We start from the raw sequence: 56,460 nt of genomic DNA, 5'->3' as shown, positions 1-56,460 counted from the left end.
CCGCGCAGTACGTTGTCGAGCATCAGCTCGCCCCAGTCGCCGCGGACCTTGGCATTGCCCTTCAGCGCATTCGTCAGCGCCGATGCCTGCGCCGCCATGTCCTGGTTGAGCGTCTTCAGTTCGCCCACCGCACCCAGCAGGCTGGCGCGTTGCCGCGCTTCCTCGCCATACAGCGTATCGACGCGGGTGCGGAAATCGCCCAGCTTGTCGGCGAACGGCTTGAGCAGCCCCTCGATGTCCGCGCGTGACTGCACTGTCGCCTGCCGCACGTTCTTCTCGAACTGCTGTCCGCGTTCGTCGAACACCTTGCCCGCCAGTTCGGCGAAGGCGCCCGACAGCTTTTCCTTGGCGGTATCAAGATAGCTGCGCAGTTCGGCACTGGCCCGTTCGGAGTGCTGCAGATTGGCCACCGCGCGGGCATGTTCACCGTGCAACTGCTGGTAGCGCTGCTGCGCCTGCTGCAACTCGCTGCTGGTCTCCGCAACGGCAGCGCGCGCCTGCGCCAGGGCCGCTTCACGTTCGGCCAGCTGTGCTTCGCGACTGGCCGACAGCGCTGCTTCGCGCTCCACCCGGGCGGTCAGCGTAGTGACGGCCTGTGCGTGCTGCTGGCTGCGGCTCCGTTCGTTCTCCAGTTCAGCGCTCAGCGCATCGAGGCGGCCGCGCAGCTGGCCGGCATCGACCAGGGCGAGGCGATGCTGTTCGCGTTCGCTGTCCAGCAGCCGCTGCAGTTCGTCGGAGGGTGCACCGCCAGCACTGCGACGCCACAGCAGCACCAGCGCGACCAGGGTCGCCAGCAGCAGGACCACTGCCAGGATCATGAGGACTTCGATATTCATGCGATCAGTTTAGCCCCGCTGCGCTAGGCTGGGTCGGTCTGCCCCGGAAGCCCCCATGCTCGCTCTGTACGGAAAACCCACCTCCATCAACGTGCGCAAGGTGCTCTGGCTGTGCGCCGGCCTCGACCTGCCACTTCACCACGAGCCAGCGCCGCCGGCGGACCTGCTGGCCACACTGAACCCGAACCGGCAGGTGCCGGTGCTGCGCGATGGCGGCTTCGTGCTGTGGGAATCCAACAGCATCTGCCGCTACCTGGCCGTACGCGCTGGCCGTGATGACCTGCTGCCCCGCGCGGCACAGGATCGTGCGCGGGTCGAACAATGGATGGACTGGCAGGCCAGCGACCTCAACAGTGCCTGGCGGCACGTGTTCATGGCGCGCGTGCGCCAGCACCCGGACTACCCGGACGATGCCCGCGCCGAGGCCAGCCTGGCCCAGTGGAACGGCTTGATGGGCGTGCTTGATGCCCAGTTGGCCGCTGGCGGCTACGCCGCTGGCAACACCTTCACCCTCGCCGACATCGTGCTCGGGCTGTCGACCCAGCGCTGGCGCAGCACACCGGGCCACAAGCCGGCGCTGGCACACGTGGGCGCCTGGTTCGAGCGCCTGCGCCAGCAGCCCGGTTTCGCCGAACACGTCGACAACGGCGTGGCCTGAGGCAGGGGTCAGATCCTTTCCCGGGAAAGATATCTGACCCCAAGGGCGCGGGAACGATCCGGCGTTACCAGCCTTCCAGCACGATCTTGCCCTTGGCGCGGTGGCTCTCCAGCAGCGCGTGGGCGCGCCGCAGGTTGGCCGCGTCGATGCGCCCGAAGTGCTCGCCCAGCGTGGTCTGCAGCACGCCCGTGTCGATCAGCTCGGCCACACGGTTCAGCAGGTCGTGCTGGCGCTGCATGTCGGCGGTGCGGTACAGCGGCCGGGTGAACATCGACTCCCAGTGCAGTGACAACGCCTTGCGCTTGAGCGCCATCACGTCCACCTGGCCAGGATCATCGATCAGCCCCAGCTGGCCCTGCGGCGCCAGCAGTTCCACGATCTGCGCGTAGTACTGGTCGGAGTGGGTCAGGCTGGCCACATGCTGCACTTCGCTGATGCCGAGCCGCGCCAGTCCCTCGGCCAGCGGCAGGCGGTGGTCGATCACGTGGTGCGCGCCCATTGCGTATGCCCAGTCCTGGGTATCCGGACGCGAGGCGGTGCCGATCACGGTCAGCCTGGTCAGCTTCCGCGCCAGCTGCACCAGGATCGAACCGACACCACCGGCAGCACCGATCACCAGCAGGGTCTGGCCCTCGCCACCACCCTCGGGGATGCGCAGGCGGTCGAACAGCAGCTCCCAGGCGGTGATTGCAGTCAATGGCAGCGCCGCGGCGGCGGCATCATCGAGGCTGGCCGGCTTGCGCCCGACGCTGCGCTCGTCCACCAGCTGGTACTCGGCATTGCTGCCCGGGCGGTCGATGACGCCGGCGTAGTAGACCGCGTCGCCGGGCTGGAACAGGGTCACCTCGCTGCCCACCGCGTCGACGATGCCGACCGCATCCCAGCCCAGTACGCGCGGGCCATCGGTGGCCACGCCGCGGCGGACCTTGGTGTCGACCGGGTTCACCGCCACCGCGCGTACCGCCACGCGCAGGTCGCGGGGGCCGGGCTGCGGCAGCTCCAGTTCGATGTCGATCAGGGCCCGGGCATCATCGATCGGCAGGCCGGCGTGGGTATAGGCAATGGCGCGCATGGCAGCGGTCCAGTGGGGAAGGAGGCGACAGGTTGCGCCGCGCGCGCTCCCTCGGAAAGGCGCAGAATCGGGCAGCACTTTCACTCTGACGATGAAGATGATCCGCTTCGACGATCTGCAGCTGTTCGTCCGCACTGCCGCGCTGGGCAGCTTCTCGCAGGCCGCCCGCGAGGCCGACCTGCTGCCCGGGCAGGTCGCTGCGGCGGTGGCACGGCTGGAGCGCGAGCTGGACCTGCGCCTGTTCGTGCGCACGACCCGCAGCCTGCGCCTGACCGGCGAGGGCGCGCTCTACCTGCCGTATGCGCAGGAGGTGCTGGCCACCCTGCGCGAAGGCCAGGCCCGCGTGCAGGGCGAGGACACCGAGCTGCACGGCATCCTGCAGCTGTCGGCGCCGTCGGACTTCGGCCGCAACCTGCTGTTGCCCTGGCTGAGCGCGTTCCGCGCCGCGCACCCGCGGCTGCGCCTGCACCTGCGCCTGTCCGACGAGGTCGCCGACGTGTTCCGCGAACCGGTCGACGTGGCCATCCGCATCGGCCACTTCGATGACGCCAACTACGTAGCCCTGCCCCTGCTGGAAGGCAACCGGCGCGTGCTGGCCGCCTCGCCCGGCTACCTGCAGCGGCGTGGCCCGCCCACGCGCCTGGAGGATCTGCGCGAGCACGACTGCCTGGTCTATCAACTCAATGGCCGCGCCTACGATCGCTGGTCGTTCGAGGTGGACGGGCGCCGCAGCGTGGTTCCGGTACGCGGCCCGCTGGTCTGCGACGACGCCGACGTGGTGCGGCGCTGGGCCGTGGCCGGCGAAGGCATCACCTACAAGTCCTGGCTGGACCTGCGCGAGGATGTGCTGGCCGGGCGCCTGCAGGTGCTGCTGGACGGCGTTGGCAGCAGCATCCCGCTGCAGCTGGTGTGCCCGCATCGCAAGCAGTTCTCACCCGCCGTGCGGCAGCTGCACGCGCAGCTGCGCCAGCACCTGCAACCGCTGCTGTCCGGGATGCCGGTTGGCCCCACCGGCCCCCTGTCGCCCGCCGCAGCGCTGGCCGACAATGGCGGCCCCCCGTAACAGAAGAGCACCGCCATGCCGTGGATGGGCATCCAGGACCTGTGGACGTTTCTGGTCGCCGTGCTGGTGTTTCTCGCCCTGCCCGGTCCCGGTACCTTCACGCTGCTGACTGCCACCGGCCGTGGCGGCGTGCGCGGCGGCTACACCGCACTGGCCGGCCTGCTGGTCGGCGACCAGATCCTGATGTGGCTGGCGCTGGCCGGCGTGGCCGCACTGCTGAAGGCCAATCCTCTGGTATTCCACGCCGTGCAGTACCTCGGCGCGGCCTACCTGGTGTGGGTCGGCATCAGCCTGCTGCGCACGCCCAAGCACGAGGGCGGCGACGCCGGCCCGATCCGCATGCAACCCGGCCGCTACTTCCAGCAGGCGATCCTGGTCAGCCTGCTCAACCCGAAGGCGATCCTGTTCTACATGGCCTTCCTGCCGTTGTTCATCGATCCGAAGGCGCACCAGGGCATCGCCACCTTCGCCGCGCTGGCCGGCATCATCCTGGTGGTCAGTATCGCCTACTGCTCGATGCTGATCGGCGTGGGCAACCTGGCCCGCCGCCGGTTGATCCAGCACCCGCGGATCAGCGATGCGCTGCGTCGCGTGGCCGGCCTGTTCCTGGTGGGGTTCGGCATCCGCCTGGGGCTGAACGGATGAACGGGCGGCTGCCACTGCTCGGCATGACCCTGCTGCTGGCCGGTGCCGCCTCTGCCGGCACCGTGCAGGACCATCGCTGCCTGACGGGCGGTCGCAACGACAACATCCACCTGGAATGGCGCTGGCTGGAAGACGGCCGGGCCGACGTGCGTTACGCCGGCCAGCGCGAGCGCCTGCCCCTGCACCGGATCTCGATGGAGACCACGGTGCTGGCCGAAGATCGCCCGTACCAGTTCGACAGCGTGTGGGAAGAGCGCATCGACGGGCGCCTCAACGGCCGCTACCTGCTGAGCACGCAGGGCGCGCTGGTACTGGATCTGAGCTACGAACGCGCCCGTGATGGCCGTCGCACCACCTTCCACGATGACAGCCAGGCGTGGCAGGAGGATGGCTGCCACTGGCCGGGAGGCGTAGCGGCGCGCGTGGTCGATTGAAGCATGCCAACCAAGGTTGGCATCTACCGGTCGTGCATCTCCGCGCGCAGGTGGTCGATGAACACCCGCAGCTTGGGCGCCATCTGCTCACGCGCGGGGTAGTACAGGTGGAAGCCGGGGAATGGCGGTTGCCAGTCCTGCAGCACGCTCTGCAGTCGCCCGGCGGCGATGTCGTCGGCCATCAGCGAGGCGAAGCCCTGGGCCATGCCCAGCCCCGCCAGCACGGCGCGATGGGCGACGCCGGCATCGTTGAACACCAGCCGTCCGCTTACTTCCACGTCCAGGTCGTGGCCTTCGCGGCTGAATTCCCAGGGCATCAGCCGGCCGTTGGCCAGCCGGTGCACGATGCAGGCGTGGCCCTGCAGGTCATGCGGGGTCTGCGGCACGCCATGGCGTTCGAAATAGGCCGGCGTGGCTACCACCACCTGCCGCTCGGGTGGCCCGACCGGCACCGCGATCATGCCCTGTGCGAGTGATTCGCCCAGGCGGATGCCGGCGTCGAAGCCCTCGGCCACCAGATCGGTCAGCGCGGGGTCGACGCACAGTTCCACCTGCACCTGCGGGTAACGCGAAAGGAAGTCGGGCAGCCGCGGCAGCACCATGCGATCGGCGACGATGCGCGGCAGGGTCACGCGCAGCCGCCCGGCAGGCACCGAGCGCGCGCTGTCCAGTTCGGCAAATGCCTGGTCGATCTGGTCCAGGCCGCCGCGCACGCGCTGCAGGAAACGCGCGCCGTGCTCGGTCAGGTTGACCCGCCGCGTGGTCCGCTGCAGCAGCCGCACGCCCATCCGCGCTTCCAGCGCGCGCACGCTCTGCGACAGCGCCGAGGTCGACACACCCAGGGCATCGGCGGCGCGGGTAAAGCTGGCGTGCTCGGCCACGTGGACGAAAGCGACCACAGCAGTAAGCGGGACGGAGGCATCCATTGTGAAGGCAGCCTTCAAGGTAAGTCCGGTGACACGCAGTTTATCCACATGATGGCGTGGAGGATGCTGTGCCCCTCGCCACTGCCCATCCAGACGTGGCGCCTTCCCCAAGGAGATCCACATGAAGACCCGTACTCTCGGCCCCGCCGGCCCCACCGTGTCCGCCCTCGGCCTGGGGTGCATGGGCATGAGCGCGTATTACGGCGGCCGCGGCAGTGACGATGACGGCATTGCCGTCATCCGGCACGCGCTGGACCGTGGCGTGACCCTGCTCGACACCGCCGATGTGTATGGCCCGCACACCAACGAGGTGCTGGTCGGTCGCGCGATTGCCGGCCGCCGCAACCAGGTGTTCCTGGCCAGCAAGTTCGGCATCGGCCTGGACCCGGCTGACCCGAAGGCGCGGCAGATCAACGGCCACCCGGACTATGTGCAGGCCGCCTGCGAGGCCAGCCTGCGTCGCCTGGGCGTGGACCACATCGACCTGTACTACCAGCACCGCGTCGACCCGACCGTGCCGATCGAGGACACCGTGGGTGCCATGGCACGCCTGGTGGAACAGGGCAAGGTGCGCTGGCTGGGCCTGTCCGAGGCCTCGGCGGCCACGCTCCGCCGCGCCCATGCGGTGCACCCGATCACGGCGGTGCAGAGCGAGTACTCGCTGTGGTCGCGCGAGCCGGAGCAGAACGGAGTGCTGGCCACCACGGCGGAGCTGGGCATCGGCTTCGTGCCGTATTCGCCGCTGGGTCGTGGCTTCCTGACCGGCGCCATCCGCAGCCCGGACGACTTCGACGCCGACGATTACCGGCGCACCTCGCCCCGCTTCGAAGGCGAAAACTTCCAGCGCAACCTGGCATTGGTGGACACCGTGCAGGCGCTGGCCGCCGAGCGCGGCATCGCTGCCTCGCAGCTGGCGCTGGCCTGGGTGCTGTCGCGCGGCGGGCATATCGTGCCGATCCCGGGCACGACGCGGCGGGCACGGCTGGACGAGAACCTCGCTGCACTGCAGGTGGAACTGGATGCGGCCACGCTGGACGCATTGGATGCGGCCTTCCCGCTGCATGCCGCGGCCGGCGAACGCTATTCGGTCAGCGGCATGGCCAACATCGAGTCCTAGCGGGGGCCGGGACGAACGTACACCGGTGGCTGCCGCCGGATTATGCCGATTCCGGCAGCCTGGCCGGGGCGCAGCGCGTGCCCCGCCATGCATGACCCCCGTCAGTGGTAATGCTGCGCTGCGTTCGGTCACACTCGGGAACTTGTCGTTCTTAGTCACCCCTTCCGAGGCCTGCATGTCCCTGTTCCGGCGCAAGTCCCTAGATTCCGTCACCGTCCACGAAGCCGGCAGGCGCCTGATCCCGACGCTCAGCTGGCCGCACCTGATCGCACTGGGCATCGGTGCCATCGTCGGCACCGGCATCTACACGCTGATCGGCGTCGGTGCCAACCTGGCCGGCCCGGCCGTGCTGATCTCCTTCGCCATCGCCGGTGCGGTCTGCGCCTGTGCGGCGCTGTCCTACGCCGAGCTGTCGACGATGATGCCGGCCGCCGGCAGTGCCTACACCTACAGCTACAGTGCGCTGGGCGAGGTGTTCGCCTGGGTGGTGGGCTGGAGCCTGATCCTGGAGTACTCGCTGGTGGTGAGTACGGTGGCGGTGGGCTGGTCCGGCTACTTCGTCGGCTTCCTCGAATGGGTGCACACCCAGTTCGGCTGGAACGTGCACCTGCCAGCCTGGCTCGCCGCCGGCCCGCACGTGGAAGGCGGCATGATCAACCTGCCGGCGATCATCATCACCTGGCTGGTGGCCGGCATGCTGATGGCCGGGACCAAGGAAAGCGCCACGCTCAATGCCATCCTGGTGGTGTTCAAGCTGATCGCGCTGGCGATCTTCGTGGCCGTGGCCCTGCCTGCGTTCGACAGCGCCAACCTGCAGCCGTTCATGCCGTATGGCTTTGCCAAGTCGATGGGCCCCGATGGCGTCGAGCACGGCGTGATGGCGGCAGCGGCGATCATCTTCTTCGCCTTCTACGGCTTCGATGCGATCTCCACTGCTGCGGAGGAGACCAAGAACCCGGGCCGTGACCTGTCGATCGGCATCATCGGTTCGATGATCGGCTGCACCATTGTCTACGTGCTGGTGGCGCTGGCCGCAGTGGGTGCGATGAGCTACGCCGTGTTCGGGCACAGCGCCGAGCCGCTGGCGCTGATCATGCGCCAGCTGGGCCATCCGACAGCGGCGATGGTGATCGGCGTGATTGCGATCATCGCGCTGCCGACCGTGCTGCTGGCCTTCCTGTACGGCCAGAGCCGCATCTTCTTCGTGATGAGCCGCGACGGCCTGCTGCCGCGTGGCCTGTCCAAGGTCAACGCGCGTACCGGCACGCCGGTGGCGACCACGCTGTTCACTGCGGTGGTGGTGTCGGCGCTGGCCGGCGTGGCCCGCCTGGACGAGATCGCCGCGCTGGCCAATGCCGGTACCCTGGCCGCGTTCACTGCAGTGGGCGTCTGCCTGGTGGTGCTGCGCCTGCGCGAGCCGGACCGCGCGCGCACGTTCCGCACGCCGCTGGCCTTCGTGGTTGGCCCGCTGGCCGCGCTGGGTTGCATCTACCTGTTCATCAGCCTGCCGCACACCACCCAGCTGTACTTCCTGTTGTGGAACGTGGCCGGCCTGGTGCTGTACTTCCTGTACAGCCGCCGCCACGCACTGATCGCGAAATAGACCGATCACCGGTCGTGGCGGCCGCTGGCCGGCAACCCGAATCCTGTTGATAGGGGCAATGCCGGCCGGCGGCCGGCACCACCGCAGGGCGGTCAACCGCCCTGCTTTGCGGCGTAATCCTGCGCCTGGCGCATCACCCGCAGCAGGTTGCCGCCCCAGATGTCGGCAATCTGCTGCTCGGTATAGCCCTTGCGCAGCAGCCAGGCGGTGATCTTCGGCAGCTGGCTGACATCGGGCAGGTCACTCAGGCCGCCGCCGCCATCCCAGTCCAGGCCGATACCCACGTGCTCGGGGCCGACCACCTTGAGGATGTGCTCGAAGTGGGCGAAGAAATCATCCAGGCTGGCGTGGCGCACCGGGTGCTCGTGGTCCAGTGCCTGCTCGGCCTTCAGCAGGGCAACACCCTGCTCGATGCCCATGCCTTCCCAGCCGCCCAGCTGCCTGCTCAGCGCTACTTCGGCCTGCGTGCGCTCGGGCGTCTTCGCCGTGTCGATCAGGTAGCCGCCATAGGCGTTCACCTGGATCACGCCGCCGGCCTTGGCCAGACTGCGCAGCCGCACGTCATCAAGATTGCGCGGGTGGTCGTACACCGCCTTGGCCGAGCTGTGCGACAGCACGAAGGGCACCGGCATCATCGCCAGCAGGTCGTCGAACACCGCGTCCGAGGCATGCGACTGGTCGATCACGATGCCCAGCTTCACTGCCTGCCGCACCAGCTCCTTGCCGGCCGGGCTCAGGCCCTTCCACTCCGCGCCCTTGGGATCGGTGGCCGAATCGGCGAACTCGTTGTTGGCGAAGTGCACGGTGCTGAGCAGCCGCAGGCCGGCGCGGTGGTAGAACGAGAGCAGGCTCGGGTCTTCCACCAGCGGGCTGGCATTTTCCATGCTGATGTAGACCACGCGCTTGCCGGCGCCCTTGATCCGCGCCGCATCATCGGCGGTCAGTGCCAGCGCGAAGCGCGCGGGATTGGCCGCCAGCATCTCGCGGATTTCCAGCAGTCGCTGCAAGCCGTGGTCACGCTCGGCCAGGTGGGCCGCTGCGCTGCGATCGCCCTGGTCGGTGTAGATCGCCCAGAAACCGCCATCGAGCGCACCTTCGACCATGCGCGGGTAGTCCACCTGCGAAAGCGCGTTGCGGTCGTGGCGCTGCTCGATGTCGAAGCCGGTCCGGCCGAAATTTGCCGGCGTATCCAGATGGCTGTCGAGCGTGACCAGGCGCTGCTGCAGCGCCTTGGCACGGGCCAGTTCCTCGGCGCTGAACTCGATGGCGTGAGCCGACAGCGGCGCGCACAGCGCCACGGCGAGCACGACGGACAGGTGGCGCAACGATGGCATGGGCTCTCACCGGCATTGGGAAGAGCCCGACCATAGCGCCGCACCCGGCCTTTTTGTAGAGCCGAGCCCATGCTCGGCTGCCAGACAGATCAGCCGAGCGTGGGCTCGGCTCTACAGAGATCGGCAGTGACGCGGTCAGTCCACCACGCGGCAGAACACGGCCTTCAGGTAACGCGATTCCTGCACGTGGGCCATGAACGGGTGGTCCGGACCGGCGCCGGCCACCTTCAGGATCTGGATCGTGCGGCCGGAGAAATACGCCGCGCGGCGCAGCATGTCGAGGAACTGGTCCTCGGCCACCAGGCCGGTGCAGGAGAACGTGGCGAACAGGCCGCCCGGCTTGACCACGCCCAGCGCCAGCTTGTTCATGTCCAGGTACTTCTTCAGCGCAGTGATGACCTGGTCGCGGTCGCGGGTCATCTTCGCCGGGTCCAGGATCACCACGTCGTACTGCTCGCCACGATTGGCCGCATCACGCAGCCACGGGAAGATGTCGGACTGGACGAACTTCGGGCGCACGTTGTTCAGGCGCGAATTGCCCTTGGCGATCTGGATGACGTCTTCATCGATGTCGATGCCGACCACTTCCGAGGCGCCTCGCGCCGCCGCGTACACCGCAAAACCGCCGGTGTTGCAGCACAGGTCCAGCACGCGCTTGCCTTCCACCTGCTGGCTCAGCCACTCGCGGTTCTCGCGCTGGTCGGCGAAGAAGCCGGTCTTGTGCGCACCGGCCGGGTCGGCGCGGAACTTGATGCCGTACTCGGTGATCACCGACGCTTCGGTGGTGGTATTGCCGTGGAAATCGAAGCTTTCCTGTTTCTGCACGTGCTCATCGGCGAAGCTGTGGAAGCGGCAACCCGGGAACTGCTCGCGCAGGGCGTCGTAGATCCACTCGCGGTGGCGGAACATGCCGGCGGCGAAGAATTCGACCACCACCAGGTCGCCGTAGCGATCCACCACCAGGCCGGACAGGCCGTCGCCTTCGCTGTGCACCACGCGCCAGGCGTCGGAGACCGCGTCGAGCTTGAGCACCTCACGGCGCAGCGACACCGCCTGGGCGATCTTGCGCGAGAACCAGCCGGCATCCACCGGCACGTTCTGGTCGGTCTCAAGGATGCGCACGGCAATGCGCGAATGCCCGTTGTAGAACCCGCGGCCAACGAACTCGCCATCAATGCCGACCACGTCGACGATGGAACCGGGCTTGGGCCGGACGGTCGGCTTCTCGACCAGTTTCTGGAAGATCCACGGGTGGCTGGAGCGCCACGCATTCTTGAGGCGGACAATCGGAAGGGGGGTATTCATCCACCCATTGTAAACCGGGCGCCGGGGTCAGATCCCCGAAGGGGCTCTGACCCCGGCCGGCGTGCCAACCAAGGTTGGCACCCACCAGGCCGGAACGGGCTCGGGAATGGGGTCAGAGCCCCTACGGGGATCCGACCCCTCGTCCCCCATTTGACGGCGGCCCAGCCAGACGGCAGAATCGGCGCCAGAAGGGGAGTAGCTCCCAGACGTTGTCGCCGTCATTTCGAGCCCGCAGGCTCCGGTGCAACGGCAGTTCCAGCCGACTGGAACTGCGAGCGAGACCTTCGCCGTACCGGCGAAGCTCTGTCCCTGGATCCCCCTCCCGATCCTCCGTTGCAGATCCTCGCCGTCCGGCCTGGCATTCATCTTTCCAACGGACATTCCCAATGCAGACGATCGGTAACGTGTGGTTGTGGGGCGGCTTCGCAGCGGTGGTGGTCATCGCCCTGCTGGTCGACCTCGTGTTGATGCGCCATGGTGGACCGCACAAGGTCACCTTCAAGGAAGCCCTGTGGTGGTCGATCGGCTGGGTCGCGCTGGCCCTGCTGTTCAACGCCGGCCTCTGGTACTACCTGAATGAGACCGCCGGCCAGGTGGTGGCCAACAAGGTCGGCCTCGAATTCCTGACCGGCTACCTGGTCGAGAAGGCGCTGGCGGTCGACAATATCTTTGTGTTCCTGATGATCATGAGCTACTTCGCAGTACCGGAGGAGCAGCGCCAGAAGGTGCTGATCATCGGCATCCTGGGTGCGATCGTGCTGCGTACGATCATGATCTTCGCCGGCAGCGTGCTGATCAGCCAGTTCCATTGGCTGCTCTACGTGTTCGGCGCCTTCCTGCTGTTCACCGGCTGGAAGATGTGGTTCGCCGCCGGCCAGGAACCGGATCTGGAAACCAACCCCGCCCTGCGCTGGATGCGCAAGCACCTGCGCCTGCTGCCGGACTACGCCGGCAATGCGCTGAGCGTGAAGCGCGATGGCGTGCGCTGGTTCACCCCGCTGTTCGCGGTGCTGATCCTGATCGCGGTCACCGACGTGATCTTCGCCGTGGACAGCATCCCGGCGATCTTCGCGATCACCACCGACCCGTTCATCGTGCTCACCTCCAACGTGTTCGCGGTGCTGGGCCTGCGTGCGATGTTCTTCCTGCTGGCCGGCATGGCCGACCGCTTCCACCTGCTGCCGTACGGCCTGGCGCTGGTGTTGGCCTTCATCGGCATCAAGATGATGATCATCGACCTGTTCAAGATCCCGACCCCGGTGTCGCTGGGCGTGGTCGCGGTGATCATCGCCGCCACCGTGGTGCTGAGCCTGAAGTACCCGCCGAAGGAAGGCTCGGGCCACGCCTGAGCCTGAGCGGTGGGAAGACGCGGCCGGCGGGATTGTCCCGCCGGCCGCACCCACTCTCCCGCAACAGTGGCCTTGGTTTCGCGCCAGCCACCGCCATTGCTGAGGTATGGACAACAACACGCCCCTGCCCGCCGGCGACGTGCCGCCCCCCCGCAATGACCGCTCGCGCATCCTGCGGGCGTTCAATGTCAGCCTGGCGGCCGTGCTGGTGCTGGTGGCCGTGTTCGCCCTGCAGGGCACGTTCGACTGGCGACCGTGGGCGGTTGCGCCGCTGGAAGCCAAGGGCCTGCTCGGCCTGATCGGCGGCCCGATGCTGCATGCCTCGGTCGAGCACATCGCCGCCAACAGCATCGCCATCCTGATCCTCGGCACCCTGGCCGGCAGTGTGTATCCCAAAGCCACCGTGCGCGCCCTGCCCCTGCTGTGGCTGGGTTCGGGCCTCGGCGCGTGGATGCTGGGCAATCCGGGCAGCGTGCACCTGGGTGCCAGTGGCGTGACCCATGGCCTGATGTTCCTGCTGGCCAGCCTGGGCCTGCTGCGCCGTGATCGTGCAGCGATCGCCACCGGCCTGATCGGCATGCTGTTCTACGGCGGCATGCTGATGACCGTATTGCCGCACGCCGATGGCGTGTCCTGGCAGTCGCACATGGGCGGCGCCTTCGCCGGCATCATCGCCGCGCTGCTGTTCCGCAACGCCGACCCCCTGCCGCCGCGCCAGCGCTACAGCTGGGAAGACGAAGAAGACGAGGCCGAGCCGCTGGCCGACGACGAGCTGGAGCCACCGTCACCGCAGCGCGTGCCGGTGCTGTGGCAGCCGCGCGAGGGCCAGGACTACGTGGTGATCCCGTTCCGCCGGCCGGACGAGCCGCGCAGTTGAGGGGACGGTCGTGCCGGCCGCTGGCCGGCAACCTCATGAACCGGTAGTGGCCGACCTTGGTCGGCGCGGTTGTTGCGTGCCAACCAAGGTTGGCACCTACCAGAGCACACCGGCCCCCGGGTAGCGCCGGGCCATGCCCGGCGCGTTGATCGCTCAGTTCCCCGCTGCGCCCATGCCATCCACCGCCTGCCGGCCCAGCGCCGGATCATCGGTGAAGAAGGCATCGATGCCGGTCGCCAGGTAGGCGCGCATCTCGGCGATCGAGCCTTCGACGTTGCGCGCGTTGTCGGCGCCCTTGCGCAGGTTGCTGGGCTGGAAATGGTTCTCCGGGCGGAAGGTGTACGGAATCACCATCAGGCCGGCCGCATGCGCATCACGTACCAGCGCGGTCGGCGTGCCCAGCGCGCCCTTGGCATCCAGCGGAATGATCGAGCGCAGCTCGGGGCCGATGCCATCGGCGTAGGCGGCGATGTCCTTCAGCCCGGCCGGGGTCATCATCTGTGCGTAGGTCAGCGTGCCGCCGGCCTTGGCGATGTCGGCCGGCTGGGTATCGCCCTTCCACAGCAGCTGCAGCAGGCGGATGTTGCTGCCCCGGCCGATCTTGCCATGCAGGTAGCGCAGGTTGGCGGTCTCGAACGACTGGATCGTGACCGGGCCGACATTGGTGTACGCGTTGCCACGCAGCGCGGCCAGCAGTTTGTCTTCCATCGGCAGGCCGATGGACTGGAAATAGGTCGGGTGCTTGATCTCCGGCACGAGGCCGATGCCACGGTTGGCGCGCCCGGCCTGCTGCACCAGGAAGGCCAGGATCTCGTCCAGGCTGGCGATGCGGAACTGGCCGTCGTAGGCGGTGCTGCGCAGTTCCGGCAGGCGCTCACGGGCGTACAGGGTCTTCAGCTCGGCCAGGGTGAAGTCCTCGGTGAACCAGCCCTCGACCTGCTGCCCATCGATCACCTTGCGGGTGCGGCGGCTGGCGAACTCCGGATGCGAGGCGACGTCGGTGGTGCCGCCGATCTCGTTCTCGTGGCGGGCCACCATCACCCCGTCCCTGGTCATCACCAGGTCCGGTTCGATGTAGTCGGCGCCATCGGCGATGGCCTGCGCATACGAGGCCAGGGTGTGCTCGGGCAGCAGGGCGCTTGCCCCGCGATGGCCGTAGACCGACACCTTGGGCACGGCCGGGGTGGAGGATTCAGCACTCATGGCCACCGATGGTGCCACGGCCAGCGACAACAGCAACGCACAACCCCACGACTTCACTGCGACTTCCCCAAGCGGTATGTGATGGGCGTCAGTATGCGGCGGCAATGTGACAGGTGGGGGAAGCCAGTCCCTGTAGAGCCGAGCCCATGCTCGGCTGACGGGTAGAACAGCCGAGCATGGGCTCGGCTCTACAGCAGAACAGCCGAGCATGGGCTCGGCTCTACAGCAGAACAGCCGAGCATGGGCTCGGCTCTACAGTTACTTGCCGATGCAGAAACTGGAGAAGATCCTCCCCAGCAGATCATCGGCACTCATCTGCCCGGTGATCTCACCCAGCGCATCGTGGGCCAGCCGCAGTTCCTCGGCGGCCAGCTCCAGGTGCTCGTGCGCCAGCTCGCCATCGGCGCGCTGCGCATGTTCCTGCGCGCGTTCAATCGCATCCACGTGGCGCGTGCGCGCGGAGAACTCGCCGTCCACCTGCTCACCGGCACCGGCCGAAGCAATCGAACGCAGGCGCGCATGCAGGTCGTCGAGCCCGGCGCCGGTGGCGGCCGAAACGAACACCCGATCCGGATCAGCCAGCGACGGCAACGCCGCCAGCAGATCCGACTTGTTGTGGATGTAGACCTTGTGCGGTACCGTCGCCACGGCCTCGCCCAGCGCCGCTTCACCGGCCGCCGGATCGCGCGCATCCAGCACGATCAGCGCCAGGTCGGTGCGCTCGATTTCCACGTGGGCGCGGCGCATGCCTTCGCGTTCGATGGCGTCGCCGCCGTCGCGCAGGCCGGCGGTGTCGACCAGGGTCAGCTCCAGGCCATCCAGGCGGATGGTTTCGCGCAGGGTGTCGCGGGTGGTGCCGGCGATGTCGGTGACGATGGCGCGTTCGCTGCCGGCCAGCGCGTTGAGCAGTGAACTCTTGCCCGCATTCGGCGGACCGATCAGCACCGCGTGCAGGCCATCGCGCAGGCGACGGCCGCGTTCGGCATCGCGGCGCAGAATGGCCAGATCGCTGCGCGCCTGTTCCAGCCCACGCCGCACCTGCGCGCCACCGAGGGTATCCAGCGGTTCGTCGGCGAAGTCGATGGCCGCTTCCACGTGGATGCGCAGCAGCACCAGCTGCTCGACCACCGCATCGATGCGGCGCGAGAACACGCCATCCAGTGAACGACGCGCCGCGCGTGCGGCACGGTTGTCGCCCGCGGCGATCAGGTCGGCGATGGCCTCGGCCTGGGCCAGGTCCAGCTTGCCGTTGAGGAACGCCCGTTCGCTGAACTCACCCGGCCGCGCCTGGCGCGCACCGAGCGCGATGCAGCGCGCGACCAGCTGCTGCAGCAGCACCGGGCTGCCATGGCCCTGCAGCTCCACCACCTCTTCGCCGGTGAAACTGTTCGGTGCCGGGAACCACAGCACGATGCCATCGTCGATGACCTCGCCGTCGGCATCACGCAGGCGCGCGTAGTGCGCGTGGCGCGGGCGCAGTGCAGGCGCCCCCAGCGCATTGGCAATCGCCGCAGCGCGCGGACCGGACAGGCGCAACAGGCCGACACCGCCGGCGCCGGGGGCGCTGGCGATGGCCACGATGGTGTCGGTGCGGATCGCGTCGTTCATGGCTCAGAGCTTCTCCAGCTGCGCGCGCGCCTGGGCCGCGCCACTGCCCTGCGGCTGCAGCGCCAGGTAGGTGGTGTAGGCCTGCTTCGCCTTGGCCTTGTCGCCGGCGTTGAAGTAGGCATCGCCCAGGTTCAGATGGGCCACCGCGCGCGACGGGTCGATCTTCAGCGTGTTCTCCAGCCAGCGCGCGGCTTCTGCATAGCGCTGCTGGCGGTAGTAGACGAAGCCGAGGTTGTTGGCGGCCTGGGCGAAATCAGGACGCAGCTTCAGCGCTTCGGCGAACTGCGCGGCTGCCTCGTCGTACTGCTTCTCGCGGTACAGCTGCAGGCCGCGGTCGTTGGCCTGCTGCGCGCGCTGGCGGTCTGACGCCGGGCCAGCGGTGGGCACCACCAGCTTGGCCTTGCCACCCTGCAGGTCGGCCACCGTCACCGGCGCCTGGCTGCCCTTGGCCTCGCTGGCCGCATCCACCTTGTTGTTCAGCGCGATCGCATCGGCGGTCAGCTGGCGCGTATCGGCGTTGAGGAATTCCTGGCTGTCCGGCACCTGGAACACGAACTCGCCGCCCTGCGAACCGGGCAGGCTGCCGAAGGCCGGGGTCTGGTGCGAGACCGCCGATACGGCCGGCGCCACGTAGGCGGCCAGCTCGGTACCGGTGATCAGGCCGTCGCCGTTGAGGTCGCCCTTGCCGGCCAGCGCCTGCAACAGCACCCAGGTGAACACCGAATGGCCGTTGGGGCCAGCATCGGCCACCTGCTGGTCGGCACCACCGGCGGTCAGCATCTGCCGCGCGCTGCGACGCGCGTTCTCGCGCAGGAACGACGACGACGACGGGCCACCGCGGGTCAGGCCCAGGCCGCTGTAGCAGGCATCCATCACGAACATCACATGCTTGGCCTGCATGCTCTCGGCAATGTTCTGGATGTCGGTCATCGCGATGGCGTCGGTGGCGAATTCCTTCGGGTCCGAATCGACCGGAATGATGTAGCCCAGGTCGCGCCCGGAAGCGAGCTGGCGGGTCGCGCCATGGCCGGCGAAGAACACGAACACGCGGTCGTTCTTGCCGGTGCGGTCATCGGCCAGGCGATCGTGGAAGGCCGCGAGGATGTTGTTGCGGGTCGCCTGCTCGTTCTTCAGCACGATCACCTGCGAGGACGGGAAGCCGAACTGCCCGGTCAGGGTATCGGCCACCGCCTGCGCGTCGTGGCTGGCGTACTCCAGCTTCGGCCACTTGGCATAGTTGTCGATGCCGACCACGATCGCCCAGGACTTCTCGTAGCCGGTGGTGACCGTGGCGGCACCGGCATCACCCTTGCGCGCACGGGCGACGGTGAAGTCACGGCCGTTCCAGCCGGCGAACTGGTAACCATCGGCGATCAGCCGGTCGAGGATCTGCGGCAGCGCCTTCACCGCCCGGTCGTGGATGTCGTGGAACAGGATGATGCCGCGCTGTTCCTTGTTCACCTGGTCTAGCACGCGCTGCACGATCGATTCCGGTACCGGGTCGGCCCAGTCCATCGAGTCGATGTTCCACATGATCGACTTCAGCCCGGCCTCGTTGAGCAGCTGCAGGCCTTCGGCATTGCGCGCGCCATACGGGAAACGGAACAGCGGCGCGCGCTTGCTGTCGACATCCTTCAGCAGCGTGTCGGTGTCGAGCACCTGCTGGCGCAGCGCGTCACCGGTGGTGCGCGACAACTGGGCGTGGGTCAGGCTGTGGTTGCCGACCGCATAGCCCTCTTCCATCAGGTTGCGGCTGATCTTCGCCATCGGGCCGAGGCTGACCTTGCCATCGGCCTCGACCTTGCCAAGGTTGCGGCCCACTTCAAAGAACACGCCCGGCACGTCGTAGCGCTTGAGGATGGCCACCACTTCATCGGTATAGGCCTTGTGCGGGCCATCGTCGAAGGTCAGCACCACGGTCTTGGCCGGCAGGTCGCGGCCGAAGATCTCGCGGTCGCTGTCCTTCATCGACATCGGGTAGGGCTCGATCACGCCGTAGTCGCGCAGGATCGCTTCGCGGCTGTAGTCCTTGTGCAGGTGGGCGATGTAGTCGTCCCACTTCTCACGCTTCAGCTCGATGGCACGGGTGCGCTCGAAGCGGCTGAAGATGCGGGTCAGTTCCTGGTTGTAGTTTCGCTCGATCTCGTCAAGTGCCTCCAGGTCCTCGCCGATGCGCTGGTGCAGCTTCACCGCCGGCAGCGACGAATCAGTGCCGACCCGCTCATGCAGATCACGCAGCACTTCGCGGAAGGCCAGGCGGTCGGCGTCGAACAGTTCCGGCGCCGACTCGATGTAGTCCAGCACGGTGCCGAGGGTGGCGAAGCGCTGCGGGCTGGAGCCGCGCAGCAGGGTGTCGAACTGCGCGGCGATCGCCGTGCGCTGTTCCAGGCCATCGTGGAACAGCTGCTGGCCCACACGCGTGGAGGTGCCGCGGTCGGCGGCCGATTGCTGTTCCTCGTCTGCCAGCAGCACGATGATCCGGCGGTAGCCGTCGAGCTGCTTCTGCAGCGCCGCCAGCAACGGCGCGGCGGCCGGATCGGCGGCGGCCGCGGCCTGCGCGCTTGGCTGGGTGACGGTGGTCGCCGGCGCCTTCGCGTCCTTGTCGCCGCAGCCGGCAACAACCAGGGTCAACAACAGCGAGGGCAGGAACAGGCGGAACGACGACGCACGCGGCATGGCGGACTCGAAGGTGGGAGGAACGGTGTGCCGGCGATTCTACCGCCGCATGCGAAAAGCCCGCCTTGCGGCGGGCTTTTGCTGGGGTCAGCCGGCCAGCGGCCGGCTCTACCGATTACTTCTTCTTGACCGGGGCCGGAGCGGTGGTGGCCGCAACCGGCTCGCCGCCATGGCGCTTGGTCATCCACCACTGCTGCAGCAGGCCCAGGCCACCGTTGACCACCCAGTACAGGACCAGGCCGGACGGCATGAAGGCCATCATGACGCCGAACACCAGCGGCATGAACTGCATCATCTTCTGCTGCATCGGGTCCATGCCCGGTGCCGGGGTCAGCTTCTGGGTGAACCACATCACTGCCACGTTGATGACCGGCAGGATGAAGTACGGGTCGCGTGCGGTCAGGTCCTGGATCCAGCCGAACCAGGGCGCCTGGCGCAGTTCGACCGATTCCACCAGCACCCAGTACAGGGCGAAGAAGATCGGCATCTGGATGAGGATCGGCAGGCAGCCGCCCATCGGATTGATCTTTTCCTTCTTGTACAGCTCCATCATCGCGGTCTGGAACTTCTGGCGGTCATCGCCATAGCGTTCCTTCAGCTGCGCGATGCGCGGCTGGAAGCGGCGCATCTTGGCACCGCTCTTGTACTGGGTCGCCGACAGCGGGTACAGCACCAGCTTCAGCAGCACCACCAGGCCGACGATCGCCCAGCCCCAGTTGCCGACCAGCTTGTGCACCTGGTTCAGCACCCAGAACAGGCCCTGGCCGATCACCGCCATCATCGAGAAGCGGCTGTAGTCGACCACGCGGTCCAGGCCCGGCACGTCTTCCTTGGCGATCAGGTTGACCAGCTTCGGGCCGACCCACAGGCGGGCCTCGGTGCTGGTGGACTGGCCCGGGGCCACGGTGAAGGCCGGGCCACGCGCTTCAATCAGGTCACGACCGGCCACCTGCGACAGCACGTAGTGCGCGGTCTGGTCCTTCTGCGGGATCCAGGCGGTGAAGAAGTGATGCTGCAGCATCGCCAGCCAGCCGCCGGTGATGTTCTGGTTCAGTGCGCCGTCGTCCAGGTAATCCTTGAACGCACGACGCTGGTACTTCTTGTCGTTGTCGTACCAGGTGGCGCCGTTGAAGCTGAACGAATCCGGGTTGGTCATGCTCCGCGACAGGATGGTCGGGGTGCGGTCCAGGGTGCGGTAGACGTAGCCGTTCCACGGTGCGGCGCCGGCATTGCTGACTTCGTCCTTGAAGCGCACGGCGTACTCGTTGCGCGAGACGGTCAGGGTGCGCTTGATGGTCACGCCGTTGTCGGCGGTCCACACGAACGGGATCTGCAGTTCGTTCTGGCCCTTGGCCAGCACGAAGTCCTTGGTATCACCGACCAGCTTGAAGCCGTCAGCGCCGGGAACCGGGGTGTTCTTGTCTTCGCTGGCCCAGCCACTGATCGCGCTGTACGGATGCGCGGGGTCTTCGGTCAGCAGGCGAACCGGCGGGCTGCCTTCGTCCTTGGTCTGCGGGAACTGCAGCAGCTCGGCATCGAGCACACGGCCGCCGTCCAGTACCAGGCGCAGCACGTCGGTGGTGACGGTCACGCGCTGGCTGGCCGGGGTGGCGCTGGCCTGGGCCTGCACAGCGGCCTGGCCCGGCGCACCCGGGACCTGCGCGCTGGGGATGCTGCCCGGGGTCGCGCCCGGAACACTCTGTGCAGCAGCCGGGGCCGACGTGGTCGTCGGTGCCGGGGTCGGAGCAGCCTTTTCACGGCTCCACTCCATCCACAGCAGCACGGCCACCATCAGCCAGGCAAAAATGAGGAATACGCGGGTCTGGTTCATCAGCGGACAGGCTCGGCGGGGCCGGGACGCGATGCCGGCTCGGTCAAAGAAGGAGTTGCGATGCCATCAGGCGGCGGCATTGTGCCGTCCACGCCCGGCGCGGGCAATGCACGCAGGCGACGCAGCAGGCGCAGGAAGGCCTGGCGGATCTCGTCGTTGCTGGCGGAACGCGCAGCACTACGCGCCACGACGACGAAGTCGCCTGGCTGGATTTCGGTACGTGTCTGACGCAGGATGTCGCGCAGGACGCGCTTGATCCGGTTACGCCCCACGGCGTTCGGATCAACCTTGCGGGAAACCGCCAGACCCAGCCTGGCCGGCCGGTCAGCCGGCAGCCAGTGCAGGGTCATCAGCGGATCGGACACACGGCGGGCGCCGTTGAAGACCGTTGAATATTCGGCACGCGTGCGAACCCGCGCAGAGCGAGGGAATCGCTTGCGCGGGTCTGCAGTATTCACTGTCGAAGGGATTGCGTCTGCCGCGGGGTGCGGCATGGCAATCAGGCGCTCAGGACTTTGCGGCCCTTGGCGCGGCGACGCGACAGGATCTTGCGGCCGTCAGCGGTCTTCATACGGGCACGGAAGCCGTGGTCGCGCTTACGCTTGAGGTTGCTGGGCTGGTAGGTGCGCTTCGTGGCCATTGGGGGCCTCTCGTATGAATGGGACGGAAAGAACCGGAAATTCTAGAGAGGTACCCTACCCCGCGTCAACCCCTGGCAGCTACGCGAATTCACCGGGCTGTGCAATAGCTGTGGATGTTTTTGTGAATAAGTAGGGGACAAGCATTCCGAAGGCGGGCGCTCGGTGGTAGTCTGAGCCATCCATTTCCCCCCTTTCCGGCCTGTGTTTGGGCGCCTTGTCGCGTCCATGCCCCGGCCACCGGACGATTATTGCTGATGGATGCCTGGTCCCGTAGTCTCGAGCGCCTCGAAGCGGAGTTCCCGCCGGAAGACGTTCATACCTGGTTGAAGCCGCTGCAGGCCGATCTGCGCGTGGACAGCCTGGTGCTGTATGCACCGAATGCCTTCATCGTCGACCAGGTTCGCGAGCTGTACCTGGCCCGGATCCGCGAGCTGCTGGCGCATTTCGCTGGTTTCAGCGACGTTTTTCTTGAAATCGGCTCGCGCCCGCGCCCTGTGGAGGCGCAGAACGCGCCGGTTTCCACGCCGTCGGCGCATGTGTCCAGCGAACCGCAGGTGCCCTTCGCCGGCAATCTGGACAGCCACTACACGTTCGCCAACTTCGTCGAAGGCCGCAGCAACCAGCTGGGCCTGGCCGCCGCCTTCCAGGCAGCGCAGAAGCCGGGCGACCGGGCGCACAACCCGCTGCTGCTGTACGGAGGCACGGGCCTGGGCAAGACCCACCTGATGTTCGCCGCCGGCAACGCCATGCGCCAGGCCAATCCAGGTGCAAAGGTGTTGTACCTGCGTTCGGAACAGTTCTTCAGCGCGATGATCCGGGCCCTGCAGGAAAAGACCATGGATCAGTTCAAGCGCCAGTTCCAGCAGGTGGATGCGCTGCTGATCGATGACATCCAGTTCTTCGCCGGCAAGGACCGCACCCAGGAAGAGTTCTTCCACACCTTCAACGCGTTGTTCGATGGCAAGCAGCAGATCATCCTGACCTGCGACCGCTATCCGCGCGAAGTCGAGGGCCTGGAAGCGCGCCTGAAGTCGCGGCTTGCCTGGGGCCTGTCGGTCGCGATCGAACCGCCGGACTTCGAGACCCGCGCCGCGATCGTGCTGGCCAAGGCGCGCGAACGCGGTGCCGAGATTCCCGATGATGTTGCGTTCCTGATCGCCAAGAAGATGCGCTCCAACGTGCGCGACCTCGAGGGCGCGCTGAATACCCTGACCGCCCGCGCCAACTTCACCGGCCGCGCGATCACCACCGAATTCGCCCAGGAAACCCTGCGCGACCTGCTGCGCGCCCAGCAGCAGGCGATCAGCATTCCCAACATCCAGAAAACCGTTGCCGACTACTACGGCCTGCAGATCAAGGATCTGCTGTCGAAGCGTCGGACCCGCTCGCTGGCCCGTCCCCGCCAGGTCGCCATGGCCCTGACCAAGGAACTGACCGAGCACAGCCTGCCCGAGATCGGCGACGCCTTTGCCGGTCGCGATCACACCACGGTGCTGCATGCCTGCCGCCAGATCCGGACCCTGATGGAGACCGACGGCAAGCTCCGCGAGGACTGGGACAAGCTGATCCGGAAGCTGAGCGAATGATGCACGGATGCCGATGAGGCGTCATCGCACAAAACGGTGCAGAATCCGGTAGCAAGCGCGGGACACGTTGTGGATAAAAATGCCGTTTGAAATCGCGCCAGATTTATCCACAGCTTTCCCCACCCCTTGGGGGTCGGTAATGCAGAGGGTTTCGAGGTCTGAAATACCTTTAATTACAAAGGCTTAGCATTGTTTTCCAGCGATTCTGTCTCTACCAGCACCACCAAGCTTTTGATTTATTCCACATTTTTTAAAGCATAGGGGCACAGAACCACATGCGTTTCACACTGCAGCGCGAAGCCTTTCTCAAGCCGTTGGCACAGGTCGTCAACGTGGTCGAACGCCGCCAGACCCTTCCGGTTCTGGCCAATTTCCTGGTCCAGGTGCAGAACGGCCAGCTGTCGCTGACCGGTACCGACCTGGAAGTGGAGATGGTGTCGCGGATCGCGGTTGAAGATGCCCAGGACGGCGAAACCACCATTCCCGCCCGCAAGCTGTTCGAGATCATCCGCGCCCTGCCCGACGGCAGCCGGATCACCGTCTCGCAGACCGGAGACAAGATCACCGTGCAGGCCGGTCGCAGCCGTTTCACCCTGGCCACGCTGCCTTCGAACGACTTCCCGTCGGTGGATGAAGTGGAAGCCACCGAGCGCGTGGCCATCGGTGAGGCGACCCTGAAGGAGCTGATCGAGCGCACCGCGTTCGCGATGGCCCAGCAGGACGTGCGCTACTACCTCAACGGCCTGCTGTTCGACCTGCGCGGCGATGCCCTGCGTACCGTTGCCACCGACGGCCACCGCCTGGCGCTGTGTGAAACCGATCTGGCCAAGCCCAGCGGGTCCAAGCGCCAGATCATCGTGCCGCGCAAGGGTGTGACCGAACTGCAGCGCCTGCTGGAAAGCGGCGATCGCGAGATCGAGCTGGAAGTCGGCCGCAGCCACGTGCGCGTCAAGCGCGACGATGTCACCTTTACCTCGAAGCTGATCGACGGCCGCTTCCCGGACTACGAAGCGGTGATTCCGATCGGTGCCGACCGTGAAGTGAAGGTTGATCGCGAAGCGCTGCGCGCCTCGCTTCAGCGCGCCGCGATCCTGTCCAACGAGAAGTACCGCGGCATCCGCGTGGAAGTCTCGCCGGGCAACCTGAAGATCAGCGCGCACAACCCGGAACAGGAAGAAGCCCAGGAAGAGATCGAAGCCGACACCACGGTCAGCGATCTGGCCATCGGCTTCAACGTGAACTACCTGCTGGACGCTCTCTCCGCCCTGCGCGATGAGGAAGTCATCATCCAGCTGCGCGATTCCAACTCCTCGGCGCTTGTACGTGAGTCCAGCAGCGAGAAGTCGCGCCACGTGGTGATGCCGCTGCGTCTCTGACAGCTGCTGTTCCACGTGGAACCGAACGACGCCCGGGATCTTCCCGGGCGTTTTTTTTTGCAGGTTCCACGTGGAGCATCGAGAAGACGCAGTTCTCCGGACGACGTCACTTCCGTCGATGGGCTCGGTTGAAATCCGTTGCCTTTCCGGGATGTTCGTCTCGATCGTTGAAAACAGGATCGCTGGATCGTAGCAATGACGAGTCGCGATTGATCGAAAGTCCAGGTGCAGGATCCGATACTCGTCGCCTGTCCCCAGATCTGGCCTGACAGGGACCGATGATCCTGCATCGCGGCGCGATGGACTTCCCTCTGCAAACGCCGCTGTCCACAGGGAAGATTCGATGCAGATTGGGGCAAGCCTAGCTTCTAAATCTGGGTATAAATCTAAAGCATGGTGGTGATGGTAGAGCCAGATCTCGTGGAAAAACACCTTATCTGACTGATTTAAAAGAAATTTATGCACCTGAAACCCCCTGTATATCGGCCTCCCAGCCTGGGGGGGAACCTGTGGATAGTTTCGAAGGCATGGCAAAAGGGCTTTTTTATCCACAGATTGCCCATACCTTGTGTATAAGTCATACAGGGCAGCTGTGGACAGCGTGGAACGATCGGTCTGAATTCTTTGAAATCTGTGGAACCGCCCAGGGCATGGGACCGTAGATTTCGAGGAATCTGCAGGTTCATCCGCCGGTACTCGTCGGCGACGAGGCAAGTGCTGTCCACGGCATCGCCTGAAATTGGCGAAATCCAAGGCTCACACCCCCGCTACCCTTCGTAGAATCGAAGGATTTCCGGGCTTGCCGAGACCCGCATCTGCTGGGATGAGGAAACAGCGCCACGTGGAGCCAGCGGTCAGGGCGCAGGCAGACCTGCGGTAACTGCTCCATAGCTGGCCGGATAGCTGGCCGGGCACGTCCGGCTTGACCGATGCAGTAAGCTGATGAATTCCCTGCCCCTCTGCCGCCCCGTGCGGATGGTCTTTCGCGCCCCATGCTTATCCGCCGCCTCGCCCTGCACCAACTGCGTCGCTTCAATGCGGTGGAGCTGTCGCCCCAGCCGGGATTGAACCTGCTGACCGGCGACAACGGTGCCGGCAAGACCAGCGTGCTCGAGGCCCTGCACCTGATGGCCTATGGGCGCAGCTTCCGTGGTCGTGTCCGCGATGGATTGGTGCGCCAGGGCCAGGAAGCGCTGGAAATCTTCGTGGAATGGGACGAACAACGTGCCAATCACCCGCCGCACCGCCGAAAGGCCGGCCTGCGGCACAGTGGCCAGGATTGGAAGGGGCGCCTGGACGGCGAAGACGTGGCCCAGCTCGGCAATCTGTGCGCAGCGCTTGCGGTAGTCACATTCGAGCCAGGCAGCCATGCGTTGGTCAGCGGTGGTGGTGAACCTCGCCGCCGATTCCTCGATTGGGGCTTGTTCCACGTGGAACCTGATTTCCTGTCCCTGTGGCGCCGGTATTCGCGGGCACTGAAACAGCGCAATGCCCTGCTCAAGCAAGGTGGCCCGTCGCGGATGCTGGATACCTGGGATCACGAACTGGCTGAAGCCGGCGAACCGTTGACCAGTCGTCGGCAGCACTACCTGGAGCGTCTGCAGCAGCGCACCGTGGCGCTGGCTTCCAGCCTGGCCCCGCAGCTCGGCATCCAGGCGCTGGAACTCAGCCCGGGCTGGCGTCGGCACGAGCTCCCTCTGGCCGATGCGCTGCTTCTGGCCCGGGAACGTGACCGCCAGGCCGGATACACCTCGGTCGGTCCGCACCGGGCAGACTGGAGCGTGGATTTCCACAGCATTCCGGGGCGCGATGCGCTGTCCCGCGGCCAGGCCAAGCTGACGGCATTGGCCTGCCTGCTGGCGCAGGCCGAGGACTACGCGGAACAGCGCGGCGAATGGCCGGTGATCGCATTGGACGATCTGGGCTCGGAGCTGGATCGCACCCACCAGACGCGGGTTCTGCAGCGCCTGCTCGGTGGGCCGGCGCAGATCTTCATCACCGCCACCGAAACGCCGGCGGCGCTGCAGGAACTGACCCACATCGCCCGGTTCCACGTGGAACATGCACAGATCGTGGCTGTGCCATAGTGGGCACACCAGGGCCGCTCGACCCCGGCTGGTATAATTCGGGTTGAAATCCTTTCATTCTCGGCGCATCGCTCCAAGCGGTGGCCGACCTGCGGAGCCTACGGCAAGCGCAATGAGCGACGAACAGAACACCCCGGCAAACAACGGCAATTACGACGCCAACAGCATCACCGCCCTGGAAGGCCTGGAGGCTGTCCGCAAGCGACCCGGCATGTACATCGGTGACGTGCATGACGGCACCGGTCTGCACCACATGGTGTTCGAGGTTGTCGACAACTCGATCGACGAAGCGCTGGCCGGCCACGCCGATCACGTTGCAGTGACGATCCACGCCGATGGCTCGGTTTCGGTATCCGACAACGGTCGCGGCATTCCGACCGGCAAGCACGAGCAGATGAGCGCCAAGCTCGGTCGCGAAGTGTCGGCTGCCGAAGTGGTGATGACCGTCCTGCACGCAGGCGGCAAGTTCGACGACAACAGCTACAAGGTGTCCGGGGGCCTGCACGGCGTCGGCGTCAGCGTGGTCAACGCGCTGTCGCAGAAGCTGCTGGTGGACGTGTTCCAGAACGGCTTCCACTACCAGCAGGAATTCAGCAACGGCGCCGCCGTGACCGCGCTGGCCAAGCTGGAAACCACCACCAAGCGCGGCACCACCGTGCGCTTCTGGCCGTCGACCGTCGCCTTCCACGACAACGTGGAATTCCACTACGACATCCTGGCTCGCCGCCTGCGCGAGCTGTCGTTCCTGAACTCCGGCGTCAAGATCGTCCTTGCCGACGAACGTGGCGATGGCCGTCGTGATGACTTCCACTACGAAGGCGGCATCCGCAGCTTCGTGGAGCATCTGGCCCAGCTGAAGACCCCGCTGCACCCGAACGTCATCTCGGTCACCGGCGAGCACAACGGCATCGTCGTGGATGTGGCGTTGCAGTGGACCGACTCCTACCAGGAGACGATGTACTGCTTCACCAACAACATTCCGCAGAAGGACGGCGGCACCCACCTTGCCGGCTTCCGCGGTGCGCTGACCCGCGTGCTCAACAACTACATCGAGCAGAACGGCATCGCCAAGCAGGCCAAGATCAACCTGACCGGCGATGACATGCGCGAAGGCATGATCGCGGTGCTGTCGGTGAAGGTGCCGGACCCGAGCTTCTCCAGCCAGACCAAGGAAAAGCTGGTCAGCTCCGACGTGCGCCCGGCGGTGGAAAACGCCTTCGGCGCGCGCCTGGAAGAGTTCCTGCAGGAAAACCCGAACGAAGCCAAGGCGATTGCCGGCAAGATCGTCGACGCTGCGCGTGCACGCGAAGCGGCGCGCAAGGCCCGCGACCTGACGCGCCGCAAGGGCGCGCTGGATATCGCCGGCCTGCCGGGCAAGCTGGCCGACTGCCAGGAAAAGGACCCGGCGCTGTCCGAACTGTTCATCGTCGAGGGTGACTCGGCAGGTGGCTCGGCCAAGCAGGGCCGCAACCGCAAGAACCAGGCGGTGCTGCCGCTGCGCGGCAAGATCCTCAACGTGGAACGCGCACGCTTCGACCGCATGCTGTCCTCCGACCAGGTGGGTACGCTGATCACGGCCTTGGGCACCGGCATCGGCCGTGACGAGTACAACCCGGACAAGCTGCGGTACCACAAGATCATCATCATGACCGACGCCGACGTCGACGGCGCCCACATCCGCACCCTGCTGCTGACCTTCTTCTACCGTCAGATGCCGGAGCTGATCGAGCGCGGTTACGTCTACATCGGCCTGCCGCCGCTGTACAAGATCAAGCAGGGCAAGCAGGAGCTGTACCTGAAGGACGACCCGGCGCTGGACAGTTACCTGGCCAGCAGTGCGGTGGAAAACGCCGCGCTGGTCCCGGCCACCGGCGAACCGGGCATCGAAGGCCTGGCGCTGGAAAAGCTGCTGCTGGCCTATGCCGCCGCGCTCGATTCCATCGAACGCAATGCCCACCGCTATGACCGCAACCTGCTCGAAGCGCTGGTCGATTTCGTGCCGATGGACATGGACAGCCTGCGCAATGCGGGCGAAGGCGAAGGCCTGGATGCGCTGGCCAAGCGCCTCAACCAGGGCAGCCTGGGCAGCCCGCGTTTCAGCCTGGAACTGCAGGAGGCCAACGAGGAGCGCCCCGCCGCCGTGCTGGTGACCCGTCGCCACATGGGCGAGGAGCACATCCAGGTGCTGCCGCTGTCGGCATTCGAAAGTGGCGAACTGCGCGCGATCCACCAGGCCTCCAAGCTGCTGCACGGGCTGGTGCGCGAAGGTGCAACGATTTCCCGCGGCGCCAAGTCGATCGAAGTCGACAGCTTCGCGAAGGCGCAGAACTGGCTGCTCGAGGAGGCCAAGCGCGGCCGCCAGATCCAGCGATTCAAGGGTCTGGGTGAAATGAATCCGGAGCAGTTGTGGGATACCACGGTGAACCCGGAGACCCGTCGCCTGCTGCAGGTGCGCATCGAGGATGCGGTCGCTGCCGACCAGATCTTCAGCACCCTGATGGGCGATGTGGTCGAACCGCGTCGTGACTTCATCGAAGACAATGCGCTGAAGGTCGCCAACCTGGATATCTGACACAATCGGGACCTGGCCGGTGCGCGGGGAGCTGCACCGGCCTTCGTCCCTTGAACGCAGGTACCTGATGTCCGCATCCGCCCCGGTCTCCGCCGCTCCGCCTCCGGTTCCGCCGCCGTCTACCTCGCCGCGCGCCGTGGCACCGTTGGCAGGTTTCTTCATCGACCTGGGCATCGCCGCCGTCACCCTGGTCGGCCTGAGCATGGTCACCGGACTGTTCTGGGGCTTCTACCGTGCGATCGTGGTCAGCCGCGCCAACGCCGCGGCCAATGGCGGTGCACTCACACCTGACAGCGCCGGCGCGGCAGTGGGCCAGCCCGGGGCCCTGGCCCAGATCCTGATGGCCCTGATCGCCACCGGTGGTGCCGCGCTGCTGCTGTACTTCTGGCGGCGCCCGGCGAACGCCGGCGAACGCCTGGCCTCGCGACAGGCGCTGCAGCGTCCTTCCACCTGGGGCTGGACCCTGCTGGTGGCCACGCTGATCGTGGTTGGCAGCAACGGCGTCGCCTTCCTTTCCAGGCAGTTCGGCATCGAGCCGGTGCCGACCAACGTGGAACTGATGCAGAGCGCGATCGCGCGCTTCCCGTTGTTCCTGGTGCTGTTTGCGGTCGTCCTCGCCCCCGCCTACGAAGAGCTGCTGTTCCGTCGTGTCCTGTTCGGGCGCCTGTGGCAGGCCGGCCGCCCCTGGCTGGGCCTCATCCTCAGCAGCCTGGCGTTCGCCCTGGTCCATGAAGTGCCCGGTGTCAGCAAGAACTCGCTGCTGGGCATGGCGCAGCTGTGGCTGGTCTACGGCGGCATGGGTGCCGCCTTCTGCTGGCTGTACCGCCGCACCGGCACCCTGTGGGCGGCGATCACGGCGCATGCGCTGAACAACGCGGTGGCGCTCGCCGCAATGGTGTTCCTGGGGTCAACGTAACGCCGTGCCCGCTTGACGAAAGATTAAGCAGGTACGCTACACACTGCGCACATGAACACGGGGGCGGACCCATGAAACAACTGCTGCTGGCTCTAGTCATCACCACCGTGGTCAGTGCCTGTGCGACCACCACCTCGCCAACCGGAAGACGGCAGATGGTGGGCGGCGTATCGCAGGCACAGCTTGACCAGCTCGGCGCGCAGGCGTTTGCCGAGACCAAGCAGAAAGAGAAGATCAGCACCGATGGCCGCCAGAACGGCTACGTGCAGTGCGTGGTCAACGCGTTGGTCGCGCAGTTGCCGCCTCAGTACCGCGGCGTACGGTGGGAGACCGCCGTGTTCGTCGACAAAGAACCGAACGCCTTTGCCCTGCCCGGCGGAAAAGTGGGCGTGAACACCGGCATTTTCACCGTCGCCAAGAACCAGGACCAGTTGGCTGCCGTGATCGGCCATGAGATCGGCCATGTCATCGCGCGTCACCACGAAGAACGCATCACCCGGCAGATGGGCGCGCAGACCGGCCTGGCCGTGCTGGGCGCGCTGGCCGGTGCCGCCTATGGCGATGGCGCCGCCAGCACGGTCAACCAGCTGGGTGGGATGGGCGCGCAGGCGGCCTTCCTGCTGCCGGGTTCGCGCACGCAGGAAAGCGAGGCAGACGTGATTGGCCAGCGGCTGATGGCGCAGGCTGGATTCAACCCGGCCCAGGCCGTGGACCTGTGGCAGAACATGATGGCCGCCAGCGGCGGTCGCAGCCCGCAATGGCTGTCCACCCACCCCGATCCGGCCAACCGGATCCAGGAGCTGCGACGTGATGCACCGGGCCTGACGCCGGTCTACCAGCAGGCGCAGGCGGCCGGGCTGCGGCCAAAGTGCGGATGAGTGCGCAGTTCTATGCTGTATTGCAGCACATAAAACGATTTCTCACGCCATCTGTTTCTGATACGTTTGGCGGCTCAGATTTTTCTGACAGTCCGACTTTGCCGCTATCCGGCGGTTCGATCGAGGTGAACGATGATTTTCCGTAACCACAAAGCTGTGCTTTCCGTCCTCGTCGCGACCGCCCTGACCGGCGCCGTGGTCACCGATGCCTTTGCGCAGTCCTCGCGTTCCTCCGACCGTGGCAGCCGCGGCGGTAGCAGCAAGCAGGCCAAGGCCGAACCGCTGTACCCGAATGCGACCCGCCAGGAGCCGACCGCCAAGGCCTCGGCCAAGATGGGCAGCAAGCTGCAGAAAATGATCGACAGCTACAACAAGGAAAAGTTCCCGGAGACGCGCGAACAGGCTGACGCGATCCTGGCCGACAGCGCTTCCAACGAGTACGACAAGTCGCTGGCCGCGCAGCTGGCCTCGCAGGCCGCCTACCAGACCGACGACGTGCCGGGCGCCATCGCGTATCTGAAGCAGGTGATCCAGTTCAACGGCCTGGACAACAACGGCCACTTCCAGTCGATGCTGATGCTGGGCCAGCTGCAGCTGCAGGAAGACAAGACCGCCGAAGGCCTGGCCACCCTGGACAAGTACTTCGCAGAGAGCAAGTCGACCAAGCCGGAAGAGCTGATCGCCAAGGGCCAGGCGCTGTACCAGCTGGAGCGCTACCAGGAAGCGATCCCGGTGCTGAAGCAGGCCATCGCCGGCGCCGCCGAGCCGAAGGACAACTGGAACCAGCTGCTGATGGCGGCCCTGTCCGAAGCCGGCCAGACCGGTGAGGCCGTGCAGGCCGCAGAAGCGCTGGCGGCCAAGAACCCGACGGACAAGAAGGCCCAGCTGAATCTGGCCAACATGTACATGCAGGCTGACCAGATGCCGAAGGCCGCCGCGGTGATGGACAAGCTGCGCAGCAGCGGCCAGCTCACCGAAGAGCGCGAGTACAAGCAGCTGTACTCGATCTATGCCAACACCGAGAACAAGGAAAAGGACGTCATCGCGGTCATCAACGAAGGGTTGCAGAAGGGCATCCTGAAGCCGGATTACCAGGTCTACCTGGCGCTGGCCCAGTCCTACTACTACTCCGACCAGGTGCCGCAGGCGATCGATGCGTGGCAGAAGGCTGCCCCGCTCTCCAAGGACGGTGAGACCTACCTGAACCTGGCACGCGTCCTGCATGCCGAAGGTCGCGTCCCCGAGGCCAAGCAGGCCGCCCAGCAGGCGCTGGCGAAGGGCGTGAAGAACCAGGCGGATGCCAAAAAAATCATCAACCTGAAGTAAGTAGGAATAACGCCTGAATGCCTGCTCAGTTGATGCGCAGGCGCTCAGGATTGGTATAAGCTTGGAGGTTCCTGCGGTGTCATGCACCGCTGATCAGGGATCCCGCCCCCGGGATTCCGGCCCCACTATTGAGCTCTTGGCGCATGACGGAACAACTAGTCGTTCACCGGTACGAACAACCCGATGACAAGGGGCTGAGCTGGCCTCGCATCGTCGGCATCGCGTTTGTAATTGCCCTGCATCTGGCCGCCTTCATGATGCTCCTCATTCCCGCCGTGGCTCCCAAGGCCGTCGCGGAGAAGGAGCGCAACGTCATGGTGACCATCGTCGACGCGCCGCCGCCGCCCCCACCGCCGCCGCCGCCGCCGCCGCCGCAGGATACTCCGCCACCGCCGGTGAAGAATCTGTCGCCGCCGAAGCCGTCGCCCGTACCGCCGCCGCCGCAGGCGCCGGTCGTGGACGTGCCGGAGCCGCGCCCGAACGATATCGTCACCCCGCCGTCGCCCCCGTCGCCGCCGGCTCCGCCGACCTCGATCGAGGCCAGCGTGGACATCTCGTCGAAGGCCATGAATCCGCCGCGCTATCCGCCGGCCGCCTTCCGCGCGGGTATCCAGGGCGAAGTGATCCTGATCATTGATGTCGATGCCAACGGCAACGTCACCAATGTCACGGTGGAAAAGTCCAGCCGTAACCGCGACCTGGACCGTGCTGCGATGGAAGCAGCTCGCAAGTGGCGCTTCAACGCCGCTGAATCTGGCGGTAAGAAGGCGGCAGGTCGCGTTCGCGTCCCGGTCAACTTTGCGCTGAACTGATGCGTCCGGGTGGCCCTCCGGCCACCCCCGCTCCCGGTTCGATTGTTTAGCTTAGCTACACCCTTTATCACCACACACAACAAAGGTAAGCGTCATGCTGCAGGAAATTTTCATCGCCGCTGCTGCCGGGGGCAATCCGTCCAACGCCCTGTCGCAGATGGGCTTCGAGCACCTGATCCACGAAATGACCACCAAGCCGGGTGATTTCGCGGTTTCCTGGGTCGTGCTGCTGACCCTGATCGCCATGTCGGCCATGTCCTGGTACTGGACCGTCATCAACATCTTCCGTGCCACCCGCCTGAAGAGCGCCGCTGACCGCGTCGTCAGCCTGTTCTGGGACACCCCGAACGCGCAGGACGCCATCCGTGCGATGGAAGAGCAGCCGGCTTCGGAGCCGTTCTCGAAGATCGCCCTGGACGCTGCCCAGGCCGCTGCCCACCACCAGCGCGCTGAAGGCGGTGCTACCGGCGGCGTCGGTGAGAACCTGAGCCGTTCGGAGTTCGTCGACCGCGCTCTGCGCCAGGCCGTCACCCGCGAAAGCAACAAGCTGCAGTCGGGCATGACCCTGCTGGCCACCGTCGGCGCGACCGCTCCGTTCGTCGGTCTGCTGGGTACCGTGTGGGGCATCTACGGCGCGCTGATCAAGATCGGTGCCACCGGCTCCGCTTCGATCGACGCCGTTGCCGGCCCGGTGGGTGAAGCGCTGATCATGACCGCGATCGGTCTGTTCGTCGCAATCCCGGCCGTGTTCGCCTTCAACTTCTTCAGCAAGATCAACAGCGCGACCATCAGCAAGTTCGATACCTTCGCGCACGACCTGCACGACTTCTTCGCCACCGGTTCGCGCGTCCGCTAATTGCGGCGCGCGTCACCCAGCGACGAAGTAAGTAGTCACCAAGATCTAGACGGAGCCCGTTATGGCTTTCAGTAGTGGTAACAGCGGCGGCCCCATGGCCGACATCAACGTTACGCCCCTCGTGGACGTGATGCTGGTGCTGCTGATCATCTTCATCATCACGGCGCCCCTGATGTCCCACAAGGTCAAGGTGGATCTGCCGGAAGCCAACCTGATCCAGAAGCCGGAAGATGCTGAAAAGCGTCCGAACCCGATCACGCTGGCAGTCAAGGAAGACGGCTCGATCTACTGGAACGACGAAGAAATCAACAAGCAGACTCTCGAGTCCCGCTTGGCGACCGCCGCACAGCAGACCCCGCAGCCGCCGCTGAACCTGCGTGGTGACCGCACCACCAAGATGCGCGTCATCAACGACCTGACCAAGGTCGCGCAGGAACAGGGCATGCTGGACGTCGGCTTCGTTGCGACCAAAGAAAAGGGGCAATAAGCCATGGCATTCAGTAGTGGTGGTGGCAAGGGCCCCATGGCAGACATCAACGTCACGCCCCTCGTGGACGTGATGCTGGTTCTGCTGATCATCTTCATCGTGACCGCGCCGATCATGACGTACCCGATCGCCGTGGACCTGCCGCAGCGCGTGCTCAACCCACCGCCGCAGCTGGTCGAACCGCCGCCGCCGATCGAACTGAAGATCGACGCCAGCAACCAGGTCTCGTGGAACAACAGCCCGATCAATACCAGCGAGCTGCAGCAGCGGATGGAGCAGGAGGTCCAGCGTGACCCGACCAACCAGCCGGAACTGCGCATCGACGCCAGCCCGGATTCCGAGTACGACGTGATGGCCAAGGTTCTGGCCGCCGCGAAGAATGCTCAGATGAAGAAGATCGGATTTGTGCAGCAGTAAACGCTACACCGCAATACAACAGTCATGACGCGACTGCAGACGCCCCTGGAAACAGGGGCGTTTTTTTGTGTTCTCGTCGTGGTGCACGGGTTGGGCTTAGATCCCTTTTCCTGAGGAAAGGGATCTGAGCCCATCCGACCCCATCCGGCAGCAGGCGCCGCTATGATCGGCGGATGCTCGCCCTCTTCGACTCCCTGCGCCATTGGCTCGACGGCATCGCCCACCTCGGCACGATCCTGGCGGTGGCCTACCTGCTCTACCTGTTCGCGCTGGCGGGCTGGATCATGCTGCAGAAGCGCGAGCCGGTGGCCACGCTGAGCTGGATCCTTTCGCTGGCACTGCTGCCCTACCTCGGGCTCTTCATCTACTACCTGCTGGGGCCGCAGAAGGTGAAGCGGCAACGGCTGCGTCGTGGCCGTGCACGCTCGGGCATGGAGCACTACAGCGATGTCTGCCCGCCCGATTCGGACTGCACCGAGCTGGCCAAGGTTGCCCAGGCCACCACCGGACTGGCGCCCAGCAGTGCCACCGAGGTGACCTGGCTGGTCGACGGCGCAGCCACCTATGCCGCGCTGCTCGACGCGATCGCGCAGGCGCGCGACCACGTGCACCTGGAGTACTACATCTTCAACCCCGACCATGCCGGCACCGCACTGCGCGATGCCCTGGTCGAACGTGCGCAGGCCGGTGTGCAGGTGCGCCTGCTGCTGGATGCGGTGGGCTCTTCCGCCCTGCCCCGGCGCTTCCTGCAGCCACTGCTGGACGCCGGCGGCGAAGCGATCTGGTTCCATCCGCGACAGCTGCTGAAGCCGTTCAAGCGCCCGTGGCTGAACCTGCGCACCCACCGCAAGCTGGTGATCGTCGACGGTCGCCTCGCCTTCACCGGCGGCATCAACATCACTGACGAGGAAGACGAGAGCCGCAGGCCCGACGCTTACCGCGACCTGCACATGCGTATCCGCGGCCACGTGGTGCGCAGCCTGCAGCTGGTGTTCGCCGAGGACTGGCTCTATGCCAGTGGCCAGGACCACTCGCGTTTCGACATCGCCCGCCTGTGGCCGGCCGACATGCCGCTGCGTGCGGATGGATCGATCAGCGCCCAGGTGCTGGTGTCCGGGCCCGACTCGGGCTGGGAGACCATCCACCGCCTGCACGTGGCGGCGATCCAGGAAGCACACGAGCGCGTGTGGCTGGTGACGCCCTACTTCGTGCCCGGTGAAGCAGCGAGGATGGCGCTGACCTCGGCCGCGCTGGGCGGCCTGGACGTGCGCCTGCTGGTGCCGAAGATGAGCGACTCCTGGTTCGTCACCCAGGCCGCACGGTCCTACTTCGACGAACTGCTGCACGCGGGCGTGAAGATCTACGAGTACGGCCCGCGCATGCTGCATACCAAGGCGTTCATCGCCGACGACGATGTCTGCATCGTCGGCAGCGCCAACTTCGACCACCGCAGCTTCCGGCTGAACTTCGAACTGTCGATGATGATCAGCGACCGTGACCGCGTCGCTGCACTGGCCGAACTGCTGCAGGGCGAATTCGACCGTTCCACGCGGGTGCACGACCAGGCCGGCCGCTCGCTGTGGCTGCACCGCCTGCCCGAGGCCTTCGCCCGGCTGGCCTCGCCGCTGCTCTGACGCAGCGCTACACTGCGGCGATCATCCGGGGAGCCCGACTATGTACTGGTTGTACCTGCTGCTGGCGCTGGGCTGCTTTGCCTTCGCGCTGAAGACCCCGAGCGCGGGGTTGATGACCCTGTGCCTGCTGGCGGCGCTCGGCTTCCTGCTGGCCTGGGTGCGCGGCCGCTACGTGGCCCGTTTCGGCGACCTGCAGCGCGACCCGGCCACGCTGATCGATGCCGAGGAGCTGCGCCGCCTGCGCGAACAGGCCCAGGCCCGCCGCACTGACGACCACAACGACCACGACCCGTCCACTCTTTCCAAGTAGTTCCGTTCCATGACCCAGCTCAGCGTCAACGTCAACAAGATCGCCGTCCTGCGCAATTCGCGCGGCGGCGCCGAACCGGGCGTGGTGCGTGCCGCCCAGGCCTGCCTGGATGCCGGCGCGCATGGCATCACCGTGCATCCACGGCCGGACCGCCGGCATATCACCGCCGAGGACGTGCTGGCCCTGTCCACGCTGACCCGCGCGCGTGGCGTTGAATTCAACATCGAAGGCAATCCGTTCGCGCCGCCGCGCGAGGGCTACCCGGGGCTGCTGCCGCTGTGCGAACAGACCCGTCCGGCGCAGGCCACCCTGGTCCCCGATGATGACGGCCAGATCACCTCCGACCACGGTTTCGACTTCGAACGCGATGCCGAGCGCCTGCGTCCGCTGGTGGCTGCGCTGAAGGCCATGGGGTGTCGGGTCAGCCTGTTTGTTGACGCGGGCAACCCATTGCTGGAGCAGGCAGCTGAGGTGGGGGCGGACCGCATCGAGCTGTATACCGGGCCCTATGCAGAGGCGCATGCGGCGGGCGATGCCGATGCGATGCTGGCGCTGTTCGCCACTGCTGCCCGACGAGCGCAGGCCGTCGGCCTGGGTGTCAATGCTGGCCACGACCTGTCGCAGGACAACCTGCGCGACTTCCTGGCCCACGTGCCGGAGGTGCTGGAGGTGTCGATCGGTCACGCGCTGATCGGCGAGGCACTGTATGACGGGCTGGATGCCACCGTGCGCGGGTACCTGGCGCTGCTTTGATGCATTGCAGCCGAGCGTAGGCTCGGCTCCACAAGGTCTCTGCATCAACTGTAGAGCCGAGTCCATGCTCGGCTCAGCCTCGCCCTGAACCCTTCAGGCGGCCGTCGCAGCCATTGAGACGGCCACGACGTACCCTGCCGCAATGGGTATTGCGATCAAGGGCCGAGGTTCCACGTCCCACCTTGCCGGGCGCTTTGAAAGCACCGTCAGCGAGGTGGTGGACGACGGCTGGGCGGTCGACGAAAGCGAAGAGTTCCTCGCCCCGCGCCTGCGCACCGAAGTACGCGCCGAAACCGCGCGCAGCATCATCACCCGCAACAACTCGCCCGACGTCGGCTTCAGTCAATCGGTGAATCCCTACCGCGGTTGCGAGCACGGCTGCTCGTACTGCTTCGCCCGCCCTTCGCATGCCTATCTGAACCTGTCGCCGGGGCTGGACTTCGAGACCAAGCTGTTCGCCAAGACCAATGCGCCGCAGCTGCTGCGCAAGGAACTGTCGAAACCGGGCTATGTGCCGCAGCCGATCGCACTGGGCATCAACACCGATGCGTACCAGCCGATCGAACGCAAGTTCAAGCTGACCCGCCAGCTGATTGAAGTGATGCTGGAGACCCGGCATCCGTTCTCGCTGATCACCAAGAACGCGCTGGTCGAGCGCGACATCGATCTGCTCGCGCCGCTGGCCGCGGAGAACCTGGTCAGCGTGCACTTCTCGGTGACCTCGCTGGACCCGCATCTTTCCGCGAAGCTGGAACCGCGTGCATCAGCGCCACATGCACGGCTGCGCGCGATGAAGCGCCTGCATGACGCCGGCATTCCGGTCGGTGTGATGGTGGCACCGGTGATTCCCTGGATCAACGACAGCGAGCTGGAAGCCGTGCTGGAGGCTGCGCACGGCGCAGGTGCGAGCACCGCCGGTTACGTGCTGCTGCGCCTGCCGCTGGAAGTGGCACCGCTGTTCCGCGACTGGCTGGATACGCACCATCCCGATCGCGCTGCGCACGTGATGAGCACCATCCAGCAGCTGCGCGGTGGCAAGGACTACGACAGCCAGTTCGGCACGCGTATGCGTGGCCAGGGCGTGTATGCCGATCTGTTGAACAACCGGTTCAAGCTGGCACGCAAGCGTCTGGGCTTCAATGCACAGAACAGCCATTGGCCGAAGCTGGATTGCAGCCGGTTCCAGAAGCCGCTGCCGCCGAAGAAGGAGTCGCCGCAGGGCAGTCTGTTCTAGGGCTCTGGACCGCAGCGCGATCCACCGGTAACAATCCACACCCTGCCGCATCGCCTGGTGTTGTACACGATGAAATGCAGTCACTGCTTCCGTGCCAGTGGTCTTCTTCTCTGCCTTGCGACCCTGCAAGTCCAGGCCCGCGCCCTGCACGAATGCATCGTCGTTCCGCAGGCCGCGGTCGTCACTGAAATGCCGGCTGGCCTGGACGAGTTCGAACAACGTTTGTGGACAGCAAATGCAGGTCAGGTGGTCAGCAAGGGCACCGACACCCTTCTTCTGCTTCGCCTGTTCTCGGAATCACCGGGCGTGATGGATTCCCAAGAGTTCACCAAGGTCACCGGCACCCTGTCTGGATACACTCCGTCCTCTGAAGGGATTCCGGCCGTGCTCGGCGCACGCCTGAGCAGTGGCAGCGCGGGCTTCGCGCACAAGGGAGACTACTGGTTGTCCGATTCAGCGGATATCGAACTACATCGGCCGCACAAGGGCGACAGTCGGATCGAAGTCAAAGTGACGGCTGTTGGGTGGAACAGCTATCGAAAGGAGGACCGTTCCTTCTATCTCCAGTTCACCTGTCAACTCGAGGAGATCCCCGTCGAGAAGCTCAGTGCCTGGCAAGGCGGCAACGGCAACCTCTTGGGATCCTTTGGACCTGCCAGATAATCGAGCGGATCAACCTTTACCCAATACTGGCTTATTTCGATGTATCTGGAACAATGCGATAACTGAAAATGAAGATCATCCACCGGCTCGGCATCGCGTTCCTTTGGATGCTTCCACTGAACTTTCTTCTGCTGACGACTGCCAAGCTGATGTCAGGAAACGCGCTTGGGAACGAAGAACTCGTGGGCTTCGGCGTCGCCCTCTTTGGTCTGATGGCGGGAGGGATTCTCTATCGCCGCCGCCCTCGGTAGAGGTGAGTTCGTTCGACCGTGGTCCGGGTCCATTGCTGAGAAAGCATTGACTGGAGGTCCTGGCATGGCAGCCTTGAAGAGTGGCGGAGCTCTCCTGGGGCATCACAGAGCCAAGGCAGTCAGAATCATTTCTGACTGGACGACCGCTCGCGGCGGATTCAAGGCACTGGGTACATCATCCGCGGTAAGGCGACTGTGCGAGGAACTTATGGCACCGCGAAAAAGCAGGAAAAGAGATCCAGGATTGCCAGTCGTCCAGCACTGGTTTGTGCGATCGCGATTTGGAGAGTGATGAAGATTCTACTTTGGGTACCTGTTGGTTTATTTGCTTTGCTGTCATTGAGAGCAATCGCGTTCGTCGCCTATCAAGGGCTAAATGGAACTGCCTTCGAGGAAGAGGAAATCATTGTCGCGGGGATCGGATTGGTCTGCGGCTGGATCGCCTGGGTCATGCACAAGACCTTGATCAGGCCAGGTAGGAAGCCGAGACCCTGATTCTGAGCCGGTGGTTCCGGGCGAGCTGGTCGGTGTCGACCGCCGTGGTTACGACGCGAGCGATATAAAAAATTCGCACCGTACAAGTAGATGTTTCTGGGGAGCGCGACTGTGCGAACGAGATTGTTGATTGCGCTTGTTCTAGGCTTGAGCTGCAGCGCGTGCGCGTCGCTGCTTCCTGGTAGCCATAAGATCAGCGCCTTCTACGTGTCTAACGCCAACTCTGATGTGACCGGCTGCGAAAGGTCTGACTACAGGGAAATTTCACTTGCGTGCCATCGGATTGTTGATGGCGACAATGTCGTAGTGGCATTGCGCGAGTACACAGCGACCAAGATTGAGAATGAAAGATACAGGAAGCTGACATTGATCCTTCCCCCGAATCTGGCGGAGGGCGATGTCTTCAGTTTGACGGAGGGTGATATCAGGGCGTTCTACAGCACTGGCCTTAGCCTGAGACCTGGCAGCACTGGATGCTACGGAAAGGCCGTTTCAGGCAGCGTCGAAATCCTCAGGAAATCCAATGATCTGATGCAGCTTCGCATCAACGCGCGCTTTGATCTCGATAGCCCCGCGGGCTGGAAGGACCACTGCAAGATGCGCGAGCTCAGCTATGAACTGAATGCCATCCGGAGACCGCTGGGTCAGGTGGGCGCCTGGGAAGGCGTGCACGCCCCTGGAGATTCTCTTATCAGCGAGGGCAGCCCGAGTAGCGGATTGCCTTAGGAGATAGCACCAACTGCCCGCACGACAGCACAGGATCTCGGGGGCCCGCTTCTTGATCCGGACAAGATGCTGAGAACATCGAGTGACCAGTTTGCTTCACCCTCCTCCAAACAACTTCTGCGCACTCTGGAAGAGGATCCAACTGGTCGCGATGAACTTGTCGCCGCCCTGTGGCCGATTCCCGCGATGGGTGTGGGTGAACGCCGTCGGGGCGATCAACAGGCTGCCGGTACGTGGCGCGATCTTGCGGCCCTGGAACATGAACTCGGTTTCGCCCTCTTCGAATTCGTCGTTGAGGTACAGCGTCCACAGCACATGCCGGTGCAGGGTCTCGGCCTGCGCATCCTTCGGGTACAGCTCGCAGTGCCAGTACGGGTAGCCGCCCTCGCCCGCCGCATACCACTGCAGGTTGATCGCACCCGGGCGCAGGCAGGTGCGGGCCAGGTCGGCCAGCTGCTGCTGCGGCATGTCGGGGAAGTCCTCGGCAGACAGGCGTCGCGGTTGGCCGTTGCTGTCCTGGATCTGCAACATCAGTGGGGCGATCAACGCCTGTGGATAACGGCGTAGATAAGTCAGCAGGCCGTTGAACACCGCAATCTGCAGCTGCTGATCAACATCCTGCCAGCCGTCCAGGCCACTGATGCGCAGATCCTTGCTGTGCTTGAGTTCCGGGAACACGCCACTGCCCACCGCACCGGGCAGCAGGCCACGCGTCGCACGCATGCGCTCGACGATCGCCGCGCAGACCTCGCTGGGGACGGCGTTGTGGATGACTTCGATGAAATCGACCGGGCCCTGCTCGTGCATGCGTGCGTTCCTTCGGCGGCAACGGCTTGATGGTGCCGTTTGCCGCCCTCGGTGTCACCCCACGGTCATGTCATCGATCTGCCATGACCGCTGTCAGGCGATCGGTTGTCAGCCCTGTGCGTCGTCGTGTGCGTGGTGGTAGCGCACGGCCTCGGCCACTTCCTCGCGCGAACCGAGGAACACCGGCACGCGCTGGTGCAGCTGGTCGGGCTGGATGTCGAGGATGCGCTCGCGGCCGGTCCAGGCGGCGCCGCCGGCCTGCTCGACCAGCAGGCCCATCGGGTTGGCTTCGTACATCAGGCGCAGCTTGCCGGCCTTGGACGGGTCCTTCTTGTCCCACGGGTAGATGAAGATGCCGCCGCGGGTAAGGATGCGATGCACGTCGGCCACCATGCTGGCGATCCAGCGCATGTTGAAGTTCTTGCCGCGTACGCCTTCCTTGCCCGCCAGCAGGTCGCCGACGTAGGCCTGCATCGGCGCTTCCCAGTGGCGCTGGTTGGACATGTTGATCGCGAATTCCTGGGTGGCCGCCGGGATCTGCATGTTCTCGGTGGTCAGCACGAACTCGCCCTTCTCGCGGTCCAGGGTGAAGGCGTGGGTGCCATGGCCGACGGTCAGCACCAGCTGGGTGCTGGGCCCGTAGATGCAGTAGCCGGCGGCGATCTGCTTGCTGCCCGGCTGCAGGAAGGCGTCGTCGCCCGGCAGCTCGACATTGGTCGGGCAGCGCAGCACGGAGAAGATGGTGCCGACGGAGACGTTGACGTCGATGTTGGAGCTGCCATCGAGGGGATCGAACAGCAGCAGGAAATCACCCCGGGGATAGATGTCCGGCACCGGCTGGCTGTGGTCCATTTCCTCCGAGGCGCAGGCGGCGAGGTGGCCACCCCAGGCGTTGGCTTCGAGCAGGATCTCGTTGCTGATGACGTCGAGCTTCTTCTGCGCTTCACCCTGCACGTTGCCGGTACCGGCGTCGCCGAGCACGCCACCGAGGGCGCCCTTGCTGACGGCGATGGAGATGCTGGTGCAGGCGCGGGCGACGACCGCGATCAGCTGGCGCAGGTCGGCATTGATGCGGCCGGCGTGCTGTTCCTGGATCAGGAAGCGGGTCAACGAAGTACGGGACATGAGCGGGCAGGTCTCGGCAGCGGGAAAACGCCTATTGTCGCCCGTCTGGCGGGGGCGTGCGTGAGCGCGGGAAGGCGTAATCGTTTCCAGATGCGTTGCGCTCGTGGCGCCCTCCTTCTGTAGAGCCGATCCCGCGCTCGGCTGCTCTTCGTCCTTCATGCCGCACAAGCCGAGCGTAGGCTCGGCTCTACAGAGACCAGGGCGCAAAAAACAAAGGCGCCTTTCGGCGCCTTTGTCCTCAAGCTACTGGAGCGTTGCTTCAGCCCTTGGCGACGGTGGCCACGGCCTTGGCGACGTATTCCAGGTTGTTCTGGTTCAGCGCGGCCACGCAGATACGGCCGGTGCCGACGGCGTAGATGCCGAACTCGTCGCGCAGGCGCTCGACCTGCTCACGGCTCAGGCCGGAGTAGGAGAACATGCCGGCCTGCTCGTTGATGAAACCGAACTGCGGTGCACCGGCAGCGGCCAGCTTCTCGACCAGGCCGTGGCGCAGGGCGTGGATGCGCTCGCGCATCTCGGTCAGCTCCTGCTCCCACATCGCACGCAGTTCCGGGTTGGTCAGCACGCCGGCCACCAGTGCAGCGCCGTGGGTGGATGGGCTGGAGTAGATGGTGCGGATCACGCGCTTGACCTGCGATTGCACGGCCTTGGCGTCAGCGGCGGTCGGCGCCACCATCGACAGCGCACCCACGCGCTCGCCATACAGCGAGAACGACTTGGAGTACGAGTTGGCGACGATGAAGCTGTCGATGCCGGCTTCGGCGATGATGCGCACCGCTGCGCCGTCCTGCTCGATGCCCTTGTCGAAGCCCTGGTAGGCCATGTCGATGAAGGGGAACAGCTGCTTGTCCTTCAGCAGTTGCGCGACCTGCTTCCACTGGGTGACCGTGAGGTCAGCGCCGGTGGGGTTGTGGCAGCAGGCGTGCAGCAGCACCACGGTGCCGGCTTCCAGCTTGCCCAGGTCGGCCAGCATGCCGTCGAAATCGACGCCATGGGTGCCCGGGTCGAAGTAGGTGTAATCCAGCACCTCGAAACCAGCGGCGCTGAACACCGCACGGTGGTTTTCCCAGCTCGGGTTGCTCAGCGCAACGGTGGCGTGCGGCAGCAGCTTCTTCAGCACGTCGGCGCCGACGCGCAGCGCACCGCTGCCACCAACGGTCTGCGCGGTGGTCACGCGGCCGGCGGCCAGCAGCGGCGAATCCTTGCCGAACACCAGCTCACGCGTCGCTTGCGTGTACGCCGGCAGGCCATCGATCGGCAGGTAGCCGCGCGGTTTGGCTTCAGCGGCGAGCTGCTGCTCGATCTGCTTGACGGCGCGCAGCAGCGGAATGCGGCCGCTCTCGTCGTAGTAGATGCCCACACCCAGGTTGACCTTGGTCGGGCGGCTGTCGGCGTTGTACGCCTCGGTCAGGCCCAGGATCGGGTCGCCTGGGACCAGTTCCACGTTTGCAAAGAAGGACACGGCGGTACTCGTTCGGTAGACGGAAAGGGGGAGGAAGTGCGCTACGCGGTCCGCGGCTTTTCGGCCGGAAACAGCCCATCGTAACAAAGCCTGCCGGGGCTGGCCGCCGCCATCGTCATCCGCGGCCCCGTACCATGGCGTGCGTTGCCGCCCGATCCATCAACCTGAATCATGAATCCCGCCGCACGACGCCGTTGCCTGCCGCTGTCCGCCCTGCTGCTGTCGCCTTGGACGGCGGTGGCCGAGCCTGCGCCCACCGCCCTGCCTGCGGTGCAGGTACAGGCCGCCCGGGTGCCGGGCATCGATCCGTTCGCGCTGCCGGCCAGCCAGGACACGGTCTGGATCGACGCCAGCCGCGCGGGCACCGGTGCGCAGCTGTCTGAGGCCTTGGCCGGGGTCCCCGGACTGCTGGCACGTGACCGGCAGAACTTCGCCCAGGACACGCAGCTGTCGATTCGTGGCTTCGGCGCACGCTCGACCTTCGGCGTGCGCGGGGTGCGGGTGCTGATCGACGGCGTGCCGGCCACCATGCCTGACGGCCAGGGCCAGCTGTCGCATGCCAGCCTGTTGGGCGCCGAGCGCATCGAGGTGCTGCGCGGGCCGTTCTCGGCGCTGTACGGCAATTCCTCCGGTGGCGTGCTGCAGGTCTGGAGCGCGCAGGGCCAGGCCGGTGACCCGTGGCGGTCGCGCGTGAATGCCGGCGCCGACAACACGCTCAGTGTCGGCGCACAGCTCAAGGGTGCCGGCCCAGCGCTGGACTACAACATCGCGGCCAACCACTTCCGCACCGATGGCTGGCGGGACCACAGCCGTGCGCGCCGCGAATCGCTCAACGCACGCATTGGTGGTGATCTGGGCGGTGGGCGGCTGGAGCTGCTGCTCAATGCGCTGGATGCCCCCGATGCGCAGGATCCGCTGGGCCTGAGCCGTGCCCAGGTGGCGGCTGATCCGCGCCAGGCCACGGCAGTCGCGCACCAGTACAACACCCGCAAATCGGTGCGCCAGCAGCAGGCTGGCCTGCGCTGGACCCGGGAGACCGGGGCACAGCGCTGGCAATTGATGGGCTATGCCGGCCAACGCACGGTGACCCAATACCTGCCGATTCCGCCGGCACCCCAGACCAACAGCCCGCTGCATGCCGGCGGCGTGATCGATCTGCAGGGCGGGTATGGCGGGCTGGACGCGCGCTGGGGCTGGCACGGCGACCTCGCCGGCCGGCCGCTGGACCTGGTGGCCGGGCTCAGCGCCGACCGCCAGCGCCAGCACCGCACCGGCTACGAGAACTTCGTGGGCAGCGCCCTCGGGGTGCGCGGGCGCCTGCGCCGTGACCAGATCGATACCGTGCAGAACGTGGACCAGTTCGCCCAGGCCTGGTGGCAATGGAGTCCGCGCTGGTCGCTGCTGGCCGGGGTGCGCCACAGCGCGGTGCGTTTCGACTCGGACGATCGCTACATCACCACCCGCAACCCGGATGACAGTGGCCACCGGCGCTACCAGGCGACCACGCCGGTGGCAGGCGTCAGCTTCGAGGCCAGCCCGCAGTGGCGCCTGCATGCCGCCGTGGGGCGTGGATTCGAGACCCCCACCTTCAACGAGCTGGGGTATCGCGCCGATGGTCAGGCGGGTCTGGCGCTGGATCTGGCGGCCGCCCGCAGCCGCAGCCTGGAGCTAGGCAGCAAGTGGCACGCACAGCATGGAACCCAGCTCGATGTCAGCCTGTTCCGTGCAGATACCGACGATGAGCTGGCAGTTGCCAGCAATATCGGCGGTCGCAGCACCTATCGCAACATCGGCCGCACCCGCCGCCAGGGTGTGGAATTGCAGTATCGCCAGCCGCTGGCCGAGCAGCTGGAGCTGCAGCTGGCGTGGACCTGGCTGCAGGCGCAGGCGCGTTCGCCGTACCTCACCTCCAACACCCTGGTTGCCGCCGGCAGCCGCCTGCCCGGGGTACCGCGCCAGCAGGCCTTTGCCCGGCTGCAATGGTCGCCCGGCCAGTGGCAGTGGGCGCTGGAGGCCTCCGCCAGCAGTGATACCGTAGTCAACGACGTGGCGACCGAACGCGCGCCCGGCTTCGCCCTGCTGCATCTGGAAGCCGGCCGTCGCTGGGCCCTGCCGGGTGGCGAGCTGCGCGCCTTCGCCCGGATGGAGAACGTGCTGGACCACGCCTACATAGGCTCGGTGATCGTCAACGATGGCAACGGGCGCTTCTACGAACCGGGACCGGGACGGCGGGCCAACGTCGGCCTGCAATGGTCGTGGCGTTGAAGGGGTAGTGCCGGCCGCTGGCCGACATCGCGCCGTGCAGGATGTCAGGAGGTTGCCGGCCAGCGGCCGGCACTACCCGTCAGTCGGGGGCCTTGGCTGGCACGAACGGCGATGTCGGGTCGCTGGCCGGGAAGGTCTCCTCCAGCGCTTCGTCCTGGTTGTCGCTGGCGCGCTGCTTGCGTTCGCGGCGCTTGAGCGGGCTTTCCTGGCCACCGCGATGGCGGTCACCGCCATCCTTGCGGTCCTGCGCTGCCTGTTCAGCCTCGTGCTTCACCGGCAGATGGTCGCTCCCGTGCTCGGCATCGAAGAACGGTGCGCCGGTGCCACGGTAGTCGGCGTTGTCGGCATCGCGTTTGCCGCGCTGCTCGCCCGGAATGGGCGGGTGGTTTGCGCGCAGCGGGTCGCGGGAGGTCTCTCGGCTCATGGTCTGGCTACCTGCGCTTGGGGTTCCCACTACATCGCGACGCAGGTAAAGCCGCCGCGAACCTGGCGTCATGAACATCTCGCTCACCCGCTGGTAACGGCACCGCGCGTATTCCTGCCCACCCGCCCCCGCTGCAGGAGCCGGCCATGCCCCGTCTTGAACGACCCGCACCGTCCGTGTTCAACGCCCTGCTCGATCCGCTCGGCCAACGTACCGCGCAGCGCCGCACGCGCCGCCATGAGGATCCGCAGGCGGTGGCCCAGGACTATCTGCAGTACATGCTCAGTGACTACGAGGAACGTCGCGGGCAAAGTCATCGCAACTGGCGTGACCTGTGCCCGGTCTATGCCTTCGCGTTGACCACCCATGCTGCCGACTGGCCGCGCGGCGACGCTGCCGATACCTGCGAGGAATTGGCCGAGCACTGGGAACAGATGCGCGGGCAGTCGCGGCTGGGCTGGTCGCAGGCGCGGCCGGTGGTGGAGGACGCCTGGCGCGCGCTGGACCATATTCCGGCGGCGGCGGTGAGGCCGTTGCTGCAGTAGTGCCGGCCGCTGGCCGGCAACCCCAGGACACTTGAGGCCGCGAGCTCTGCCGGCCGGCGGCCGGCACTACCGCACCTGCGTGGAACCCACGTGCACGGTATCGACACGGGTGGTTTACACCGCCCAACCGAAGCTGGGTGCCCTGCCCCATCAAAGGTGCGTCCATGGCCCGCCCGATCTGGACCGGTACGCTGTCCTTCGGACTGCTCAATGTGCCGGTGTCGCTGATGTCCGGCGAACGCAAGGTTGACCTGCAGTTCCGCATGCTCGACTCGCGCGATCGCAAGCCGATCCGTTTCGAAAGGGTCAACGCCGACACCGGCGAGGAAGTGCCCTGGAAGGACATCGTCAAAGCCTATGAGTACGACAAGGGCAGTTATGTCGTGCTGGAGGAAGGCGACATCCGCTCGGCGGCGCCGGAAAGCCACGAAGCGGTGGAGGTGGAATCCTTCGTGGACGCAGCGCAGATCGACCCGCGCTACTACGAGAAGCCGTACCTGCTGGTGCCCGGCAAGAAGGCCGAAAAGGGCTACGTGCTCCTGCGCGAAACGCTGCGCAGTACCGGCAAGGTAGGCATTGCCCGGGTGGTGGTGCGCACGCGCGAGTACCTGTGTGCGGTGATGCCGCATGCGGACGCGCTGGTGCTGATGATCCTGCGCTATCCGCAGGAACTGGTGGATCCCGAGGACTACAAGCTGCCTGCCGGCAAGCTGTCCGACTACCGCATCACCAGCAAGGAAACGGCGATGGCCGAGCAGTTGATCGAGTCGATGTCCGGCGATTGGGACCCATCGCACTACCACGATGAATTCCGCGAGCGCCTGCAGCAGGTGCTGAACAAGCGCATCAAGTCCAAGGGCGGCACCACGCGGGTGGAAGATGAGCCCGCACCACACGAGGATGCGACAACGAACGTTGTCGACTTCATGGCGTTGCTGCAGAAGAGCCTGGATGCGAACAAGCGCACGCCGGCGAAGAAGGCCGCAACGCGCAAGGCAGCTGCAAAGTCGACGGTGAAGAAGGCCGCAAAGAAGACAACGAAGAAGGCTGCGAAGAAGGCCGCACCACGGCGCAAGGCAGGTTGAACCATGTCGCTGCACCAGTACCGGCGCAAGCGCCGGCTTGGCGGAGGCACAGGGCAGACGCCGGAGCCTGACGACACACCCGCACGCGGTGATCCGCAGCGGCGGCCAACCTTCGTCATCCAGCTGCACCATGCCAGTTCGCGCCACTATGACTTCCGCCTTGAGATGGACGGCGTGCTGAAGAGCTGGGCAGTGCCGAAAGGCCCTTCGCTTCGCGTCGGCGAGAAGCGGCTGGCCGTGGAAGTGGAAGATCACCCGTTGTCCTACGCTGGCTTCGAGGGCGACATTCCCGAAGGCCACTACGGCGCGGGGCACGTGGAGGTGTTCGATCAGGGCACCTGGGCCTGCGAAGGCGATCCACTGCAGGCGCTGGCAGCTGGAAAGATCGACTTCGTACTGCATGGACAACGCCTGGCCGGTGGCTGGAAGCTGGTGCGCACGGCAATGAAGGGACGCCAGGTGCAGTGGCTGCTGATCAAGCGCGACGACGAGCAGGCGCGCGATGCCGAAGCAGACGATCTGCTGGACGCGCACGTGCCCAAGCGCGCATCCACCGTGATGAAGCGCACTGGGGGGAAGGCAGGGCGTGCTGTGCCCGCCGCACGCACGGCTACCCGCAAGGCCGATGCACGCTGGCATGCGCGCGCGCTGAAACTGGACGGCGCACGTGACACGCCCTACCCGCATGGGTTCAAACCGCAATTGACCGATCATCGCGACAGCGCGCCGGACGGCGCGCGTTGGCTGCACGAGATCAAGTGGGACGGCTATCGCCTGCTGGCCGATCTACACGACGGCGAGGTGAAGCTCCGCTCCCGCAATGGCCTGGATTGGACCGATGACTTCCCCGAGGTCGTGCAGGCCGTGCAGGCGCTGCCGGTGCGCGATGCGCGCCTGGACGGTGAGCTGGTGGTGCTGGACAAGGAAGGGCGCAGCGATTTCGCAGCGTTGCAGCGCGTGATCGATGGAAGCTCGAAGCAACCGCTGCGCTACATCGTGTTCGATCTTCCGGGTGTGGCCAACGCGGACATCAGTCGTGCGCCATTGCTGGAACGCAAAGCGCTGCTGAAGGATCTCATCGGACCGGTGCCCGGCATCCTGGCCTTCAGCGAACATGTGATCGACCAGGGCCCGCAGGTGTTCGATGCCAGTGGCCAGGCCGGATTCGAAGGCATCGTCAGCAAGCAGGTGGACGCGCCGTACGTGAACACCCGCGCACGCAGCTGGGTGAAGGTGAAGCACGAAGACACCGACGAGTTCGTGATTGTCGGCTACACGGCCCCCAGGGGCTCGCGGGTGGGTTTCGGATCATTGTTGCTGGCAACGCCGGACAAGGAGGGTCTGCGCTATGTGGGCCGCGTCGGTACCGGCTTCGACGACGAGAACCTGCGCGCGCTGCTCAAGGCATTGCAGCCACTGGCAGTAAAGACGCCCGTGCTGCAGCTTCCGGCGCATGTGCCGTTCCGCGCCGCCAGCGTGCGCTGGGTGAAGCCGGTGACGGTGGCGGAAGTGGCGTTCCGTGGCTGGGGCAAGGAAGGCCTGCTGCGCCAGGCCAGTTTCAAGCGGCTGCGCAGCGACAAGCAGAAGGAGGACCTGGGAATGAGCAACGCAACAGCAGTTGCTGAAGCCGGGGGCGAGGTCCAGATCACGCATCCGGAGCGGGTGGTGTTTCCCAGTCAGGGACTGGGCAAAGGCGACGTGGCCGACTATTACCGGCGCATGGCGCGCTGGATCCTGCCCGAAATTGCGGGACGGCCGCTGTCATTGCTGCGCTGCCCCGATGGGGTGGGCAAGGCCTGTTTCTTCCAGAAGCATCATGGCCCCGGCCTGGGCGACGCGGTGCACGCGGTGCCCCTGCAGCAGAAGAGCGGCCGCGAGGACTACGTCTATATCGACGACGCACGGGGCCTGCTGCAGCTGGTGCAGATGAACACGCTGGAGCTGCATCCGTGGGGTGCGACCGTAGCAGACACCGAGCATCCGGATCGACTGGTATTCGATCTCGATCCTGGAGAAGGCGTCAGCTGGGCACAGGTGAAATCGGGTGCACGTGATGTGCGTGATCGTCTGCAGCAGGTGGGCCTGGAGAGCTTCGTGCGGCTGTCTGGCGGCAAGGGGGTACATGTGGTGGTACCGCTGCAGCCCAAGGCCGGCTGGGACGAGGCGAAGGCGTTCTGCGAGGCCTTTGCGCAGGCAATGGCAAAGGAGCAACCTGATCGCTATGTGGCGACGATGAGCAAGGCCAAGCGCAGTGGCGTCATCTTCATCGACTGGTTGCGCAACACCCGAGGGGCCACCAGCGTGTGCTCGTGGTCGCTGCGCGCGCGTGATTCCGCCGGTGTGGCAGTGCCGCTGCGCTGGGAGGAACTGGCGCGTATCAGTGCTGCCGACGCCTTTCCCATGGGCAAGGCGCTGGCGAGGGCGCAACGCCTGAAGAGTGACCCATGGCAGGGCATCGCGCAGTTGAAGCAGACGCTGCCGCGCATGGACCTGTAGAGCCGAGCCCATGCTCGGCTGCCTGTGTCGATGTGCATGAAAGCCGAGCATGGGCTCGGCTCTACAAAGGCGGCGTTACCCTGCGTCGCGCGAGGCGCGGCGGCCGAACCACCAACCGGCCAGCAGTTGCAGCGGCAGCGATGCCAGCAGCGCAATGACGAACCAGAACGGGAAATCCGCACCGGCCGTCCACATCGCGTAGCCACAGCCCAGCGCGATCAGCGACCAGATCGAGAAGCCATGCGAACGCGGCCAGCAGGGGGCGTAATAGGTGGCAAAGGAAACGCCCGCGATGCCACCAAGAACGCTGAAGGTGAGGTCCCAGCCCAGCTGCACGCTGTTGTTGTCCGGCGACAGGCCCAGCAACGGGGGCAGCCAGCTGGCGACGCTGCTGACCAGCGCAAGCGACAGGACGCCGCCGATCAGGGCGACGATGGACAGGAACAGGGTCTTGAGCAGGCCGGGCATGCGCGCATTGTACGGCGGCCACAGAGTGCCCGCGTTGCCGGCCAGCGGCCGGCACTACCGAACCGCCTGGGGTTTGCCGGCCAGCGGCCGGCACTACCGATGAATCGGCATGGCCGCCGCGTCCGTGGGAGAGGGGGACGGAGCGACGGCGGCCATGCACAGGCGGTCAGGCAGCGAAGTCGAGTACCACGCGGCCCTCAATGGTGCCCGCGTGCATGCGCGCGAACACGTCGTTGATGTTCTCCAGGCGGTCGGTGCTGACCGTGGCCGCGACCTTGCCTTCGGCGGCGAACTGCAGCGACTCCTGCAGGTCCAGCCGGGTGCCGACGATCGAGCCGCGCACGGTGATGCCGTTGAGCACCATGCCGAAGATGTCCAGCGGGAAATTACCGGGCGGCAGTCCGTTGAGCGAGACGGTGCCGCCACGGCGGACCATGCCCAGCGCCTGCTCGAACGCCTTCGGTGAGACCGCCGTGACCAGGGCGCCGTGCGCGCCGCCGATCTCCTTCCTGAGGAAGGCGGCCGGATCGGTGGTGCGCGCGTTCACGGTGATCTGCGCACCCAGCTGCCGGGCCAATGCCAGCTTGTTGTCGTCCACGTCCACCGCAGCCACGTTCAGGCCCATCGCACGGGCGTACTGCACCGCCATGTGGCCCAGGCCACCGATGCCGGAAATCGCCACCCAGTCGCCGGGCTTGGTGTCGGTGACCTTCAGGCCCTTGTAGACGGTCACGCCGGCGCACAGCACCGGTGCGATCTCGACGAAGCCCACGTCCTTCGGAAGCAGGCCGACATAGTTGGCATCGGCCAGTGCGTACTCGGCGAAGCCGCCGTTGACCGAGTAACCGGTATTGCGCTGTGTCTCGCACAACGTTTCCCAGCCACCTAGGCAGTGTTCGCAATGGCCACACGCCGAGTACAACCAGGGGATGCCGACCCTGTCGCCTTCCTTGACGTGCCCTACCCCGCCTCCCACGGCCACGACGTGCCCCACGCCCTCGTGGCCGGGGATGAACGGCGGGTTCGGTTTCACCGGCCAGTCGCCCTCGGCGGCGTGCAGGTCGGTGTGGCAGACGCCACAGGCCTCGATCCTGACCAGTACCTCGCCCGCCCCCGGGCGTGGTACCGAGACTTCCTCGATCACCAGTGGCTTGCCGAACTCACGCACGACAGCGGCCTTCATGGTCGAATTCATGTTCGGATCTCCGTAGTGCGCTTGCCCACAGAATGACGCCGGCACGAGGCCGGCGCTTTGATCACGATCAAACCTTTGAAGATTCGCGGAGCAGGTTCAGCTGGCCAGCACGGACGCCTCGCGGGCCAGGCGTTCGATCGCCTCCCAGTCGCGGGTCTGCAGCAGTGCCGGGGTGGTCAGCCACGAACCGCCGACGCACAGCACGTTGGGCAGATGCAGGAACTGCGGCGCGGTCTGCGCACTGATGCCGCCGGTCGGGCAGAAGCGCACATCGGCGAACGGACCGTGCCAGGCGGCCAGTAGCGCGGCGCCGCCGGCCTGTACCGCCGGGAAGAACTTGAAGGTGTCCTGGCCATGCTCCAGGCCCAGGATCAGGTCCGAGGCGGTGGCGGCACCGGGCAGGTACGGCAGGTCGGCATCACGCGCGGCTGCATACAGCGTCGGTGTTGCGCCCGGGGACACCGCGAATCGCGCGCCGGCCTGCTTCGCTGCGTGCATCTGCGCGGCGTCGAGTACGGTGCCGGCACCGATCACCGCGTCCGGCACGGCCTCGACCATCGCCTTGATCGCATCCAGCGCCTGCGGCGTGCGCAGCGTGACCTCGATTACCGGCAGGCCGCCGCGGAACAGTGCCTGGGCGACGTCGACCGCTTCATTCACATCTTCGGGGGTGTACACCGGGATCACCGGTGCCAGCTTCAACAGCGCGCGCAGGCGCGGATCAGCGCTGGACATGGTTTTGCTCCTTGCCCGACGGGGCATCGCGGATCGCCGCCGGGTACGGCAGCGCAGCGGCGCATGATGCCACGTGGCTCACGAAGGTGCTGGCAGCGTCGCCCCGCCCTGCCCCGGTCAGGCCGGGTCGGCCTGCAGCGCCTGGATGCGGCGCTGGTACCAGTCGCCACCGAGCGGGTCGAACACCGCCGAGCGCTCCATCTGCGACTCGTACACGTGCACAGAAATCGCCAATGCGTCGTCGCTGGCGTTGCGCAGGGTGTGGTACTCGTGCGGCGGGATCAGGCTGCCGGCACTGCCGCAGCCTCCGCGCAGCGTGGCGTGGCGGTGGAAACGCCAGCGCTCGCCGGCGCGCTCCAGCAGCTCGTAACGGGTGATCTCCAGTTCGCCCAACCACACTCCCTCCACACACCACATGGCATCGTGGTCGTGCAGCGGCGTGCCCTGCCCTGGGCCCCAGCTCATGGCGATCACGCTGTAGCCGTGTTCGCGGCTGTGGTACAGCGGACGTCGCGCGTAATGATCACTGACCGGCCGATGCACGCATTCGGGCAATTCGATGCGGCTGTCGGTTATGGCTTCCTGCAGCGCCAGCTGCAGGTCGGCGGTGATGCGCCCGGCATCACCGGCGGTCACCGCCGCGTCGACCGCAGCGATCAACCGGTCGCGGCCACGGAACGGCGGAAACGGAGAGGTCTGCAGGTCCATGCACCTGACTGTAGCGGAGCATGGTTAAGGGAATGTTGGCGTTCGCGCGCGTCGCGTCCGCATTCAGGGTGAACACGCGCAGAAGAACGGTTCAGATGCAGAGGCACTAGAGCAATCACAAGGGAACCTCGCGCAGCAAAACGTGTCGAACACGACGCGATTCAGATCCGCTGCGACGTTCCGCAACTTCGCATCCGACGGGTGCAAGGCTAGAATTCTCCGACTTACCTGGTTCTATACATGTCAGTGCGAAATATGAGCGATGCCGCGTTGCCGGCATCGAAAGGCAAGGCTGCCACGATCAACGACATCGCACGACTGTCGGGAGTTTCCAAGAAAACGGTTTCAAGAATCATCAACAACTCGCCGCTGGTGCGCAAAGACACCCGCGACAAGGTCGAGGCGTTGATGCGGGAGGTCGGTTACGTGCCCGACCCGCTGGCGCGCGGACTCGCGTTCCGCCGCTCCTTCCTGATCGGCCTGGTGTATGACGACCCCGGCGCCCAATGCATTGTCGACCTGCAGCACGGCGCGCTGGAAGCGCTGCGCGGCACCGGCTATGAGCTGGTGGTGCACCCGTGCAACAGCCAGGATCCGGACTGTGCGGACGGCGTGCGCCGTTTCGTGCAGCAGCAGAAACTGCATGGCGTGATCCTCGGCCCGCGCGCCTCCGAATCGATGGCGCTGGCGCAGATGCTCGACGCGATCGACTGCCGCCACATCCGCATCAACGCGCATGCGTCGGAAGAAGACGTGCAGGCGGTGGTCACCCACGATCGCGATGGTGCGGCGGCGGCTGCGGGCTACCTGCTCTCGCTCGGCCACCGCGACATCGCGGTGATTGCCGGTCCCGGTGACCGGCGCGCTGCCCGCGAGCGGACCCACGGCTTCCTTGATCGGCTGGCCCAGGTCGGCGTGACCCTGCCGGGCGAGCGCGTGCTGGAAGCGGGCGACACCTTCGAGTCCGGCGTGCATGCCGCCGAACGCCTGCTGATGGGCGGACAACGCCCCAGTGCGATCTTCACCGGCAACGACGAAATCGCCGCGGGCGTCTACCAGGTGGCATTGCGTGCGGGCATCGCGGTGCCGCAGCAGTTGTCGATCGTCAGCTACGACGACAGCCCGCTGGCGTCGCGGCTGTGGCCGCCGCTGACGTCGGTACGCCGCCACGTCTCCGACATCGGCCGCATGGCTGCCACGATGCTGGTGCAGACCGACGTACCGGAGGCGCCGGCTGCGGCCAGCGTGCATCCGCAACTGATGGTGCGCGGTTCCTGCCGGGCCGTGGACGGCTGAGTGTCCTGCCCTCGCCTGCGCCGTCGCGACAGAACGGTGCAGGCAACAACGAAAACGGCGCACCAGGGTGCGCCGTTTCCACTGCGGAGCGGTGTGCGTTACGCGCTTACACGTCGCCGCCGTCGGCCCAGCCTTCACCCGTGCCCTTCTGGAACACGCGGTCATCGCCCTGCACATCACCGGCCGGCAGATGCGCCTGGTCGGCCAGTGCCGCGTAGATCGGGGTGAAGTCCGGCGACGTCGCCTGCATCAGCTGTTCGAAGCTGTCGATGACGAAGTAGGTCTTCTGGAAGGTGTCGATGCGGTACTTGGTGCGCATGATCCGCTGCAGGTCGAAGCCGATGCGGTTGGGCGCGGTCGATTCCAGCGAGTACAGCGACTCGCCCTTCGACGACACGATGCCGGCGCCGTAGATGCGCAGGCCGTCGGGCGTATCGATCAGGCCAAACTCCACCGTGTACCAGTACAGGCGGGTCAGGTTCTGCAGTGCATCCGGGCCGATCGCGTGGGCCTTGACGCCGCCACGGCCGTACGCCTCCATGTAGTCGGCGAACACCGGGTTCATCAGCAGCGGCACGTGGCCAAACAGATCGTGGAACAGGTCCGGTTCGGCGATGTAGTCGATCTGGTCCGGGCGACGGATCCACCAGGTCACCGGGAAACGGCGGTTGGCCAGGTGGTCGAAGAAATCCAGTTCCGGCAGCAGGCCTTCAACGCCGACCAGGGTCCAGCCGGTGGCGGCGCCCAGTACTTCGTTGAGCTGGTCGAAGCGCGGAATCATGTGTGCGCTCATGCCCATCTCGTCCTGCGCGTCGAGGAACTCCTGGCAGGCGCGGCCGACCAGCAGTTCGCGCTGGCGCTGGTACAGCGTGCTCCAGGTGGCGTGGTCGTCGGCGCTGTAGGTGTCCCACGGCTGCTCGACGAGCGCGGTGGTATACACCGGCACGTAGCCCTTGTCGGTCTGCTGGTGTTCGACGCGGCGGGGCTGGGCGAGGTCCATGGGGCACTCCTTGACGGGATACCCACGATGCTAGGGCAGGGCGCACGCAACAGGGTTGCAAAAGTTGCGTCGATTGGCCTTGTTGGCGCAATATCCTTGCGTACTCACCATGTTGCGGGGCAACAATGGCCGGAGAAGTCCAGTTCGATCGCACGGATATACGTCTACTGGCTGAAATCCAGCGGGATGGGCGCGCCACCAACGCCGAGCTGGCGACACGGGTGAACCTCTCGCCCTCGGCCTGCCTGCGCCGCCTGCAGCGGCTGGAAAGCGAGGGCGTGATCGTCGGCTA

At 66.0% G+C, this 56,460-nt stretch carries 52 protein-coding genes (2 of these 52 running past the window's edge); 32 read left to right on the top strand and 20 right to left on the bottom strand.

From position 1 onward, the window contains the following. On the bottom strand, positions 1 to 836 hold the 5' portion of the coding sequence (locus AC5P7A_RS12195) for a DNA recombination protein RmuC (RefSeq protein ID WP_014648940.1). The gene continues 733 nt to the left of window position 1, outside the view; only the first 836 of its 1,569 coding nucleotides appear in the window; its start codon is at positions 834 to 836; the stop codon falls past the left edge of the window. Positions 837 to 891: 55 nt separating this feature from the next. Between AC5P7A_RS12195 and AC5P7A_RS12190 the strand changes: the two genes are divergently transcribed. Beyond that, positions 892 to 1,494 carry a glutathione S-transferase family protein gene (locus AC5P7A_RS12190; RefSeq protein WP_180834715.1) on the top strand — a complete coding sequence of 201 codons (603 nt, stop codon included), beginning with the start codon at positions 892 to 894 and terminating at the stop codon, positions 1,492 to 1,494. A 64-nt stretch (positions 1,495 to 1,558) separates the two neighbouring features. On the opposite strand, the gene AC5P7A_RS12185 is transcribed toward AC5P7A_RS12190, so the two are convergent. Beyond that, on the bottom strand, positions 1,559 to 2,566 hold the full coding sequence (locus AC5P7A_RS12185; protein WP_014648942.1) for a zinc-binding alcohol dehydrogenase family protein: 1,008 nt from the start codon (positions 2,564 to 2,566) through the stop codon (positions 1,559 to 1,561). 91 nt (positions 2,567 to 2,657) lie between these two features. Between AC5P7A_RS12185 and AC5P7A_RS12180 the strand changes: the two genes are divergently transcribed. From AC5P7A_RS12180 to AC5P7A_RS12170, 3 genes are read left to right on the top strand one after another with little or no spacing between them, the layout of a single operon-like run. Continuing rightward, complete coding sequence (locus AC5P7A_RS12180; RefSeq protein WP_014648943.1) at positions 2,658 to 3,629, top strand: LysR family transcriptional regulator; 972 nt, start codon at positions 2,658 to 2,660, stop codon at positions 3,627 to 3,629. A 15-nt stretch (positions 3,630 to 3,644) separates the two neighbouring features. Beyond that, positions 3,645 to 4,274 carry a leucine efflux protein LeuE gene (leuE, locus tag AC5P7A_RS12175; protein WP_005411716.1) on the top strand — a complete coding sequence of 210 codons (630 nt, stop codon included), beginning with the start codon at positions 3,645 to 3,647 and terminating at the stop codon, positions 4,272 to 4,274. Continuing rightward, positions 4,271 to 4,708 carry a hypothetical protein gene (locus tag AC5P7A_RS12170; protein WP_014648944.1) on the top strand — a complete coding sequence of 146 codons (438 nt, stop codon included), beginning with the start codon at positions 4,271 to 4,273 and terminating at the stop codon, positions 4,706 to 4,708. The genes leuE and AC5P7A_RS12170 overlap by 4 nt, the downstream gene beginning before the upstream one ends. Positions 4,709 to 4,731: 23 nt before the next feature. Here AC5P7A_RS12170 and AC5P7A_RS12165 read toward each other — a convergent pair whose 3' ends face one another. Further along, positions 4,732 to 5,634 carry a LysR family transcriptional regulator gene (locus AC5P7A_RS12165; protein WP_142235483.1) on the bottom strand — a complete coding sequence of 301 codons (903 nt, stop codon included), beginning with the start codon at positions 5,632 to 5,634 and terminating at the stop codon, positions 4,732 to 4,734. A 121-nt stretch (positions 5,635 to 5,755) separates the two neighbouring features. On the opposite strand from AC5P7A_RS12165, the gene AC5P7A_RS12160 reads away from it, so the two are divergent. Together AC5P7A_RS12160 and AC5P7A_RS12155 are read left to right on the top strand one after the other, a co-directional pair. After that, a complete protein-coding gene (locus AC5P7A_RS12160) occupies positions 5,756 to 6,751 on the top strand; it encodes an aldo/keto reductase (protein WP_046433390.1) in 996 nt (331 codons plus the stop codon). Positions 6,752 to 6,926: 175 nt separating this feature from the next. Then, positions 6,927 to 8,354 (top strand): amino acid permease, encoded by a 1,428-nt coding sequence (locus AC5P7A_RS12155; protein ID WP_014648947.1) that lies wholly within the window; start codon positions 6,927 to 6,929, stop codon positions 8,352 to 8,354. Positions 8,355 to 8,446: 92 nt separating this feature from the next. On the opposite strand, the gene AC5P7A_RS12150 is transcribed toward AC5P7A_RS12155, so the two are convergent. Together AC5P7A_RS12150 and AC5P7A_RS12145 are read right to left on the bottom strand one after the other, a co-directional pair. Further along, positions 8,447 to 9,688, bottom strand: a complete 1,242-nt coding sequence (locus AC5P7A_RS12150; protein WP_495220167.1) for a dipeptidase — start codon at positions 9,686 to 9,688, stop codon at positions 8,447 to 8,449. A 135-nt stretch (positions 9,689 to 9,823) separates the two neighbouring features. Beyond that, a complete protein-coding gene (locus tag AC5P7A_RS12145; RefSeq protein ID WP_014648949.1) occupies positions 9,824 to 10,993 on the bottom strand; it encodes a class I SAM-dependent rRNA methyltransferase in 1,170 nt (389 codons plus the stop codon). A 386-nt stretch (positions 10,994 to 11,379) separates the two neighbouring features. On the opposite strand from AC5P7A_RS12145, the gene AC5P7A_RS12140 reads away from it, so the two are divergent. Next, complete coding sequence (locus tag AC5P7A_RS12140; RefSeq protein WP_014648950.1) at positions 11,380 to 12,342, top strand: TerC family protein; 963 nt, start codon at positions 11,380 to 11,382, stop codon at positions 12,340 to 12,342. 106 nt (positions 12,343 to 12,448) lie between these two features. After that, entirely contained in the window at positions 12,449 to 13,219 is a 771-nt protein-coding gene (locus AC5P7A_RS12135; protein ID WP_478406190.1) for a rhomboid family intramembrane serine protease, read from the top strand. Positions 13,220 to 13,372: 153 nt separating this feature from the next. On the opposite strand, the gene AC5P7A_RS12130 is transcribed toward AC5P7A_RS12135, so the two are convergent. From AC5P7A_RS12130 to rpmH, 6 genes are all read right to left on the bottom strand, one after another. Next, positions 13,373 to 14,479: a glycerophosphodiester phosphodiesterase gene (locus tag AC5P7A_RS12130; RefSeq protein ID WP_169411744.1), complete on the bottom strand. Its 1,107-nt coding sequence runs from the start codon at positions 14,477 to 14,479 to the stop codon at positions 13,373 to 13,375. Between the two features lie 201 nt (positions 14,480 to 14,680). Continuing rightward, a complete protein-coding gene (gene mnmE / locus AC5P7A_RS12125; protein ID WP_111205865.1) occupies positions 14,681 to 16,030 on the bottom strand; it encodes a tRNA uridine-5-carboxymethylaminomethyl(34) synthesis GTPase MnmE in 1,350 nt (449 codons plus the stop codon). A gap of 3 nt (positions 16,031 to 16,033) precedes the next feature. After that, entirely contained in the window at positions 16,034 to 18,706 is a 2,673-nt protein-coding gene (locus AC5P7A_RS12120; protein ID WP_032958459.1) for a polysaccharide deacetylase family protein, read from the bottom strand. Between the two features lie 115 nt (positions 18,707 to 18,821). After that, positions 18,822 to 20,537: a membrane protein insertase YidC gene (gene yidC, locus AC5P7A_RS12115; RefSeq protein ID WP_014648955.1), complete on the bottom strand. Its 1,716-nt coding sequence runs from the start codon at positions 20,535 to 20,537 to the stop codon at positions 18,822 to 18,824. Further along, positions 20,537 to 21,031, bottom strand: coding sequence for a ribonuclease P protein component (rnpA, locus tag AC5P7A_RS12110; RefSeq protein WP_080053031.1), 495 nt, complete (start codon positions 21,029 to 21,031; stop codon positions 20,537 to 20,539). Before rnpA ends, yidC begins: the two co-directional genes overlap by 1 nt. Before the next feature lie 5 nt (positions 21,032 to 21,036). Beyond that, entirely contained in the window at positions 21,037 to 21,177 is a 141-nt protein-coding gene (gene rpmH, locus AC5P7A_RS12105) for a 50S ribosomal protein L34 (RefSeq protein ID WP_005411729.1), read from the bottom strand. Positions 21,178 to 21,432: 255 nt separating this feature from the next. On the opposite strand from rpmH, the gene dnaA reads away from it, so the two are divergent. The 18 genes from dnaA to AC5P7A_RS12015 all read left to right on the top strand — a co-directional run bounded on the left by dnaA (position 21,433) and on the right by AC5P7A_RS12015 (position 40,557). Continuing rightward, positions 21,433 to 22,764 (top strand): chromosomal replication initiator protein DnaA, encoded by a 1,332-nt coding sequence (dnaA, locus tag AC5P7A_RS12100; protein WP_014645405.1) that lies wholly within the window; start codon positions 21,433 to 21,435, stop codon positions 22,762 to 22,764. A gap of 275 nt (positions 22,765 to 23,039) precedes the next feature. Beyond that, a complete protein-coding gene (dnaN, locus tag AC5P7A_RS12095) occupies positions 23,040 to 24,140 on the top strand; it encodes a DNA polymerase III subunit beta (RefSeq protein ID WP_005411731.1) in 1,101 nt (366 codons plus the stop codon). Between the two features lie 992 nt (positions 24,141 to 25,132). Continuing rightward, positions 25,133 to 26,227, top strand: coding sequence for a DNA replication/repair protein RecF (recF, locus tag AC5P7A_RS12090; RefSeq protein WP_046433401.1), 1,095 nt, complete (start codon positions 25,133 to 25,135; stop codon positions 26,225 to 26,227). A 112-nt stretch (positions 26,228 to 26,339) separates the two neighbouring features. Beyond that, positions 26,340 to 28,799: a DNA topoisomerase (ATP-hydrolyzing) subunit B gene (gene gyrB / locus AC5P7A_RS12085; RefSeq protein ID WP_014645407.1), complete on the top strand. Its 2,460-nt coding sequence runs from the start codon at positions 26,340 to 26,342 to the stop codon at positions 28,797 to 28,799. 67 nt (positions 28,800 to 28,866) lie between these two features. Continuing rightward, a complete protein-coding gene (locus AC5P7A_RS12080) occupies positions 28,867 to 29,715 on the top strand; it encodes a CPBP family intramembrane glutamic endopeptidase (RefSeq protein WP_495220166.1) in 849 nt (282 codons plus the stop codon). Between the two features lie 71 nt (positions 29,716 to 29,786). Beyond that, positions 29,787 to 30,593, top strand: coding sequence for a M48 family metallopeptidase (locus tag AC5P7A_RS12075; protein ID WP_014645409.1), 807 nt, complete (start codon positions 29,787 to 29,789; stop codon positions 30,591 to 30,593). A gap of 132 nt (positions 30,594 to 30,725) precedes the next feature. Further along, positions 30,726 to 31,919: a tetratricopeptide repeat protein gene (locus AC5P7A_RS12070; RefSeq protein WP_014035419.1), complete on the top strand. Its 1,194-nt coding sequence runs from the start codon at positions 30,726 to 30,728 to the stop codon at positions 31,917 to 31,919. 143 nt (positions 31,920 to 32,062) lie between these two features. Then, on the top strand, positions 32,063 to 32,731 hold the full coding sequence (locus AC5P7A_RS12065; RefSeq protein ID WP_049408447.1) for an energy transducer TonB: 669 nt from the start codon (positions 32,063 to 32,065) through the stop codon (positions 32,729 to 32,731). 94 nt (positions 32,732 to 32,825) lie between these two features. Beyond that, positions 32,826 to 33,587, top strand: a complete 762-nt coding sequence (gene exbB / locus AC5P7A_RS12060) for a TonB-system energizer ExbB (protein ID WP_005411738.1) — start codon at positions 32,826 to 32,828, stop codon at positions 33,585 to 33,587. 61 nt (positions 33,588 to 33,648) lie between these two features. Further along, a complete protein-coding gene (locus AC5P7A_RS12055; protein ID WP_005421196.1) occupies positions 33,649 to 34,074 on the top strand; it encodes an ExbD/TolR family protein in 426 nt (141 codons plus the stop codon). 3 nt (positions 34,075 to 34,077) lie between these two features. Then, complete coding sequence (locus AC5P7A_RS12050; protein ID WP_005411740.1) at positions 34,078 to 34,491, top strand: ExbD/TolR family protein; 414 nt, start codon at positions 34,078 to 34,080, stop codon at positions 34,489 to 34,491. 173 nt (positions 34,492 to 34,664) lie between these two features. Continuing rightward, complete coding sequence (gene cls / locus AC5P7A_RS12045) at positions 34,665 to 36,125, top strand: cardiolipin synthase (RefSeq protein ID WP_014645411.1); 1,461 nt, start codon at positions 34,665 to 34,667, stop codon at positions 36,123 to 36,125. 40 nt (positions 36,126 to 36,165) lie between these two features. Next, positions 36,166 to 36,435, top strand: coding sequence for a hypothetical protein (locus tag AC5P7A_RS12040; protein WP_075075945.1), 270 nt, complete (start codon positions 36,166 to 36,168; stop codon positions 36,433 to 36,435). 9 nt (positions 36,436 to 36,444) lie between these two features. Further along, positions 36,445 to 37,188, top strand: a complete 744-nt coding sequence (locus AC5P7A_RS12035) for a pyridoxine 5'-phosphate synthase (protein ID WP_075075944.1) — start codon at positions 36,445 to 36,447, stop codon at positions 37,186 to 37,188. Between the two features lie 142 nt (positions 37,189 to 37,330). Next, the gene (locus AC5P7A_RS12030) at positions 37,331 to 38,422 is read left to right on the top strand and encodes a PA0069 family radical SAM protein (RefSeq protein WP_075075943.1); all 1,092 of its coding nucleotides are present in this window, start codon (positions 37,331 to 37,333) and stop codon (positions 38,420 to 38,422) included. Between the two features lie 57 nt (positions 38,423 to 38,479). Then, positions 38,480 to 39,085, top strand: coding sequence for a hypothetical protein (locus AC5P7A_RS12025; protein ID WP_229653730.1), 606 nt, complete (start codon positions 38,480 to 38,482; stop codon positions 39,083 to 39,085). Positions 39,086 to 39,153: 68 nt separating this feature from the next. Next, positions 39,154 to 39,336, top strand: a complete 183-nt coding sequence (locus AC5P7A_RS12020) for a hypothetical protein (RefSeq protein ID WP_041863994.1) — start codon at positions 39,154 to 39,156, stop codon at positions 39,334 to 39,336. A gap of 621 nt (positions 39,337 to 39,957) precedes the next feature. After that, complete coding sequence (locus AC5P7A_RS12015; protein ID WP_152905745.1) at positions 39,958 to 40,557, top strand: hypothetical protein; 600 nt, start codon at positions 39,958 to 39,960, stop codon at positions 40,555 to 40,557. Positions 40,558 to 40,653: 96 nt separating this feature from the next. Here AC5P7A_RS12015 and AC5P7A_RS12010 read toward each other — a convergent pair whose 3' ends face one another. The 3 genes from AC5P7A_RS12010 to AC5P7A_RS12000 form a co-directional block, all read right to left on the bottom strand. Further along, the gene (locus AC5P7A_RS12010) at positions 40,654 to 41,364 is read right to left on the bottom strand and encodes a 2OG-Fe(II) oxygenase (protein WP_053494964.1); all 711 of its coding nucleotides are present in this window, start codon (positions 41,362 to 41,364) and stop codon (positions 40,654 to 40,656) included. A 108-nt stretch (positions 41,365 to 41,472) separates the two neighbouring features. After that, positions 41,473 to 42,489, bottom strand: coding sequence for a class 1 fructose-bisphosphatase (locus AC5P7A_RS12005; RefSeq protein ID WP_032957939.1), 1,017 nt, complete (start codon positions 42,487 to 42,489; stop codon positions 41,473 to 41,475). A 259-nt stretch (positions 42,490 to 42,748) separates the two neighbouring features. Continuing rightward, positions 42,749 to 43,951, bottom strand: coding sequence for an amino acid aminotransferase (locus tag AC5P7A_RS12000; protein ID WP_014645417.1), 1,203 nt, complete (start codon positions 43,949 to 43,951; stop codon positions 42,749 to 42,751). Positions 43,952 to 44,122: 171 nt separating this feature from the next. Here AC5P7A_RS12000 and AC5P7A_RS11995 point away from each other — a divergent pair, with 171 nt between their 5' ends. After that, positions 44,123 to 46,216: a TonB-dependent receptor family protein gene (locus AC5P7A_RS11995; RefSeq protein WP_495220165.1), complete on the top strand. Its 2,094-nt coding sequence runs from the start codon at positions 44,123 to 44,125 to the stop codon at positions 46,214 to 46,216. Positions 46,217 to 46,295: 79 nt separating this feature from the next. Here the strand turns inward: AC5P7A_RS11995 and AC5P7A_RS11990 are convergent, their stop codons facing one another. Beyond that, the gene (locus AC5P7A_RS11990) at positions 46,296 to 46,640 is read right to left on the bottom strand and encodes a hypothetical protein (RefSeq protein ID WP_014645419.1); all 345 of its coding nucleotides are present in this window, start codon (positions 46,638 to 46,640) and stop codon (positions 46,296 to 46,298) included. Positions 46,641 to 46,786: 146 nt separating this feature from the next. On the opposite strand from AC5P7A_RS11990, the gene AC5P7A_RS11985 reads away from it, so the two are divergent. The 3 genes from AC5P7A_RS11985 (at position 46,787) to ligD (ending at position 50,766) form a co-directional block, all read left to right on the top strand. Further along, a complete protein-coding gene (locus AC5P7A_RS11985; RefSeq protein ID WP_014035432.1) occupies positions 46,787 to 47,185 on the top strand; it encodes a hypothetical protein in 399 nt (132 codons plus the stop codon). A gap of 164 nt (positions 47,186 to 47,349) precedes the next feature. Next, the gene (ku, locus tag AC5P7A_RS11980) at positions 47,350 to 48,270 is read left to right on the top strand and encodes a non-homologous end joining protein Ku (RefSeq protein WP_032958403.1); all 921 of its coding nucleotides are present in this window, start codon (positions 47,350 to 47,352) and stop codon (positions 48,268 to 48,270) included. Between the two features lie 3 nt (positions 48,271 to 48,273). After that, positions 48,274 to 50,766, top strand: coding sequence for a DNA ligase D (ligD, locus tag AC5P7A_RS11975; protein WP_495220164.1), 2,493 nt, complete (start codon positions 48,274 to 48,276; stop codon positions 50,764 to 50,766). Positions 50,767 to 50,841: 75 nt separating this feature from the next. Here the strand turns inward: ligD and AC5P7A_RS11970 are convergent, their stop codons facing one another. The 4 genes from AC5P7A_RS11970 to AC5P7A_RS11955 all read right to left on the bottom strand — a co-directional run bounded on the left by AC5P7A_RS11970 (position 50,842) and on the right by AC5P7A_RS11955 (position 53,872). Further along, complete coding sequence (locus AC5P7A_RS11970; RefSeq protein ID WP_075075938.1) at positions 50,842 to 51,234, bottom strand: hypothetical protein; 393 nt, start codon at positions 51,232 to 51,234, stop codon at positions 50,842 to 50,844. A 166-nt stretch (positions 51,235 to 51,400) separates the two neighbouring features. Then, a complete protein-coding gene (adhP, locus tag AC5P7A_RS11965) occupies positions 51,401 to 52,429 on the bottom strand; it encodes an alcohol dehydrogenase AdhP (RefSeq protein WP_014645423.1) in 1,029 nt (342 codons plus the stop codon). Positions 52,430 to 52,525: 96 nt separating this feature from the next. Next, positions 52,526 to 53,164: a bifunctional 4-hydroxy-2-oxoglutarate aldolase/2-dehydro-3-deoxy-phosphogluconate aldolase gene (gene eda, locus AC5P7A_RS11960; protein ID WP_495220163.1), complete on the bottom strand. Its 639-nt coding sequence runs from the start codon at positions 53,162 to 53,164 to the stop codon at positions 52,526 to 52,528. Between the two features lie 117 nt (positions 53,165 to 53,281). After that, positions 53,282 to 53,872 carry a cysteine dioxygenase family protein gene (locus tag AC5P7A_RS11955; RefSeq protein WP_014645425.1) on the bottom strand — a complete coding sequence of 197 codons (591 nt, stop codon included), beginning with the start codon at positions 53,870 to 53,872 and terminating at the stop codon, positions 53,282 to 53,284. Positions 53,873 to 54,112: 240 nt separating this feature from the next. Between AC5P7A_RS11955 and AC5P7A_RS11950 the strand changes: the two genes are divergently transcribed. Further along, positions 54,113 to 55,168 carry a LacI family DNA-binding transcriptional regulator gene (locus AC5P7A_RS11950; RefSeq protein ID WP_075075934.1) on the top strand — a complete coding sequence of 352 codons (1,056 nt, stop codon included), beginning with the start codon at positions 54,113 to 54,115 and terminating at the stop codon, positions 55,166 to 55,168. A 106-nt stretch (positions 55,169 to 55,274) separates the two neighbouring features. Here the strand turns inward: AC5P7A_RS11950 and phhA are convergent, their stop codons facing one another. Further along, positions 55,275 to 56,168: a phenylalanine 4-monooxygenase gene (phhA, locus tag AC5P7A_RS11945; RefSeq protein WP_134808378.1), complete on the bottom strand. Its 894-nt coding sequence runs from the start codon at positions 56,166 to 56,168 to the stop codon at positions 55,275 to 55,277. 125 nt (positions 56,169 to 56,293) lie between these two features. Here phhA and AC5P7A_RS11940 point away from each other — a divergent pair, with 125 nt between their 5' ends. After that, positions 56,294 to 56,460, top strand: partial view of an Lrp/AsnC family transcriptional regulator gene (locus AC5P7A_RS11940; RefSeq protein ID WP_014645428.1) — the start only. It continues 319 nt past the right edge of the window; only the first 167 of its 486 coding nucleotides appear in the window; it begins with the start codon at positions 56,294 to 56,296; its stop codon lies beyond the right edge, outside the window.

The organism is Stenotrophomonas sp. YJH_SMC_65, from assembly GCF_059369475.1.
This window is presented reverse-complemented; position numbering and strand designations above follow the sequence as displayed.

Bases quoted from the DNA above. Each gene is read 5' to 3' on its own strand.
- AC5P7A_RS12190 (WP_180834715.1), top strand. From the start codon at position 892: ATGCTCGCTCTGTACGGAAAACCCACCTCCATCAACGTGCGCAAGGTG.
- AC5P7A_RS12185 (WP_014648942.1), bottom strand. From the start codon at position 2,566: ATGCGCGCCATTGCCTATACCCACGCCGGCCTGCCGATCGATGATGCC.
- AC5P7A_RS12180 (WP_014648943.1), top strand. From the start codon at position 2,658: ATGAAGATGATCCGCTTCGACGATCTGCAGCTGTTCGTCCGCACTGCC.
- leuE (WP_005411716.1), top strand. From the start codon at position 3,645: ATGCCGTGGATGGGCATCCAGGACCTGTGGACGTTTCTGGTCGCCGTG.
- AC5P7A_RS12170 (WP_014648944.1), top strand. From the start codon at position 4,271: ATGAACGGGCGGCTGCCACTGCTCGGCATGACCCTGCTGCTGGCCGGT.
- AC5P7A_RS12165 (WP_142235483.1), bottom strand. From the start codon at position 5,634: ATGGATGCCTCCGTCCCGCTTACTGCTGTGGTCGCTTTCGTCCACGTG.
- AC5P7A_RS12160 (WP_046433390.1), top strand. From the start codon at position 5,756: ATGAAGACCCGTACTCTCGGCCCCGCCGGCCCCACCGTGTCCGCCCTC.
- AC5P7A_RS12155 (WP_014648947.1), top strand. From the start codon at position 6,927: ATGTCCCTGTTCCGGCGCAAGTCCCTAGATTCCGTCACCGTCCACGAA.
- AC5P7A_RS12150 (WP_495220167.1), bottom strand. From the start codon at position 9,688: ATGCCATCGTTGCGCCACCTGTCCGTCGTGCTCGCCGTGGCGCTGTGC.
- AC5P7A_RS12145 (WP_014648949.1), bottom strand. From the start codon at position 10,993: ATGAATACCCCCCTTCCGATTGTCCGCCTCAAGAATGCGTGGCGCTCC.
- AC5P7A_RS12140 (WP_014648950.1), top strand. From the start codon at position 11,380: ATGCAGACGATCGGTAACGTGTGGTTGTGGGGCGGCTTCGCAGCGGTG.
- AC5P7A_RS12135 (WP_478406190.1), top strand. From the start codon at position 12,449: ATGGACAACAACACGCCCCTGCCCGCCGGCGACGTGCCGCCCCCCCGC.
- mnmE (WP_111205865.1), bottom strand. From the start codon at position 16,030: ATGAACGACGCGATCCGCACCGACACCATCGTGGCCATCGCCAGCGCC.
- AC5P7A_RS12120 (WP_032958459.1), bottom strand. From the start codon at position 18,706: ATGCCGCGTGCGTCGTCGTTCCGCCTGTTCCTGCCCTCGCTGTTGTTG.
- yidC (WP_014648955.1), bottom strand. From the start codon at position 20,537: ATGAACCAGACCCGCGTATTCCTCATTTTTGCCTGGCTGATGGTGGCC.
- rnpA (WP_080053031.1), bottom strand. From the start codon at position 21,031: ATGCCGCACCCCGCGGCAGACGCAATCCCTTCGACAGTGAATACTGCA.
- rpmH (WP_005411729.1), bottom strand. From the start codon at position 21,177: ATGGCCACGAAGCGCACCTACCAGCCCAGCAACCTCAAGCGTAAGCGC.
- dnaA (WP_014645405.1), top strand. From the start codon at position 21,433: ATGGATGCCTGGTCCCGTAGTCTCGAGCGCCTCGAAGCGGAGTTCCCG.
- dnaN (WP_005411731.1), top strand. From the start codon at position 23,040: ATGCGTTTCACACTGCAGCGCGAAGCCTTTCTCAAGCCGTTGGCACAG.
- recF (WP_046433401.1), top strand. From the start codon at position 25,133: ATGCTTATCCGCCGCCTCGCCCTGCACCAACTGCGTCGCTTCAATGCG.
- gyrB (WP_014645407.1), top strand. From the start codon at position 26,340: ATGAGCGACGAACAGAACACCCCGGCAAACAACGGCAATTACGACGCC.
- AC5P7A_RS12080 (WP_495220166.1), top strand. From the start codon at position 28,867: ATGTCCGCATCCGCCCCGGTCTCCGCCGCTCCGCCTCCGGTTCCGCCG.
- AC5P7A_RS12075 (WP_014645409.1), top strand. From the start codon at position 29,787: ATGAAACAACTGCTGCTGGCTCTAGTCATCACCACCGTGGTCAGTGCC.
- AC5P7A_RS12070 (WP_014035419.1), top strand. From the start codon at position 30,726: ATGATTTTCCGTAACCACAAAGCTGTGCTTTCCGTCCTCGTCGCGACC.
- AC5P7A_RS12065 (WP_049408447.1), top strand. From the start codon at position 32,063: ATGACGGAACAACTAGTCGTTCACCGGTACGAACAACCCGATGACAAG.
- exbB (WP_005411738.1), top strand. From the start codon at position 32,826: ATGCTGCAGGAAATTTTCATCGCCGCTGCTGCCGGGGGCAATCCGTCC.
- AC5P7A_RS12055 (WP_005421196.1), top strand. From the start codon at position 33,649: ATGGCTTTCAGTAGTGGTAACAGCGGCGGCCCCATGGCCGACATCAAC.
- AC5P7A_RS12050 (WP_005411740.1), top strand. From the start codon at position 34,078: ATGGCATTCAGTAGTGGTGGTGGCAAGGGCCCCATGGCAGACATCAAC.
- cls (WP_014645411.1), top strand. From the start codon at position 34,665: ATGCTCGCCCTCTTCGACTCCCTGCGCCATTGGCTCGACGGCATCGCC.
- AC5P7A_RS12040 (WP_075075945.1), top strand. From the start codon at position 36,166: ATGTACTGGTTGTACCTGCTGCTGGCGCTGGGCTGCTTTGCCTTCGCG.
- AC5P7A_RS12035 (WP_075075944.1), top strand. From the start codon at position 36,445: ATGACCCAGCTCAGCGTCAACGTCAACAAGATCGCCGTCCTGCGCAAT.
- AC5P7A_RS12030 (WP_075075943.1), top strand. From the start codon at position 37,331: ATGGGTATTGCGATCAAGGGCCGAGGTTCCACGTCCCACCTTGCCGGG.
- AC5P7A_RS12020 (WP_041863994.1), top strand. From the start codon at position 39,154: ATGAAGATCATCCACCGGCTCGGCATCGCGTTCCTTTGGATGCTTCCA.
- AC5P7A_RS12010 (WP_053494964.1), bottom strand. From the start codon at position 41,364: ATGCACGAGCAGGGCCCGGTCGATTTCATCGAAGTCATCCACAACGCC.
- AC5P7A_RS12005 (WP_032957939.1), bottom strand. From the start codon at position 42,489: ATGTCCCGTACTTCGTTGACCCGCTTCCTGATCCAGGAACAGCACGCC.
- AC5P7A_RS11995 (WP_495220165.1), top strand. From the start codon at position 44,123: ATGAATCCCGCCGCACGACGCCGTTGCCTGCCGCTGTCCGCCCTGCTG.
- AC5P7A_RS11990 (WP_014645419.1), bottom strand. From the start codon at position 46,640: ATGAGCCGAGAGACCTCCCGCGACCCGCTGCGCGCAAACCACCCGCCC.
- AC5P7A_RS11985 (WP_014035432.1), top strand. From the start codon at position 46,787: ATGCCCCGTCTTGAACGACCCGCACCGTCCGTGTTCAACGCCCTGCTC.
- ku (WP_032958403.1), top strand. From the start codon at position 47,350: ATGGCCCGCCCGATCTGGACCGGTACGCTGTCCTTCGGACTGCTCAAT.
- ligD (WP_495220164.1), top strand. From the start codon at position 48,274: ATGTCGCTGCACCAGTACCGGCGCAAGCGCCGGCTTGGCGGAGGCACA.
- AC5P7A_RS11970 (WP_075075938.1), bottom strand. From the start codon at position 51,234: ATGCCCGGCCTGCTCAAGACCCTGTTCCTGTCCATCGTCGCCCTGATC.
- adhP (WP_014645423.1), bottom strand. From the start codon at position 52,429: ATGAATTCGACCATGAAGGCCGCTGTCGTGCGTGAGTTCGGCAAGCCA.
- eda (WP_495220163.1), bottom strand. From the start codon at position 53,164: ATGTCCAGCGCTGATCCGCGCCTGCGCGCGCTGTTGAAGCTGGCACCG.
- AC5P7A_RS11955 (WP_014645425.1), bottom strand. From the start codon at position 53,872: ATGGACCTGCAGACCTCTCCGTTTCCGCCGTTCCGTGGCCGCGACCGG.
- AC5P7A_RS11950 (WP_075075934.1), top strand. From the start codon at position 54,113: ATGTCAGTGCGAAATATGAGCGATGCCGCGTTGCCGGCATCGAAAGGC.
- phhA (WP_134808378.1), bottom strand. From the start codon at position 56,168: ATGGACCTCGCCCAGCCCCGCCGCGTCGAACACCAGCAGACCGACAAG.